The 56,283-nt window shown below is 65.5% G+C and carries 50 protein-coding genes, 1 other RNA gene and 1 pseudogene (1 of these 52 only partly in view); 36 read left to right on the plus strand and 16 right to left on the minus strand.

Going from position 1 to position 56,283, the window contains the following annotated elements; all coding sequences use genetic code 11:
• Positions 1-270: 270 nt before the first annotated feature.
• The 3 genes from XdyCFBP7245_RS09410 (at position 271) to XdyCFBP7245_RS09420 (ending at position 4,769) form a co-directional block, all read left to right on the plus strand.
• A complete protein-coding gene (locus XdyCFBP7245_RS09410; RefSeq protein WP_104615510.1) occupies positions 271-756 on the plus strand; it encodes a TspO/MBR family protein in 486 nt (161 codons plus the stop codon).
• 513 nt (positions 757-1,269) lie between these two features.
• Complete coding sequence (gene thrA / locus XdyCFBP7245_RS09415) at positions 1,270-3,777, plus strand: bifunctional aspartate kinase/homoserine dehydrogenase I (protein WP_104615433.1); 2,508 nt, start codon at positions 1,270-1,272, stop codon at positions 3,775-3,777.
• Between the two features lie 62 nt (positions 3,778-3,839).
• Positions 3,840-4,769, plus strand: coding sequence for a homoserine kinase (locus tag XdyCFBP7245_RS09420; protein WP_104615511.1), 930 nt, complete (start codon positions 3,840-3,842; stop codon positions 4,767-4,769).
• 74 nt (positions 4,770-4,843) lie between these two features.
• On the opposite strand, the gene XdyCFBP7245_RS09425 is transcribed toward XdyCFBP7245_RS09420, so the two are convergent.
• Complete coding sequence (locus XdyCFBP7245_RS09425) at positions 4,844-5,158, minus strand: EthD family reductase (protein ID WP_055846374.1); 315 nt, start codon at positions 5,156-5,158, stop codon at positions 4,844-4,846.
• A 158-nt stretch (positions 5,159-5,316) separates the two neighbouring features.
• On the opposite strand from XdyCFBP7245_RS09425, the gene thrC reads away from it, so the two are divergent.
• Positions 5,317-6,621 carry a threonine synthase gene (thrC, locus tag XdyCFBP7245_RS09430; protein WP_104615512.1) on the plus strand — a complete coding sequence of 435 codons (1,305 nt, stop codon included), beginning with the start codon at positions 5,317-5,319 and terminating at the stop codon, positions 6,619-6,621.
• A 103-nt stretch (positions 6,622-6,724) separates the two neighbouring features.
• Positions 6,725-7,465 (plus strand): murein L,D-transpeptidase catalytic domain family protein, encoded by a 741-nt coding sequence (locus XdyCFBP7245_RS09435; protein WP_104615434.1) that lies wholly within the window; start codon positions 6,725-6,727, stop codon positions 7,463-7,465.
• 215 nt (positions 7,466-7,680) lie between these two features.
• Here XdyCFBP7245_RS09435 and XdyCFBP7245_RS09440 read toward each other — a convergent pair whose 3' ends face one another.
• Positions 7,681-8,304, minus strand: coding sequence for a Crp/Fnr family transcriptional regulator (locus tag XdyCFBP7245_RS09440; RefSeq protein ID WP_211287670.1), 624 nt, complete (start codon positions 8,302-8,304; stop codon positions 7,681-7,683).
• Between the two features lie 248 nt (positions 8,305-8,552).
• Here XdyCFBP7245_RS09440 and hisS point away from each other — a divergent pair, with 248 nt between their 5' ends.
• From hisS to XdyCFBP7245_RS09495, 11 genes are all read left to right on the plus strand, one after another.
• Positions 8,553-9,962 carry a histidine--tRNA ligase gene (gene hisS / locus XdyCFBP7245_RS09445; RefSeq protein WP_104615436.1) on the plus strand — a complete coding sequence of 470 codons (1,410 nt, stop codon included), beginning with the start codon at positions 8,553-8,555 and terminating at the stop codon, positions 9,960-9,962.
• Between the two features lie 322 nt (positions 9,963-10,284).
• A complete protein-coding gene (locus tag XdyCFBP7245_RS09450) occupies positions 10,285-10,611 on the plus strand; it encodes a YerC/YecD family TrpR-related protein (protein WP_104615437.1) in 327 nt (108 codons plus the stop codon).
• A gap of 9 nt (positions 10,612-10,620) precedes the next feature.
• Positions 10,621-11,535 carry an ATP phosphoribosyltransferase gene (hisG, locus tag XdyCFBP7245_RS09455; RefSeq protein WP_104615438.1) on the plus strand — a complete coding sequence of 305 codons (915 nt, stop codon included), beginning with the start codon at positions 10,621-10,623 and terminating at the stop codon, positions 11,533-11,535.
• Positions 11,532-12,827 carry a histidinol dehydrogenase gene (gene hisD, locus XdyCFBP7245_RS09460; protein ID WP_104615439.1) on the plus strand — a complete coding sequence of 432 codons (1,296 nt, stop codon included), beginning with the start codon at positions 11,532-11,534 and terminating at the stop codon, positions 12,825-12,827. Before hisG ends, hisD begins: the two co-directional genes overlap by 4 nt.
• Entirely contained in the window at positions 12,824-13,912 is a 1,089-nt protein-coding gene (gene hisC / locus XdyCFBP7245_RS09465) for a histidinol-phosphate transaminase (RefSeq protein WP_104615440.1), read from the plus strand. Before hisD ends, hisC begins: the two co-directional genes overlap by 4 nt.
• Positions 13,909-15,036 carry a bifunctional histidinol-phosphatase/imidazoleglycerol-phosphate dehydratase HisB gene (gene hisB / locus XdyCFBP7245_RS09470; protein ID WP_104615441.1) on the plus strand — a complete coding sequence of 376 codons (1,128 nt, stop codon included), beginning with the start codon at positions 13,909-13,911 and terminating at the stop codon, positions 15,034-15,036. Before hisC ends, hisB begins: the two co-directional genes overlap by 4 nt.
• Complete coding sequence (hisH, locus tag XdyCFBP7245_RS09475; protein WP_104615442.1) at positions 15,033-15,635, plus strand: imidazole glycerol phosphate synthase subunit HisH; 603 nt, start codon at positions 15,033-15,035, stop codon at positions 15,633-15,635. The genes hisB and hisH overlap by 4 nt, the downstream gene beginning before the upstream one ends.
• The gene (gene hisA, locus XdyCFBP7245_RS09480) at positions 15,632-16,366 is read left to right on the plus strand and encodes a 1-(5-phosphoribosyl)-5-[(5-phosphoribosylamino)methylideneamino]imidazole-4-carboxamide isomerase (protein WP_104615443.1); all 735 of its coding nucleotides are present in this window, start codon (positions 15,632-15,634) and stop codon (positions 16,364-16,366) included. The genes hisH and hisA overlap by 4 nt, the downstream gene beginning before the upstream one ends.
• A complete protein-coding gene (gene hisF / locus XdyCFBP7245_RS09485) occupies positions 16,360-17,136 on the plus strand; it encodes an imidazole glycerol phosphate synthase subunit HisF (protein ID WP_055846413.1) in 777 nt (258 codons plus the stop codon). The genes hisA and hisF overlap by 7 nt, the downstream gene beginning before the upstream one ends.
• The gene (gene hisIE / locus XdyCFBP7245_RS09490; protein WP_104615444.1) at positions 17,126-17,746 is read left to right on the plus strand and encodes a bifunctional phosphoribosyl-AMP cyclohydrolase/phosphoribosyl-ATP diphosphatase HisIE; all 621 of its coding nucleotides are present in this window, start codon (positions 17,126-17,128) and stop codon (positions 17,744-17,746) included. Before hisF ends, hisIE begins: the two co-directional genes overlap by 11 nt.
• A gap of 305 nt (positions 17,747-18,051) precedes the next feature.
• On the plus strand, positions 18,052-19,638 hold the full coding sequence (locus XdyCFBP7245_RS09495) for a calcineurin-like phosphoesterase C-terminal domain-containing protein (protein ID WP_104615445.1): 1,587 nt from the start codon (positions 18,052-18,054) through the stop codon (positions 19,636-19,638).
• A gap of 269 nt (positions 19,639-19,907) precedes the next feature.
• Here XdyCFBP7245_RS09495 and XdyCFBP7245_RS09505 read toward each other — a convergent pair whose 3' ends face one another.
• From XdyCFBP7245_RS09505 to XdyCFBP7245_RS09530, 6 genes are all read right to left on the minus strand, one after another.
• Positions 19,908-20,942, minus strand: a complete 1,035-nt coding sequence (locus tag XdyCFBP7245_RS09505) for a C13 family peptidase (RefSeq protein ID WP_104615447.1) — start codon at positions 20,940-20,942, stop codon at positions 19,908-19,910.
• A gap of 508 nt (positions 20,943-21,450) precedes the next feature.
• Positions 21,451-22,149 carry an acireductone synthase gene (gene mtnC / locus XdyCFBP7245_RS09510; RefSeq protein ID WP_104615448.1) on the minus strand — a complete coding sequence of 233 codons (699 nt, stop codon included), beginning with the start codon at positions 22,147-22,149 and terminating at the stop codon, positions 21,451-21,453.
• A gap of 2 nt (positions 22,150-22,151) precedes the next feature.
• Complete coding sequence (locus XdyCFBP7245_RS09515) at positions 22,152-22,718, minus strand: 1,2-dihydroxy-3-keto-5-methylthiopentene dioxygenase (RefSeq protein ID WP_104615449.1); 567 nt, start codon at positions 22,716-22,718, stop codon at positions 22,152-22,154.
• Between the two features lie 35 nt (positions 22,719-22,753).
• Complete coding sequence (locus tag XdyCFBP7245_RS09520; RefSeq protein WP_104615450.1) at positions 22,754-23,407, minus strand: methylthioribulose 1-phosphate dehydratase; 654 nt, start codon at positions 23,405-23,407, stop codon at positions 22,754-22,756.
• Between the two features lie 91 nt (positions 23,408-23,498).
• The gene (locus XdyCFBP7245_RS09525) at positions 23,499-24,929 is read right to left on the minus strand and encodes an amino acid permease (RefSeq protein WP_104615451.1); all 1,431 of its coding nucleotides are present in this window, start codon (positions 24,927-24,929) and stop codon (positions 23,499-23,501) included.
• A gap of 79 nt (positions 24,930-25,008) precedes the next feature.
• Positions 25,009-26,481, minus strand: coding sequence for an amino acid permease (locus tag XdyCFBP7245_RS09530; RefSeq protein ID WP_170068594.1), 1,473 nt, complete (start codon positions 26,479-26,481; stop codon positions 25,009-25,011).
• Between the two features lie 176 nt (positions 26,482-26,657).
• On the opposite strand from XdyCFBP7245_RS09530, the gene XdyCFBP7245_RS09535 reads away from it, so the two are divergent.
• Positions 26,658-27,206 (plus strand): NUDIX hydrolase, encoded by a 549-nt coding sequence (locus XdyCFBP7245_RS09535; protein WP_104615513.1) that lies wholly within the window; start codon positions 26,658-26,660, stop codon positions 27,204-27,206.
• A 239-nt stretch (positions 27,207-27,445) separates the two neighbouring features.
• On the opposite strand, the gene serA is transcribed toward XdyCFBP7245_RS09535, so the two are convergent.
• A complete protein-coding gene (gene serA / locus XdyCFBP7245_RS09540) occupies positions 27,446-28,687 on the minus strand; it encodes a phosphoglycerate dehydrogenase (protein ID WP_104615453.1) in 1,242 nt (413 codons plus the stop codon).
• Between the two features lie 208 nt (positions 28,688-28,895).
• Here serA and XdyCFBP7245_RS09545 point away from each other — a divergent pair, with 208 nt between their 5' ends.
• From XdyCFBP7245_RS09545 to XdyCFBP7245_RS09555, 3 genes are read left to right on the plus strand one after another with little or no spacing between them, the layout of a single operon-like run.
• Positions 28,896-30,314 carry an FAD-binding oxidoreductase gene (locus tag XdyCFBP7245_RS09545; protein WP_104615454.1) on the plus strand — a complete coding sequence of 473 codons (1,419 nt, stop codon included), beginning with the start codon at positions 28,896-28,898 and terminating at the stop codon, positions 30,312-30,314.
• A 34-nt stretch (positions 30,315-30,348) separates the two neighbouring features.
• Complete coding sequence (locus XdyCFBP7245_RS09550; RefSeq protein ID WP_104615455.1) at positions 30,349-30,642, plus strand: DUF2388 domain-containing protein; 294 nt, start codon at positions 30,349-30,351, stop codon at positions 30,640-30,642.
• On the plus strand, positions 30,639-32,531 hold the full coding sequence (locus XdyCFBP7245_RS09555; RefSeq protein WP_104615456.1) for a DUF7844 domain-containing protein: 1,893 nt from the start codon (positions 30,639-30,641) through the stop codon (positions 32,529-32,531). Before XdyCFBP7245_RS09550 ends, XdyCFBP7245_RS09555 begins: the two co-directional genes overlap by 4 nt.
• A 250-nt stretch (positions 32,532-32,781) precedes the next feature.
• Here the strand turns inward: XdyCFBP7245_RS09555 and XdyCFBP7245_RS09560 are convergent, their stop codons facing one another.
• The 5 genes from XdyCFBP7245_RS09560 to XdyCFBP7245_RS09580 form a co-directional block, all read right to left on the minus strand.
• Positions 32,782-33,162, minus strand: a complete 381-nt coding sequence (locus XdyCFBP7245_RS09560) for a hypothetical protein (protein ID WP_104615457.1) — start codon at positions 33,160-33,162, stop codon at positions 32,782-32,784.
• Positions 33,162-33,728, minus strand: coding sequence for an elongation factor P-like protein YeiP (gene yeiP / locus XdyCFBP7245_RS09565; protein ID WP_104615458.1), 567 nt, complete (start codon positions 33,726-33,728; stop codon positions 33,162-33,164). Before yeiP ends, XdyCFBP7245_RS09560 begins: the two co-directional genes overlap by 1 nt.
• Before the next feature lie 101 nt (positions 33,729-33,829).
• A complete protein-coding gene (locus tag XdyCFBP7245_RS09570) occupies positions 33,830-34,600 on the minus strand; it encodes an SDR family oxidoreductase (RefSeq protein WP_104615459.1) in 771 nt (256 codons plus the stop codon).
• Between the two features lie 145 nt (positions 34,601-34,745).
• Positions 34,746-35,642: a hydroxymethylglutaryl-CoA lyase gene (locus XdyCFBP7245_RS09575; protein ID WP_104615460.1), complete on the minus strand. Its 897-nt coding sequence runs from the start codon at positions 35,640-35,642 to the stop codon at positions 34,746-34,748.
• Between the two features lie 34 nt (positions 35,643-35,676).
• A complete protein-coding gene (locus XdyCFBP7245_RS09580) occupies positions 35,677-36,474 on the minus strand; it encodes an enoyl-CoA hydratase-related protein (RefSeq protein WP_104615461.1) in 798 nt (265 codons plus the stop codon).
• Positions 36,475-36,590: 116 nt separating this feature from the next.
• Between XdyCFBP7245_RS09580 and XdyCFBP7245_RS09585 the strand changes: the two genes are divergently transcribed.
• From XdyCFBP7245_RS09585 to recJ, 14 genes and pseudogenes are all read left to right on the plus strand, one after another.
• Positions 36,591-36,839, plus strand: coding sequence for a FeoA family protein (locus XdyCFBP7245_RS09585; RefSeq protein ID WP_104615462.1), 249 nt, complete (start codon positions 36,591-36,593; stop codon positions 36,837-36,839).
• The gene (gene feoB, locus XdyCFBP7245_RS09590) at positions 36,836-38,695 is read left to right on the plus strand and encodes a ferrous iron transporter B (RefSeq protein ID WP_104615463.1); all 1,860 of its coding nucleotides are present in this window, start codon (positions 36,836-36,838) and stop codon (positions 38,693-38,695) included. Before XdyCFBP7245_RS09585 ends, feoB begins: the two co-directional genes overlap by 4 nt.
• A 1-nt stretch (position 38,696) precedes the next feature.
• Positions 38,697-38,951 carry a DUF6587 family protein gene (locus XdyCFBP7245_RS09595; protein WP_104615464.1) on the plus strand — a complete coding sequence of 85 codons (255 nt, stop codon included), beginning with the start codon at positions 38,697-38,699 and terminating at the stop codon, positions 38,949-38,951.
• A 60-nt stretch (positions 38,952-39,011) separates the two neighbouring features.
• A pseudogene (locus XdyCFBP7245_RS09600) lies at positions 39,012-39,402 on the plus strand (nuclear transport factor 2 family protein).
• Positions 39,403-39,798: 396 nt separating this feature from the next.
• Positions 39,799-41,001 (plus strand): aminotransferase-like domain-containing protein, encoded by a 1,203-nt coding sequence (locus XdyCFBP7245_RS09605; protein ID WP_104615465.1) that lies wholly within the window; start codon positions 39,799-39,801, stop codon positions 40,999-41,001.
• A complete protein-coding gene (locus XdyCFBP7245_RS09610; protein ID WP_104615466.1) occupies positions 40,998-41,717 on the plus strand; it encodes an MOSC domain-containing protein in 720 nt (239 codons plus the stop codon). The genes XdyCFBP7245_RS09605 and XdyCFBP7245_RS09610 overlap by 4 nt, the downstream gene beginning before the upstream one ends.
• Positions 41,718-41,781: 64 nt before the next feature.
• Positions 41,782-41,857, plus strand: a non-coding RNA gene (locus XdyCFBP7245_RS09615) — sX9 sRNA.
• A 251-nt stretch (positions 41,858-42,108) separates the two neighbouring features.
• Complete coding sequence (gene dapB / locus XdyCFBP7245_RS09620) at positions 42,109-42,825, plus strand: 4-hydroxy-tetrahydrodipicolinate reductase (RefSeq protein ID WP_104615467.1); 717 nt, start codon at positions 42,109-42,111, stop codon at positions 42,823-42,825.
• Positions 42,826-43,064: 239 nt separating this feature from the next.
• Positions 43,065-44,270: a glutamine-hydrolyzing carbamoyl-phosphate synthase small subunit gene (gene carA, locus XdyCFBP7245_RS09625; protein WP_104615468.1), complete on the plus strand. Its 1,206-nt coding sequence runs from the start codon at positions 43,065-43,067 to the stop codon at positions 44,268-44,270.
• On the plus strand, positions 44,270-44,671 hold the full coding sequence (locus XdyCFBP7245_RS09630; RefSeq protein WP_104615469.1) for a four helix bundle protein: 402 nt from the start codon (positions 44,270-44,272) through the stop codon (positions 44,669-44,671). Before carA ends, XdyCFBP7245_RS09630 begins: the two co-directional genes overlap by 1 nt.
• A 3-nt stretch (positions 44,672-44,674) precedes the next feature.
• On the plus strand, positions 44,675-47,917 hold the full coding sequence (gene carB / locus XdyCFBP7245_RS09635; RefSeq protein ID WP_104615470.1) for a carbamoyl-phosphate synthase large subunit: 3,243 nt from the start codon (positions 44,675-44,677) through the stop codon (positions 47,915-47,917).
• Between the two features lie 8 nt (positions 47,918-47,925).
• Positions 47,926-48,390, plus strand: coding sequence for a transcription elongation factor GreA (gene greA / locus XdyCFBP7245_RS09640; RefSeq protein ID WP_211287668.1), 465 nt, complete (start codon positions 47,926-47,928; stop codon positions 48,388-48,390).
• 18 nt (positions 48,391-48,408) lie between these two features.
• On the plus strand, positions 48,409-49,329 hold the full coding sequence (locus XdyCFBP7245_RS09645; protein ID WP_104615472.1) for a phosphoglycerate mutase: 921 nt from the start codon (positions 48,409-48,411) through the stop codon (positions 49,327-49,329).
• Entirely contained in the window at positions 49,326-51,065 is a 1,740-nt protein-coding gene (recJ, locus tag XdyCFBP7245_RS09650; protein ID WP_104615473.1) for a single-stranded-DNA-specific exonuclease RecJ, read from the plus strand. The genes XdyCFBP7245_RS09645 and recJ overlap by 4 nt, the downstream gene beginning before the upstream one ends.
• A 684-nt stretch (positions 51,066-51,749) precedes the next feature.
• On the opposite strand, the gene XdyCFBP7245_RS09665 is transcribed toward recJ, so the two are convergent.
• On the minus strand, positions 51,750-52,787 hold the full coding sequence (locus XdyCFBP7245_RS09665; RefSeq protein WP_104615514.1) for a DUF1176 domain-containing protein: 1,038 nt from the start codon (positions 52,785-52,787) through the stop codon (positions 51,750-51,752).
• 265 nt (positions 52,788-53,052) lie between these two features.
• A complete protein-coding gene (locus XdyCFBP7245_RS09670) occupies positions 53,053-54,264 on the minus strand; it encodes an acyltransferase family protein (RefSeq protein WP_104615476.1) in 1,212 nt (403 codons plus the stop codon).
• Between the two features lie 159 nt (positions 54,265-54,423).
• On the opposite strand from XdyCFBP7245_RS09670, the gene XdyCFBP7245_RS09675 reads away from it, so the two are divergent.
• Together XdyCFBP7245_RS09675 and prfB are read left to right on the plus strand one after the other, a co-directional pair.
• The gene (locus XdyCFBP7245_RS09675; RefSeq protein WP_211287671.1) at positions 54,424-55,374 is read left to right on the plus strand and encodes a LytTR family DNA-binding domain-containing protein; all 951 of its coding nucleotides are present in this window, start codon (positions 54,424-54,426) and stop codon (positions 55,372-55,374) included.
• 233 nt (positions 55,375-55,607) lie between these two features.
• Positions 55,608-56,283, plus strand: a protein-coding gene (prfB, locus tag XdyCFBP7245_RS09680; protein ID WP_104615478.1) for a peptide chain release factor 2 whose coding sequence is annotated in 2 segments (ribosomal slippage) — positions 55,608-55,682 and positions 55,684-56,283 — 1,125 coding nt in all; it runs 450 nt beyond the window's last position. Because the reading frame shifts where the segments join, the coding sequence is not laid out codon by codon here.

Here is a 56,283-nt window from a genome sequence, read left to right on the forward strand (position 1 = left end):
CCGCATCAGGCACTGAAGATGATGACGCCTGACCAAGCCTATGCCGCTACATTAACCACCTGACCTGTGCAGAAACCGATGGGTCATTACAGCTCGCTCAACTCGCTCGGTGTGCGGAAGATGTGCATGTCCAGCATGCCGCGCCGGTAGCCTCCGTTGAAACTCTCGAACGCAGCATTTGCACCGTCTGGACAGCCGTTATGGCAGCTTAGCGGCTTCTGCGAGTGCGGCATCAGCGCCTCGTTTTTCACTCTGGAATATACCGTGATGATGTCGAAGAAAGGGCAGTGGTTCGGGCTGATCGGGTGGTTGGTGCTGTGCTACGCCGTGGCCGGGCTTGGGGCGATGGCGTCCATCCAGGCGGCCACCTTCTATGCGGGACTGGCGCGGCCGGCGTGGGCGCCGCCCGGTTGGTTGTTCGGTCCGGTGTGGACGGCTTTGTACGGGATGATGGCCGTGGCGGCGTGGCTGATCTGGAGACGCGGGGGATGGCGTGCGTGCCGGGGAGCGCTTGGTCTATTTGTTCTGCAGTTGGGCTTGAACGGGCTGTGGAGCTGGTTGTTCTTTGCGTGGCATCAGGGGGCGTGGGCATTTGCGGACATCATTGCGCTGTGGCTGTCATTGGCCTGCACGATTGCCGCCTTCGGCAAGCGGCAACGGTTGGCCGGGTGGTTGTTGGTGCCGTACCTGTTATGGGTCAGCTTTGCAGCAGCATTGAATTACGCGGTGTGGCAGCTCAACCCTGGTGTGTTGTAAGCGGTCTCTCCGAGGCGCTTTGATCCAGTCCCGGGGTGGGGAATTGAAACGTGCGAACAAAGCTGCAGGCGTCCATTTGTTTGCTGCGACGCCCTTGCCGTCAGTACATGGGCTGCGCAAGCAACGGTCTTGCCACTGTCTAAAAAGTTTCCATAGCAATCAATCGCTTGCCGAAGGATTGCTTAAAGCACTGTCCAGCAAGGTTTTCTGATCACGCGATCATCGCGGCGCAAGCGCGCATTCACGCAATGCTTGACAGGCCTCGGCCCGGTGATGTCTTTTGCGTACATGCCTAACGCCTGCGCCACCGCTTCGCTTCTCTGTCAGCCGCTGCTGCGGCTGGGTGCGGGCGTGGCCGGCATTACCACCACCATTACTACCGTCACCATTCGCCCGGTGCGGCCCGTCGTCTTCGCGTAACTTCCGAAAACAACGGCCCCGCACCCGGATCAGGATGCGGGGGCTTTCTTCCCTCATCTGATGCGGACGGGGCCTCCCTAACGAGGTCTGTCGATGTCATCGCCTGTTGTTTCGCTCGAACCCGCTGTTGTTGCCGCCTCTTCCGCACGCACCGTCGTGCACAAATTCGGCGGCACGTCAGTGGCCGATGCCGAGCGCTATCGGCATGTTGCGCGCCTGTTGCTGGCGCGCGGGGAGACCGTGCAGATCACCGTGGTGTCGGCGATGAAAGGTGTCACCGATGCCTTGATCGAGCTGGCCGAGCTGGCTTCGCAGGACCGCCCGGAGTGGCGCGAGCGCTGGCATGACACGCGCGCACGCCATCGCGGTGCGGCGGTGGCCTTGCTCGGCGAACATTCGGGGCCAACGGTGGAATGGCTGGACGAACGCTTCGAGCATCTGGCGCAGATCCTGGGTGCCTTGGCGGTGATCGGCGAGTTGCCGCGCGAGGTGCTCGACCGCGTGCAGGGCCTGGGCGAGGTGTATTCGGCGCAACTGCTGGGTGATCATTTCCGCGCCATCGGCGAAGACTGCGCGGTACTGGATGCGCGCGATGTGCTGGTGGTCAACCGTGGTGAGCTCGGCGTGGATGTGGACTGGGATGTCAGCGCGCAGCGGCTTGCGACCTGGCGCCAGGCGCATCCGCAGACGCGGGTCGTGGTGACCGGATTTGTGGCGCGCGACCGCGCCGACCGGATCACCACGCTGGGGCGCAACGGCAGCGATTATTCCGGCGCGATCTTCGCGGCCTTGTTCGATGCCGAGGAGCTGCATATCTGGACCGACGTGGATGGCGTGCTGTCGGCCGATCCGCGCGTGGTGCCCGAGGCAGTGCAGCTGGAAACCTTGAGCTACGACGAGGCCTGCGAGCTGGCCTATTTCGGTGCGAAGGTGGTGCACCCGCAGACCATGTCGCCGGCGATCGAGCGCGGCCTGCCGATCATCATCCGCAACACCTTCCAGCCGGAACATCCGGGCACGCGCATCACCGCCAGCAGCGCGGTGAGCGGGCCGATCAAGGGGTTGACGCTCAGTCCCGACCTGGCGGTGCTGAATCTGGAAGGCACTGGCTTGATCGGCGTGCCGGGCACTGCCGAGCGCGTGTTCGCGGCGCTGCGGACGGCGCAGGTGTCGGTGGTGATGATCTCGCAGGGCTCGTCCGAGCATTCGATCTGCTGCGTGGTCAAACAGCACGAATCCGAGCGTGCACGCAATGCGTTGTTGCAGGCGTTTGCGCACGAACTCACCGTTGGCCAGGTGCAGCGTGTGCAGTTGACCACCGGCATCAGTGTGTTGGCGGCGGTGGGCGATGGCATGGCCGGCCAGCCGGGTGTTGCTGCGCGCTTGTTCGAATCGCTGGGGCGCGCACAGGTCAATATCCTGGCCATCGCGCAGGGTTCGTCGGAGCGCAATATCTCGGTGGCCATCGATGCGGCGCATGCGACCAAGGCCTTGCGCGCGGCGCATGCCGGCTTCTGGCTGTCGCCGCAGACGTTCTCGGTGGGCGTGATCGGGCCGGGCAATGTGGGCGCGGCGTTGCTGGATCAGTTGCGCATCGCGCAGCCGCAATTGCTGGGCAAGGCGAACCTGGATCTACGTCTGCGTGCAGTGGTCTCGCGTGGCCGCATGTTGCTGGAAGAACGCGGCCTGGTCGGCGATTGGCGCGATGCGTTTGCATCCGCCGCCACCAAGACCGATCTGGAGCGTTTCACCACGCATCTGCTGTCTGCGCATCTGCCGCATACGGTGATCATCGATTGCAGCGGCAGTGCCGAAGTGGCCGACCGCTATGCGGGTTGGTTGGCGGCCGGTATCCACGTGGTGACGCCGAACAAGCAAGCCGGCTCCGGTCCATTGGCGCGCTACGAGGCGATCCGTGCGGCAGCCGATGCCAGTGGCGCGCGTTTTCGTTACGAGGCCACCGTGGGCGCAGGCCTGCCGGTGATCACCACGCTGCGCGATCTGGTCGATACCGGCGATGCGGTGACCTCGATCGAAGGCATCTTCTCCGGCACGCTGGCGTGGCTGTTCAACAAATACGACGGCAGTGTGGCGTTCTCCGAACTGGTCACCCAGGCGCGGGGCATGGGCTATACCGAGCCGGACCCGCGCGACGATCTGTCGGGCGTGGATGTGGCCCGCAAGCTGGTGATTTTGGCGCGCGAAGCGGGGCGCGCGATCAGCCTGGAGGACGTCAACGTGGAAAGCCTGGTGCCCGAAACCTTGCGCCAGGCCAGTGTGGATGACTTCATGGCGCATCTGCAGGACGTGGACGCGGGATTTGCGCAACGGCTAGCCGATGCGCGCGCACGCGGCAATGTGTTGCGCTATGTCGCCCAGCTGCCGCCTGATCGCGCGCCCAGCGTGGGCCTGGTGGAACTGCCGGCCGATCATGCGTTCGCCAATCTGCGTCTGACCGACAACGTGGTGCAGTTCACCACGCGGCGTTACTGCGAAAACCCGTTGGTGGTGCAGGGCCCGGGCGCCGGGCCGGAAGTCACCGCGGCCGGTGTCTTTGCAGATCTGCTGCGCGTGGCGGCGGGCGAGGGGGCGCGGTTGTGAGTCAGGCGGTGATCGGTCAATCCGCAGTCGCGTATGCGCAAGCAAGCGGTGCGTCGTTCGGCATGGGCGCTCTGCACCAAGCGCGTGCCTTCGCCCCGGCATCGGTTGCCAACGTCGCCGTGGGCTTCGACCTGTTGGGGTATCCGGTCGATGGCGTGGGCGATACGGTGACGGTACGTCGCATCGATGCGCCGGTGGTACGCATCGCCGCCATTCGCGGCACGACCGTCGCGCTGCCGCTGGATGCCGAGCGCAACACCGCCGGCGCCGCCTTGATGTCGCTGCGTGCTGCATTGGAACTGCCTTACGGCTTTGAAGTGGAGATCGACAAGGGCATTGCGCTGAGTTCGGGCATGGGCGGCTCGGCAGCCTCGTGCGTGGCCGCGTTGGTGGCGGCAAATGCGCTGCTGGACACGCCGTTGAGCACGACGCAGTTGTATCAGCATGCGCTCGATGGCGAAGCCGTCGCCAGCGGTAGCCGGCATGGCGACAATCTGGGGCCGTTGTTCTTAGGGGGCTTGGTGGTGTGCACGCTGGAGCGGCTGGTGCCGATCGCGGTGCCGGCGGCGTGGCATAGCCTGTTGGTGCACCCCGACGCCGTGCTGGAAACCCGTCGCGCGCGCGAGGCTCTGGCCGGCGATTATCAATTGCGCGAGTTTGTCGCGCAGAGCACCAATCTTGCGTTGGTGCTGGCGGGTTGCCATGCCGGCGATGCCGGGTTGGTGCGTGCCGGCTTGCGCGATGTGCTGGTCGAACCACGCCGTGCGCCATTGATCAGCGGCTTTGCCGCCGCCAAGCAGGCTGCGCTGGAGCATGACGCGATGGGCGCCAGCATTTCCGGTGCCGGCCCCAGCGTGTTTGCCTGGTTCGAAACGCGCGCCGCCGCGCAAGCCGCGGCGCCAGCGGTGCAGGCTGCCTTCGCCGCTGCCGGGTTCGATAGCCAGTCCTGGGTGTCGCCGATCGCCAGCCCGGCCGCACGGCTGATCGAATGAGCCGGCATCTGTATATCCCGGCGCGGCAGGATGCAGCGTGCGGCGTGTGGACCACGCAACACGCTGCAAGCACCTCATTCCACCACGACCTCGCTGATCTGCATCACCGGGCTCAAGTCGGTGTAGTTGGCGATGTCGCCCAGGATCTCCGTCGCGTGCGGGCCGAAGCTGCCGTTGAAGGCTTCCACCGAGTCGCAAAAGATATGGCACATGCCGATGAAGGCCGGCGTGCTGCCGGGCTCGCCGCCACTGAGTCCCTTGTCCACCGTGTAACGCAGGCAGGCCGCACCCATGCGCGCGGCCACCAGCGGCATGTGCTGGTCGCGGTAATAGGTGTGGTCGAAACGGGCGCCTTCGCGGTAGGGGTACATCACACTGACCTTGATCATTTGCTGATTCCACGGAAAGGTGCGCGCAGCATAGCGCCGTGCCGGCGCGCGCAGGCGACCATTCGGCGGAACGCAGCAACCGCGCCAGCCATGCCCATTGCCTCGATCATTTCATTGCCGGGTCACGCCCGGTCCTGTTTTTGCCTGGAGTCACGCTGATGTTCATCTCCACCCGTGGCGGCGCACCCGCCGCAAGTCTGAGTCAGGCGATTGCCGCCGGCCTGGCCCCCGATGACGGACTGTATGTGCCGCAGACCTTGCCGCCGGCGCGCACGCTGGCCGCTGGTGCCGACCTGGCCGCGACAGCCACCACCTTGCTGCAGCCGTTTTTTGAAGGCGATGCGTTGGCGCCCGAGTTGCCCGCCATCTGCGCCGAGGCGTTCGATTTCCCGGCGCCGCTGGTGGCGCTGGCCACGCCCGGCGATTACGCGCTGGAGCTGTTTCACGGCCCCACCGCCGCATTCAAGGATTTCGGTGCGCGCTTCCTGGCTGCCTGCCTGACCCGCTTGCGCCGTGCCGAAGACCGCCCGCTCACCATCCTGGTGGCCACGTCCGGCGATACCGGCGCTGCGGTGGCGGCGGCATTCCATCGTCAGCCGGGCTTGCGCGTGGTGGTGCTGTACCCGGACGGCCGGGTGTCGCCGCGTCAGGCGCATCAGCTGGGCTGCTTTGGCGACAACATCCAGGCATTGCGGGTGGCCGGCTCGTTCGACGATTGCCAGGCGATGGTCAAGCAGGCCTTGAGCGACACAGCACTGCAGACGCAGGTACCGCTGAGCTCGGCCAACAGCATCAGCCTGGGCCGCTTGCTGCCGCAGATGAGCTACTACGCGCATGCCGCCCTGCAGCACCAGGCGACGGCGGGCAGTGTGCTGAATCTGGTGGTGCCCACCGGCAATCTGGGCAACGGGCTGGCCGCGATCCTGGCGCGCGCGCTCGGGGTGCCGTTGGGCACGATCGCGCTGGCGTCCAACGCCAACCACGTGTTGCCGGATTACTTTGCCGGCGACGACTACGCCCCGCAGCCCAGCGTGGCGACCCTGGCCAATGCGATGGACGTGGGTGCACCAAGCAATTTCGAGCGGCTGCGCTGGTTGTACCAAGGTGACGATGCGGCGTTGCGCGAGGCTTTCCGCGCCCTGTCGGTCGACGATGCGGCCATCAGCCACACCATCCAGCAGCGCTATGCGCGCTACGGCGAAGTGCATTGCCCGCACACCGCCACCGCAGTACATGTGCTGGAGCAACTGCGTGCCGAAGGTGCGGAGGGCGTCACCGGCGACTGGGCCGTGGCCGCCACCGCGCATCCGGCCAAGTTCGAAGGGGTGGTGGAGCCGTTGATCGGCCGCGCAGTCGATGTTCCGCCTGCATTGGCGGCGCTGCTGCAACGTCCCGCACACGCCGAAGCACTGGCGCCGGATTACGCCGTGTTCCGGCAGCGCCTGCTTGCGGATGCGGCCTGAGCCAAACGCGTTCAGCCAGCCGGGGTTGGAAAGTGTCGCGCATGGGGCTATCTCTATCCGGGTGCGGCCCCGACGTGGCGCCGCGTTCGATGTGGGTTGCTGCATGTCTTATCGAGTGATTGCCGTTGCCGCCGCGTTGTGCGGCTGGGCAGCGGCGGGTGCGGCCGTGGCGGCCGATGCCCTGGTTGCGTCTCCGGTGTCGCCCTTGGGCGCGCCGCGTGCGGGGCTGATCGATGCCTTGGCGCGTCAGGCGCCGTCGCTGGATCGCCAGGTTCTGGCGTTGGCTACCGAAGCGTTGCAATGCGCGCGTCAACGCCAGCAGGTGGGCGATGAGCGTGTGCTCAGCGTCATCGACTACAGCCGGCCGTCGACCGAACGCCGGCTGTGGGTGTTCGATCTGGCACGGCAGCGGTTGTTGTTCCAGGAATGGGTGGCGCACGGGCGCAATACCGGCGAGAACCTGGCCGCGAAGTTCTCCAACGCCGACGGCAGCTTCCAGTCCAGCCTGGGTGCGTTTACCGCGCAGGAGTCCTACACCGGCCACAACGGCTATTCGTTACGGCTCAAAGGCCTGGAGCCGGGCTTCAACGATCACGCGCGCGACCGCGCCATCGTGATCCACGGTGCGCCCTACGTCAGCGAGGCCATCATCCGCAGCCAGGGGCGGCTGGGCCGCAGCCTCGGCTGTCCGGCAGTGCGGCCGGCAGTGGCCAAACAGCTGATCGACACCTTGCGCGAGGGCGCCTTCGTCTTCGCCTATTACCCGGACCGTGCCTGGTTGCGGCAGTCGCAACTCCTCAGCAGCGGCTGCGGTGCATCGGTGGCGAGTGTGGGTGGGCATTGAAGTGCCGTGCCCTGCGTCGTGATTCGACAACGTAGTTGAGAACACAGCCGGCGTGAGTTGAGTGCATCTGCGCTGTCGCATTGAGTGCCGCCATCCGGCCAGCACACAGCTGTCTTCGTCACCGCCGCGAGCACTGGCGCCGCGTCTTCGCCAACGCGCGGTGGTGCGGCCATGCAATCAAACCAAGTGTTCAACCGCCATCGACCAGATAGCGCTCAGACCGTGTCGCCCGCCAGGCTGCGCAGGGCGGCGTAGTCCAGGATCTGCACCAGCTGCAGTTGCGGCAGCGCGATCAGCTGCTGCTGCCTGAGTTTGGTGAAGGTGCGGCTTACCGTTTCCATGGTCAGCCCGAGATGGTCGGCGATGTCGCCGCGGCTCATCGGCAGGGCCACGGTGTCGCCGCTGGCGCCGGGCTGGGTGGAGCGGGCGGCCAGACGCAGCAGAAAGTGCGCCAGCCGTTCGCTGGGTTGCAGCCGCGCCAGCAGCAGGCCGGTGTCCTGCGCTGCAGCGAGTTCCATGCCGGCGCGCTGCAGCAGCTTGCGCTCCAGATGCGGGTAGCGATCGCGCAACTGGCGCATCTGCGCCATCGGCGTACGACACACGCGGCTGTCGACCATAGCTTCGATATCGTGGCGGTGCTGCGCGGTTTCGGTCAGCCCTACATAGTCGCCTGGCAGCACGAAACCGGTGATCTGGCGGCGGCCATCGGCCAGCGTGCGCACCAGGCGCAAGGCACCGGAGGTGACGGTGTAGACGTGCTGGCGCGCATCGCCAGCACGCACCAGCGTACTGCCGGGTGCATAGCTGGACGCAGTGGTGGCCTCATCGAGTGCGTCCATTTCCTGCGGCGACAATGCCGCGCAGATCGCACGGCCGCGGACCGCGCATAGCGCGCAATCGGAACCAGGCGCGTCGCTGCCGGCTGCCGCGCCGAGCGCCGGGCAGGTCACGCTGGGGTCTGAAAGCTGCCGATACATGGGTCACGCACTGCCTGGGACGCAGCTCGATGATACGCCATGCGCTCAGCGCGGCCGCCCAGCCGGTAGAATTGCCGGCTCGCCCCAGTCGTTCTGCAGGAGTTTCGCTCGTGATCAAGCCCCGTACGCCGCCCGGCATCATGGAATTGCTGCCACGCGAGCAGATCGCGTTCCAGCGCATGCTGGACGTCATCCGCCGCAACTACGAGCGGTTCGGGTTCCTGCCGGTCGAGACCCCAGTGTTCGAGCTGTCCGACGTGTTGTTGACCAAATCCGGCGGCGAAACCGAGCGTCAGGTCTATTTCGTGCAGTCCACCGGCGCGCTGGCCAATGCGGCTGCCGCAGCCGACGAAGGTGCCGAAAACGGCGGCTTGCCGGAGCTGGCGCTGCGCTTCGACCTCACCGTGCCGCTGGCGCGCTATGTCGCCGAGCACGAGCACGATCTCAGCTTCCCGTTCCGTCGTTATCAGATGCAGCGCGTGTACCGCGGCGAGCGTGCGCAGCGCGGGCGTTTCCGCGAGTTTTACCAGTGCGATATCGATGTGATCGGCAAGGATGCGCTGAGCATCCGCTACGACGCCGAAGTGCTGGCGGTGATCCACGCGGTGTTTGCCGAGCTGGGCATCGGCGATTTCAAGGTGCAGTTGAACAACCGCAAGTTGCTGCGCGGGTTCTTCGAAAGCCTGGGCGTGGCCGAAGGCGAGTTGCAGCTGGCGGTGTTGCGCGAGGTCGACAAGATCGACAAGCGCGGCGCCGATTACGTGCGCGACACGCTGGTGGGCGAGGGCTTCGGCATCGCTGCCGAGCAGGTGGCCAAGATCCTGGCGTTCGTGGCGGTGCGCTCAAGCGGCCATGCCGATGCGCTGGCGCAGTTGCAGGCGCTGGAAGCCTCGGTGGGCGCCAGCGCGACGCTGGGCGAGGGCATTGCCGAATTGCGCGAGGTGCTGGAGCTGGTCAAGGCGCTGGGCGTGCCGGAAAGCGCGTACTGCCTGAATTTCTCGATCGCGCGCGGGTTGGATTACTACACCGGCACCGTCTACGAAACCACGCTCACCGACCACCCGCAGATCGGCTCGATCTGCTCGGGCGGGCGCTACGAAAGCCTGGCCAGCCACTACACCAAGTCCAAGCTGCCGGGCGTGGGCATCTCGATCGGCCTGACCCGCCTGTTCTGGCAGCTGCGCGAGGCCGGCCTGATCCAGGGCATCGCCGAAAGCAGCGTGCAGGCCATGGTGGCGCTGATGGACGAAACCCGCCTGGACGACGCGCTGGATATCGCGCGCCGGCTGCGCATCGGTGGCATCAACACCGAAGTGCAGATGGAGCCGAAGAAGGTCGGCAAGCAGTTCCAGTACGCCGCCCGCGCCGGCATCCGCTTTGTGGTGCTGGCCGGCGACGACGAACTGGCGCGCGGCGTGGTGGCGGTCAAGGACCTGGTACGCGAGCAGCAGTTCGATGTGGCGCGCGAAGAGTTGGCAAGCACGCTGCAGGTTGAGTTGGAACAGGCCAAGGTGATGTGAGCAGCATTGTCGCCCCTCATCCGCCCTGGCGGGCACCTTCTCCCCCCGGGCGGGAGAAGGGGGGAGGGGCTGACTTGGACGAGCTGCGCCCATTAGCCGCTGAGTGGGAGACGTCAGCATTCGCTGCTGAGTGGGGAGACGTCAGTGAGAGCCCCAACTCAAGGAGTCATGTCCTTCTCCCGTTGACGGGGGAAGTGGCGCGCAGCGCCGGATGAGGGGCGTTCCGCCGCCTCAGCTCAGGTGACCACTCAGACACTGCGTCCAGCCAGTGACAATTCAGGGTGTTTGCGTTAATGTACTAACACGCTATTACATTAACGCAATGAAACAACGACCTGCCCCCCGCGAAACCGCCGACGTTGCCGCCTCCCTCAAGATGCTGGCCGATGCGTTGGCATGCCTGGACGCGCCCGGCTCGGTCGAGGCATTTCTGCGCGACCTGTGCACCCCGGCCGAGCTCGAAGCCATGGCCGACCGCTGGCGGGTAGTGCCGCTGCTGATCAAGGGCGTGCCGTACCGCGAAATCCACGAGCTGACCCAGGTCAGCGTGACCACTATCGGGCGCGTTGCGCGCACCCTGGATCATGGCGCCGGCGGCTATGCCGAGGCCTTGCGCGAGCAGTCGTCGCGCCCTGTCGATTCCCACTGAGAGAACAAGATGAGTGCTTCCACGGCAGCGCCGGCACGTGACCGATTGCGTATTGCCATCCAGAAAAACGGCCGTCTGGCCGAGCCGGCGCGCAGCCTGCTGGCCGCCTGCGGGCTGAGCTGGCGGCAGAGCCGCGACAAATTGTTCTGCTATGGCGAATCGTTGCCGGTGGACTTGTTGCTGGTGCGCGACGACGACATCCCGGGCCTGATCGCCGACGGCGTTTGCGACTTAGGGATCGTGGGTCAGAACGAACTGGACGAGCAGGCGTCGTCGCGTCGTCGCGCTGGCTTGCCGGCCGCCTACCACGCCGTGCGTGGGGTCGGTTTCGGCCAGTGCCGGCTGATGCTGGCGGTGCCGGAAGAATGGGACTGGCAGGGCATCCAGCAACTGGCAGGCAAGCGCATCGCCACCAGCTACCCGGCGATCCTGGCCGACTGGCTGGAGCGGCAGGGCATCGATGCGGCGGTGGTAGAGCTCTCCGGTTCGGTGGAAATCGCTCCGCGCCTGGGCACCGCCGACCTGATCTGCGACCTGGTGTCCAGCGGCGCGACGTTGGCGGCCAACCAGCTCAAGCCGGTGGAGCTGGTGATGGAAAGCGAGGCCGTGCTGGCCGGCGCCGTGAGCGAACCGGCCGATGCGCGCGCCGCGTTGCTGGCGATGCTGCTGCGACGCATGGACGGCGTGCTCAAGTTGCGCGACAGCAAACTGCTGATGTTCCGTGCCGAACACGGCAACGTGGATGCCCTGCGTCGCCTGCTGCCCGATGCCGACCCGCTGGTACAGCTGCCTGACGATGGCAACGGCGCACTGCGGCTGCAGACTATGTGCCACGGCGCGGTGACCTGGCAACGGTTGGAAGAACTCGAACGCGCAGGTGCGCAAGGCTTGATGGTGCTGACAGTGGAGCGCTCGCTGGCATGAACATTCTCGATTGGTCCCAACTCGATAGCGCGTCGCGTACCGACGCCTTGACGCGCCCGGTGCAGACCGTGGCCACACAGACGCGCGACGCGGTCGCCAGCTTGATCAGCGATGTGCGTGCGCGCGGCGATGCGGCATTGCGCGACATCACCGCGCGTTTCGATGGCGTGTCGCTGGACAGTTTTGCAGTGAGCGCGGCCGAATTCGCCGCCGCCGAGGCCGCCGTGGCGCCGGAGCTGCGCCAGGCGATGCAGGATGCGGTTGCACGCATCGACACTTTCCACCGCGCCGGCATGAGCGAAGGTTATGCAGTGGAAACCGCGCCAGGGGTGGTCTGCGAAAAGATCGTGCGGCCGATCGGGCGGGTGGGGTTGTACGTGCCGGCCGGCAGCGCGCCGTTGCCGTCGACCGCGTTGATGCTCGGCGTTCCCGCGCGTCTTGCCGGCTGTCGCGAGGTCGTGCTGTGCACGCCGCCGCGCAAGGATGGCAGCGTGGATCCGGCGGTGCTGGTGGCCGCGCAGCTCACCGGCGTGCGCCGCGTATTCAAGCTCGGCGGCGCGCAGGCGATTGCCGCGATGGCCTATGGCACCGAGTCGGTACCGAGCTGCGACAAGTTGTTCGGCCCGGGCAATAGCTACGTCACCGAAGCCAAGCAGCAGGTGGCGCAGTCCGGCGCGGCAGCGATCGACATGCCGGCCGGTCCGTCGGAAGTGTTGGTGATTGCCGATGCCGGCGCGCAGCCCGCTTTTGTGGCTGCCGACCTGCTGTCGCAGGCCGAACATGGCCCGGACTCGCAGGTCTTGTTGTTGTCCGACAGCGATGCGTTGATTGCCGCCGTGCAAGTGGAGTTGGATGCGCAATTGGCGCAGCTGTCGCGTGCCGCTATTGCCCGTCAGGCGCTGGCGCAGTCGCGGCTGATCAAGGTGCAATCGCTGGACGAGGCATTTGCCATCAGCAACCGTTATGCGCCTGAGCACTTGATTCTGGCGCTGCGCGAACCGCGCGCATGGTTGAACCAGGTGGAAGCGGCCGGCTCGGTATTTCTCGGCGACTACACGCCCGAAGCCTTGGGCGATTACTGCAGCGGCACCAACCATGTGTTGCCGACCAGCGGCGCAGCGCGCGCTTATAGCGGCGTGAGCGTGGCCAGCTTCCAGAACATGGTCAGCGTGCAGGCGGCGAGCAAGGCCGGCATCGATGGCATCGGCGAATGCGCGTTGATTCTTGCGCGCGCCGAAGGCCTGGATGCGCATGCCAATGCGGTGGCCCTGCGCATGGGAGTGGCGGCATGAGCACGCCATCGATTCTTGAGTTGGTGCGCGAAGACCTGCGTGCGTTTGCCGGCTATTCGTCGGCGCGCACCAGCGCGTTGCAGGGCGATGTCTGGCTCAACGCCAACGAATCGGCCTGGGGCAACCCGGCCGATCCCCACGGCAGCACGCGACGCTATCCCGACCCGCAACCCAAGGGCCTGCGCGCAGCGCTGGCAGAGGTGTATGGCTGCGCGCCCGAGCAACTGCTGATTGGACGTGGCAGCGACGAAGCGATCGACCTGCTGGTACGCGGCCTGTGCGTGCCCGAGCGCGATGCGGTAGTGGTGACGCCGCCGGTGTTCGGCATGTATGCGGTGTGCGCGCGCTTGCAGAATGCCCCGCTGGTGGAGGTGCCATTGATCGATGGCAGCGATGGATTCCATGCAGACATCGCCGCCATCGTCGAAGCGGCACTGACCTCGAAGGCGAAGCTGGTGTTTTTGTGCTCGCCCTCCAACCCGGCGGGGTCGGCGATTGCATTGCAGGACATCGAAGTCGCAGTGCAGGCGCTGCAGGGCAAGGCGCTGGTGGTTGTGGACGAAGCCTACGGCGAATTTTCGGACGTGCCATCTGCGGTGACGCTGCTGAGCCGCTACGACAATCTTGCCGTACTGCGCACCTTGTCCAAAGCGCATGCGCTTGCCGCTGCACGCATCGGCTGCCTGATCGCCAATGCCGAATTGATCGCGTTGTTGCGACGCTGCCAGGCCCCGTATCCGGTCCCCACGCCGTGCGCGGTGATGGCCGAGCAGGCGTTGTCTGCGCCGGCACTGGAGGTCACACGCCGGCGGATTGCCGAGGTGCGCAGCGAGCGTGAGCGCGTGCGCGTGGCATTGACGCAGCTTGCCGGCGTCCGCCAGGTGTATGCGTCGCAAGGTAACTTTTTGCTGGTGCGTTTCGACGACGCCGAGGCTGCCTTCCAGGCGCTGCTGGAAGCCGGCGTGGTGGTACGCGATCAACGCGCGGTGCCGCGCCTGTCCGATGCATTGCGCATCACGCTGGGCACGGTCGAACAGAACCAACGCGTGCTTGGCGCGCTGCAGCGCAAGCAGGAGGCCGCATGACCCCGATCCTTTTTGTCGACCGCGATGGCACGCTGATCACCGAGCCGGCCGACTATCAGATCGACGCCTACGAGAAGCTGCGCTTTGTCGACAACGTGATTCCGGCGATGCTCAAGCTGCGCGATGCCGGTTATCAGTTCGTCATCGTCACCAATCAGGACGGTCTGGGCAGCGAGAGCTATCCGCGCGCCGCATTCGATGGCCCCAACAACCTGATGCTGCAGATCTTCGCCAGCCAGGGCATCGAGTTCCGCGAAGTGCTGATCGACTGCAGCTGGCCGGCCGACAACGCACCCACACGCAAGCCTGGCGTCGGCCTGATGGTGCCTTATCTGCAAGACCGCAACATCGACTGGGCGCGCTCGGCGATGGTGGGCGACCGCCTGACCGATATCCAGTTTGCGCAGAACCTCAACATCCGCGGCTTCCAGCTACGTACCGATGAATTCGGCGGCGACTGGGATTGGCCGGGCATCGCGCACGAACTGGCCGATGCGCCACGGCGTGCGGTGGTTCAGCGTAATACCAAAGAAACCAAGATCCGCGTCGAGCTGGATCTGGATCGCGTCGCCGAGCCGCATACCGCCACCGGCCTGCCGTTCTTCGATCACATGCTGGAGCAGATCGGCAAACACGGCGGTTTTGCGCTGGATATCCGCGCCGACGGCGATCTGCATATCGATGAGCACCACACCATCGAAGACACCGGCCTGGCGCTGGGCCAGGCACTGCGCGAAGCCCTGGGCAACAAGCGTGGAATTGGCCGCTATGGGTTCGATCCGGCCGAAAGCCCCTGGCTTGCGGCGGGCGAGAGCGCGCAACACGGGTTCACCCTGCCGATGGATGAAACCATCGCCAGCGCGGCGCTGGATTTCAGCGGCCGGCCGTACTTCGTGTTCGATGGCGAGTTCAAGCGCGAACGCGTGGGCGATATGCCCACCGAGCTGGTCCCGCATTTCTTCCGTTCCATTTGCGATGCGTCCGGCTTGAACCTGCACCTGAGCGTGCGGGGCGAGAACGATCACCACAAGGTCGAGGCATGCTTCAAGGCGCTTGCACGCGCCCTGCGCCAGGCGATCCGTCGCGAAGGCACGGCGCTGCCCTCTACCAAGGGCGCGCTATGACCGACCTTGCGCTGATCGACGCCGGTGGCGCCAATCTGGGCTCGGTGCGCTACGCATTGGAGCGGCTCGGCGTGGAAGCCCGACTGGTGCGCGATGCGGCCGGTTTGCAGGGCGCCGATCGGGTGATCCTGCCCGGCGTCGGCGCGGCACCGGAAGCGATGAAGCGTCTGCACGCGCAAGGCTTGATCGAGCCGCTACGCCAGTTGCAGGTGCCGTTGATTGGCATCTGCCTGGGCATGCAGCTGCTGTTCGAGCGTTCCGAAGAAGGCGACGTGGAATGTCTGGGCCTGTTGCCGGGTGTGGTGCGCCACATGACGCCGGCGCTTGGCATCCGCGTGCCGCATATGGGCTGGAACCAATTGGTACCGATGCGCGAATCGGCTTTGCTGGCCGGCCTGCCCGAACGCGCCAGCGCCTATTTCGTGCATGGGTACGCCGCGCCAGTCACCCCGGACACGGTGGCCGCCTGCGATCACGGCGGCTTGTTCACTGCAGTGGTGCAGCAAGGTCTGCGCTGCGGCGCGCAGTTTCACCCGGAGCGCTCGGCCGAGACCGGTGCCCGCATTCTGCGCAATTTTCTTGAGATGAGCTTCCCATGAGTTTTACTGTCTACCCGGCGCTGGATATCCGCAACGGCCGCGTGGTGCGCTTGTTGCAGGGCGATTACGCGCGCGAAACCCAGTATGGCGACGATGTGCTGCCGCGCGCGCAGGCGTTTGCCGATGCCGGCGCACAGTGGATGCATCTGGTGGATCTGGATGCGGCCAAGGCCGGTGGCTATACCTTGGCCGGTACGCTGGGCGAGATCGCGCGCGCCACCGGCTTGCAGATGCAGACCGGCGGCGGCGTGCGTTCGCGCGACGATGTGGCGCGCATCCTCGATGCCGGTGCGGCGCGCGTGGTGATCGGCTCGCTGGCGGTGCGCGAGAGCGACACCGTGATTGCATGGCTGCAGGAATTTGGCGCAGATCGCCTGACCATTGCGCTGGACACTCGGCAGGATGCGGCGGGTGTGTGGCAGCTGCCGGTGCATGGCTGGACCGAAGCGGCCGAGGCCACGCTGGACCAATTGGCGGTGCGCTATGCGCAGGCCGGCCTGCAGCACCTGCTGTGCACCGACATCGCACGCGATGGCATGTTGTCCGGGCCGAACATGGACCTGTACGCGCATTTGCGTGCACTCACGCCGCAGCTGCAGGTGCAGGTCTCCGGCGGCGCGCGCAATCTTGCCGACGTCGCCGCGGCCAAGGCCTCGGGCTGCGCCGGCATCGTGCTGGGCAAGGCCTTGCTCGAAGGGCACCTGGATCTCAAGGACGCATTGGCATGTTGAGCCGTCGCATCATTCCCTGCCTGGACGTGCGCGATGGGCGCGTGGTCAAGGGCGTCAAGTTCCGCGACCACATCGACATGGGCGATATCGTCGAACTCGCATTGCGTTATCGCGCGCAGGGCGCCGATGAGCTGGTGTTCTACGACATCGGCGCCAGCCCGGAAGGGCGCTCGGTCGATTACACCTGGGTCGAGCGCGTGGCGCGGCTGATCGACATTCCGTTTTGTGTTGCCGGCGGCATCCGCGATGTCGAAACGGCACGTGCAGTGTTGCACGCCGGTGCCGACAAGATTTCGATCAACTCGCCTGCGCTCGGCCGCCCGCAGCTGATTTCCGAACTGGCCGATGCCTTTGGCGTGCAATGCGTGGTGGTCGGTATTGATTCCATTCGCGAAGAAGACGGCCAGTGGCGGGTACGTCGCTACACCGGCGACCCCAGCAAGACCCAGGCGCTGCCGATGCGCACGCTGGATTGGGTAGCCGAAGCGCAGCGTCTGGGCGCCGGTGAGATCGTGCTCAATTGCATGGACAACGACGGCGTGCGGCGCGGCTACGATATTGCGCAGTTGCGCCAGGTGCGTGCGCTGTGTCGGGTGCCGTTGATCGCTTCCGGTGGTGCAGGCGAACTGCAGCACTTTGCCGACGTGTTCGACCAGGCCGATGTGGACGGCGCCCTGGCCGCCAGTGTGTTTCATAGCGGCGCGATTCCGATCCCGGAACTCAAGCAATTTTTGCGCGCGCAACAGATCGAGGTACGTGATGGGCAGTGACACCGTGGCAACCGACGACGCGCTGCAGGCGCTGGACTGGAGCAAGGGCGATGGCTTGTTGCCGGTCGTCGTGCAGGACGCCGACAACCTGCGCGTGCTGATGCTGGGCTACATGAATGCCGAGGCGTTGGCAGTGACGCAGCAGCGCGGCGAAGTCACCTTCTTCAGCCGCAGCAAGCAGCGTTTGTGGACCAAGGGCGAGAGCTCGGGCAACGTGTTGCGCGTGGTCTCGATCGAAGCCGACTGCGACGCTGATACGTTGCTGGTGTTGGCGCGTCCGCATGGACCCACCTGCCATCTGGGCCGCACCAGTTGTTTTCCGAGCGCGCCGGGTCAATTCCTCGGTAGCCTGGATGCATTGATCGCCACGCGCGAGCGCGAGCGGCCGCATGGCAGTTACACCACCCAGCTGTTCGAGCAAGGCATCCGCCGCATCGCGCAGAAGGTGGGCGAGGAGGGCGTGGAAACCGCACTGGCGGGGGTGGTGCAGGGCGATGCGGAGTTGCTCGGCGAATCGGCCGACCTGCTGTATCACCTGATCGTGCTGCTGCGCGCGCGTGGCCTGGGCCTGGGCGATGCAGTGGCATTGTTGGAGTCCCGGCACAAATAGTGGATTGGTAGGAGCGCACCCGGGCGCGACGCGTTACCGACACGACCCACGTCGCGCCCGGGTGCGTTCCTAGGACGTGGTGTGGTGTGCGGCATTCCCCGTCCGTCTCGTTCACGTGGCCGCAGAGCAGGTACACGTCCCACCGGTCTTTGCGTAGGAGCGCACATGAGCGCGATGGGGGGCGTTACCGGTAAAGCCCCGTCGCGCCCTGGTGCGCTCCTACGATGCGATGTGGTTTGCACGCCTGCGCCGTCCACGTTGCCCCGGCGGGTACAATTTCTGCTGGTCTTTTGGCGGGAACACGCATGCAGCTTCGCTTCGCTCTTCTAGTCCTGGGTGTGTTCGCCGACAGCGCGTATGCGCGCGATGCGGTGGTCGATGGCATCGTGTACGAAGAGCGCGACGGGCGTGCCGGCCGCAGTGCCGATGAGTCCGGTGTTGCCGATGTGGCGGTGTCCAACGGCACGCAGATCGTGCGTACCGATGCACAAGGTCGCTATCGTTTGCCGGTGCGCGAGGGGCAGACGGTGTTCGTGATCAAACCGGGCGATCGCAGTTTTGTGCCCGCCGCTGATGGCTTGCCCGGGTTCTGGCGGCACTACGCGCCGCGCGGTTCGATCAAGCGCAAGTATCTAGGCATCGCCGCGACCGGTCGCAAGATGCATGACTGGGATTTCGCGCTGACGCCGCGTTCGGAAGCGGCAGGCAGCGGGTTCGACATGCTGGTGTTTGCCGACAGCCAGACCGCCAGCCTCACCGATGTGGGCTATTACCAGCGCGATATCGTGGCGCCGCTGGTCGGCAAGACCGCCGCCCGGCTCGGTACCACATTGGGCGACATCGTCAGCGACGATCTGAGCCTGTATCCGGCCTTGAACAAGGTCACCACGCAGCTCGGCGTGCCGTGGTTCCATGTGCCCGGCAATCACGATCTGAATGTCGATGCCGGCGACGATCTGCAGTCGCTCGACAGCTGGCGTGCGGTGTACGGGCCGGACACCTACGCGGTGGAAGAAGCCAACGCCAGCTTCGTGTTTCTGGACGATGTGATCTATACGCCCGGCGGCAAGCCGGCATATGTGGGCGGCCTGCGCGAAGACCAGTTCGTGTTTCTGCAGAGCTATCTGGCGCAGCTGCCACGCGAGCGCCTGCTGGTGCTGGGCATGCATATCCCATTGTTCGATGCAGCCCCGGGGCAGGAGACCTTCCGGCATGCCGACCGCAGCCGCCTGTTCGCGCTGCTGAAGGACTTCCCGCATGTGCTGGTGCTCAGCGCGCACAGCCACACGCAGCGGCAGGTGGAGCATGGCGCGGACGAAGGCTGGCAGGGCGCGCGCCCGTTGCACGAATACAACGTTGGCGCCGCCTGCGGTGCGTTCTGGTCCGGGGTCAAGGATGCCGACGGTATTCCCGATGCGACGATGAGCGACGGCACGCCCAACGGTTATGCTGTGCTGAAGGTCGCTTCCAGCGGCGACTACACCCTGGCCTATCACGTCGCACGCGCGGCCGACGATGCACAGCTATCGCTGTCTGCGCCCAAGGTGCTGCGGCAGGGTGCGTATCCGGCCTGGGGCGTGTACGCCAATGTGTTCATGGGGCAGGACAGCACCGTGGTGGAGTCGCGTATCGATGCTGGGCCGTGGCAGGCGATGAAGCGTGTCGAGCGCCCGGACCCGGGCTTGCTGGCGGAAAACGCGCGCGACGATGCAGCGCCGGAACTGCGTGGTTACGACCGCTCGCCCGAAGCCACGCCATCGACGCATCTGTGGCGCAGTGCGTTGCCCACCACGCTCGGCGTTGGCGAACATGTCGTCGAGGTGCGCGCTACTTTGCCAACCGGGCAATACAGCGCACGCACGGTGTATCGCTTGCAGCGCGCCGACCCTTGAGCAGATGCGCGCGTGCAAGGCGGCGCAGCAGTTCGTGGCGGTAACGCCCGTCGCGCCCAAGGACGCTCCTACGGCATCGCTGGGGGAATCGGTATCGAGCCCCACAAACGCAAACGCCTCCACGAAGGAGGCGTCTTGAGATCCGGGCTGGCAGGCGAAGGCGCGCTGGCGAAGATCTGTGCTGGCTGGCGAAGTGCTTGCTGGCTGCGCGAGTGTAGCGATGCGCAGACATTACTGGCGAAATGAGAATTAGTCTCAGCGCGTCGGCTTTATCGCGATGATGCGGGCGTCGTGCGAATCGGCGCTTTGCGTCGCGACGCAGTCGATGCTGGCGTAGCTGCTCCCGCTGTATCGGCTGCCGGTTCGGCGTCAGCGTCGCGCTGCGCTTCGGCGTCCATCTCGGCGTTGGGGTCGTCCTCCAGCGGCGGATAAGGATAGGCAACTGCCGGGCCAAGGTGCAGCCCGGCGCGCCAGCGCGCCAGTACCGGCGCAATGCGCCTGCCCAGCGATTGTTGCGGCAATGACGGCAACTCGCCGTCCTGTTTCTCGCGCGCGGTGATCGCGGTCTTGGCGATGTCGAAGGCGGCCAGCGGATCGTCGCTGCGGTTCATCGCATCGATCAGCCAGGCTTGGCCGAAGTAGGTGGCATTGGACGTGTTGCCGCAGCCGAACGATGGCCGATCGGCACGTGCCGCGGTCAGGACTAGCGTGTCCGGCGAGCGCAGCGCCGGAATGAAGCCGCCCGAATAGCAGGCCGACAGCACGATGATGCGATTGTCGATACCGGCATCGTCCAGCGCCTTGCGCAGATCCTGCGGGCTGATGAAGTCTTCTTCGTTCTGATCCACTTGCACGTACAGCGTGTGATCTTCGGTGCCGTGGGTGGTGACGAACAGCAGCAGCGCATCTTCCTTGCGATTCATGCGCTTACCGATCGCAGCGAGCGTGTCGTAGAGATTGTCGTAAGTCGCCAACGGTGCGTACGGCTGCTCGCCCAGATTGTCCGGATTGTTGACCAGCGCGACCACGCGGCCGCGCGCGTCGAAGCGTTGTTCGAACAATTGTTTGAGGTACAGCGTTTCGTTGCGAAACACGTCGTCGCTGGCATCGCCGGCAAAGCCGACGACATACAGATCGGTGACGCCGGGGCGCTGCGGCTGCACGGCGGCCAGCGCTTTTTTCAGCGCGGCCTGGTCGACCGGGTCCACCTGCGCCGCGTCGTCCGCGGTGGGTGCCGGCAACGCCGCACCCGCATCGGGATGACAGCCGGCAACCAGCAAGACCACGGCGAGCAGCACCAGCATCCGGCGTGTCAACGCGTGCGACGCCAAGGGTGATTGGAACGATGGGGACAACGCCGATGCCTCGATGATGCGTGGAATGGGAGAGTGTGGAGCGGTCGATCGAACGTTGCATCTGGCGACTGCGACTGCCCTCAGACAGATGCGGAGACTGCTCAAGCCGGCAGGAACGTGGCGCAGATCAGAACGCATCGTCCAGCCTTGCAAGCCGCTGCGCATCGTCTTCCACCCCGTCGTTGGCGCATGCATCAGCTGGCGAACCAGCTAATCCACTGACGCATGCACTAGCTGGCAAGCGCCAAGCCAGCCTGCTTCGGTGGCTTCAACGGCTGTGCTGCTTGCAAGATGCCCTCATGCGACCGCGATCAGTCGTCTTATGAGGGCCAATCCGTCACACGACGCTTCGGTCCAAGTGACTGGAGGTCCTACGTCCAACGCATCACACACGGCGTTCTTGCAACCTCACCGGCCGCCGCACCGCGGCAGCCGATGTCTCAGCGAACCTGCCGGCTCAAAACACCAGCTGCGAAAAACTTTCCACGCGCAGGTGGCTGCCCACGTCATCGGGCGAGCGCGGCGTTGGATAGTCTTCGCGGCGGTCCAGCAGCGCGGTGCGCATACCGGTGCGCTTGGCGGCGTCGAGCTCTTCGATCACGTCCGACAAGAACAGGATCTCCGTTGCAGGCTTGCCGATGCGCTCGATAATGCGGCGATAGCTGGCACTCTCGCGCTTGGGGCCCACCTCGGTATCGAACCAGTCGGTGATCAAACCACTCAGGTCGCCCGCATCGCTATGGGCGAAGAACAGCTTCTGCGCCGGCACCGAGCCGGACGAATACACGTACAGCGGGATGCCCTGTGCGTGCCAGGCCTGCAGCTGGATAGCCGCATCGGCATAGATGTGCGCGGTGAAGTCGGCGGTCTTGTAGCCGTCGCCCCAGATCAGGCCTTGCAAGGCCTTGAGCGCGGTGTGCTTGCGGTCCTCGTCGATCCAGGTCTGCAGCGTGGCGATCAACACCTCGTCCGGCACGTCTTCGCCGATCTCGTCGGCCACCTGGTTGAGCCAGTGACGCACCTGCGGGTGGTTGCCGTGCTCGCGCACGTAGGCGGGCACGGCGCGGCGTGCATACGGGAACAGCACGTCCTTGACGAACGAAATGCTGCTGGTCGTACCTTCGATATCGGTGAGGATCGCTTGCGGTCGTGTCATCGTCAGCTGGCCTTGTGAGGTGTCTCGGGGGCGTAGCGGGGGAATTGTTTGGCGATTTCGGTGCCGGTGAAATGTCCGACCCAGCCGTCCGGCTCGGTGAAGAAGCGAATCGCCACAAAATGCGGCTCCGGCCCCATGTCGAACCAGTGCAAGGTGCCATCGGGCACTGCGATCAGGTCGTCCTTGACGCACTCGATCTCATAGACCTTGGCATCCACGTGCAGCGTGAACAAGCCCGAGCCGGCGACGAAGAAGCGCACCTCGTCTTCCTTGTGGAAGTGTTCGTCCAGGAACTTTGCGCGCATTTCTTCGCGCTTGGGGTTATCCGGCGCGACGCTCACCACGTCCACGGTCTTGAAGCCGCGCTCGCGACTGATGCGGTCGATATCGGTGCGATAGGCGGCCATCACCTGTTCGGGCGTGGCGCCGGGTTCGACCGGCTGGCTGGCAGCCCAGCGCTCGAAGGTGACGCCGATCTTGACCAGCTCGGCGGCAATCGCATCGCCATCGCGGCTGTCGAATTCCGGTGTGGTCGGGTTGGTGTCGGCAAAGATACGCAGTCGGCTCATGGCGGTCTGGCTCACGAATGGGGGAGGGACAACACTCAGCGCGGGCCGCGCAGTTTCAGCAGTTCGAGTTCGCAATGCAGCAGGAATTCGAACGCTTCCAGATGGCGGCGTGCCTCGGCCATGTTGCGGCCCCAGGCATACAGGCCGTGTCCTTCGATGAGATACCCCCACATGCTCTGTTTGTCCAGCAAGGCGTCGACCTGCGCGGCCAGCACCTGCATGTCCTGGGTGTTGGCGAACACCGGCACGTCCACTGCGGTTTCGTGGGTGGTATTGCCTTCGAAGGCCTTGAGCAGTTCGTAGCCTTCCAGGCGGATCACGCCGCTGCCGGCATACAGGCGGGACGCAATCGTCTGCACTGGCGAATGCGTGTGCAGCACGCAGCCGATCTCCGGGAAACGGCGATACAGCTGGGTGTGCAGCAGCGTCTCGGCGGAGGGACGCAGCGGCCGGCCAACGGCCTGGCCATCGAAGTCCACCACCATGATGTCTTCTTCGACCAAGCGACCCTTGTCGCGGCCGGACACGGTGATCGCGGCGTGCTGTTCGTCAAGACGATGAGAGAAATTGCTGCTGGTGGCGGGCGTCCAGCCGGCCTGGGCCAGCTCGCGGATGTTGCCGATCAGCAACTGCGCCAGCTCGTGCAAACGGGCGGCGCTATAGGGCAGGGGGGCAGTGGTCGCATTCATGGCGTCATTCTACTGCCCCACCGGATTACGGTCAGGTGCAGCGCAGCAGGGTGTTTGCCCTGTCACGCCCAGACATAGCACCTGCGTTCGCTCAGCGGCTGTCGCGCAGACGGCTGTGGCGATAGCCGTAGCCGAAATAGACCACCAGCCCGACCAGGGTCCATAGCCCCATCAGCATCCAATTGTGCAGGGTCATTGCCGACAGCAGCGCCAGGCAGCTCAGGACACCGGCGCTGCAGATCAACCACGCGGCCGGCATGCGGAACGGACGCGGCAGTTCCGGATGCGTGCGGCGCAGGATCAAGACACCGGCGCACACGGCAGCGAAGGCGATCAGCGTGCCCATCGAGGTCAGCTCGCCCAGCACATCCAGCGGGAAGATGGCAGCCAGTAGTGCGATACCTACACCGGTGATGACGGTATTGATGTGCGGCGTGCGGTACTTGGGATGGATGCGGGTGAAGATCGACGGCAGCAGGCCATCGCGCGCGATGATCATGAAGATGCGCGGCTGCCCGATGATCATCACCAGCACCACCGACGACAACCCGATCAGCGCGCCCACTTCCACCACCACCCGCAACCAGGCCAGCTGCGGATGCGCGGCTACAGCCGTCACCACAGGCTCATCGGTACCCAGCTGGGTGAACGGCACCAGGCCGGTCATCACCGCGGCCATGGCGATATACAGCACGGTGCAGACCACCAGCGACAACATCATGCCGATCGGCAGATCGCGTTGCGGCCGGTGCGATTCCTGCGCCGCCACCGACACCGCTTCGAAGCCGATATAGGCGAAGAACACCATCGCGGCGCCGCGCAGCACACCTTCCATGCCGTACTTGCCCGGTGCTACGTTGGCGGGGATGAAGGGATGCCAATTGGCAGGGTCCACGTACTTCCAGCCTGCCGCGATGACCAGGATGATCAGCCCGGTCTTGAGGATCACCATCGCCATGTTCATCGCCGACGACTTGCGGATGCCGACATAGCATAGCCAGGTCAGCAACAGCACGATGGCAGCAGCAGGCAGGTTGGCGATCGCACCGGTGCGTTGCAGCTTGCCGTCCAGCGGTGCGCTGACCACGGCGGCCGGCAAATGGATTCCGAAGTGTTCCAGCAGGCTGAGGAAATAGCCGGTCCAGCTGACCGCCACGGCCGAGGCGGAGACGCCATATTCGAGCACCAGCATCCAGCCGATGAACCAGGCCGCCAACTCGCCGAAGGTGGCGTAGGTATAGGTGTAGGCGCTGCCGGACACCGGCACCATTGCGGCAAATTCGGCGTAGGCCATGGCGCAGAATGCGCAGCAGATCGCCGCGAGCACGAACGACAGCACGATCGCAGGGCCGGCATGGTCGGCCGCCGCCTGGCCGGTGATCACGAAGATACCGCCGCCGATCACCGCGCCGATGCCCAGGGCGGTCAGCCCCCAGGGACCGAGCGCGCGTTGCAGACCCAGCCCGTCGGCCGCCTCATGGCTGGCGTGCGGGTGTTTGGTAGCCCAAAGTTGTTTGAACATGGAGCGATTCCTGTTGAATCCCTGCGCGTGACGGTGCGTGCTTGTGCGGGATGTGCGGGCTGTTGCGAGGGACTCGCAATCAAGCCTTGCGGGCCAGACGACTATGGCGGATGCCGTAGCCGAAATAGATGAACAGGCCGATCACGGTCCAGCCCACGAACACCTTCCAGTGCTCCTGGAAGGCCTGGAAGAACAGGAACAGGCAGGCCAATGCGCCCAACGGGCAGATCACCATTGCCAACGGCACCCGGAACGGGCGCTCCAGCTCGGGCTTGGTGAAGCGCAGCACCATCACGCCGGCGCACACGGTGGCGAAAGCGAGCAGGGTGCCCATCGACACCAGTTCGCCCAGCACATTCAACGGAATCACCCCGGCCAGCAGCGCCGCGACCACACCGACGAAGATGGTGCCGACGTAGGGCGTGTGGAATTTCGGGTGCACCTTGCCGAACAGTTTGGGCATCAACCCATCCTTGGCCATGGTGTAGAAGATGCGCGGCTGCGCCATCAGCATCACCAACACCACCGAAGACAGGCCGGCGATCGCGCCAATCTCCACCGCGGTCTTGAGCCAGCTCAATTGCGGGTGCGCTTCCAGCGCGGTGGCCACTGGCTTGGCCGTGCCGAGCTGGGTGTAGGGCAGCAGTCCGGTCAACACCGCACAGACGATGATGTAGATGACGGTGCAGATCGCCAGCGACACCAGGATGCCGATCGGCATGTTTTTCTGCGGGTCCTTGGTCTCGCCGGCAGAGGTGGAGACTGCGTCGAAACCGATGTAGGAGAAGAACACGATGGACGCCGCGCGGAACACCCCATCCCAGCCGAACTGGCCCGGGCCGGTGTTTTCCGGGATGAAGGGGTGCCAGTTCGCCGGGTCGATATAGGCGATGCCGAAGCCGACGAACAGGCAGATCACCACGACCTTGATCGCCACCACGATCGCGTTGGCGAACGCCGATTGGGTGACGCCCACGTAGCACAGCATGCTCACCGCGGCGACGATCAACACCGCCGGCAGGTTGACGATGTTGCCGGAGCTGACAAAGCCATGACCGTCCCAGGCCAATGGCGCACCTGCAAGTTCTGCCGGGAACGGCAATCCGAGCGTGCCGGTCAGGAAGCTGATGAGGTAGGCGGACCAACCGACCGCGACGCTGGAACCGGCAAACAGGTATTCCAGCACCAGGCACCAGCCGATGAACCAGGCGATGCCTTCGCCAAGGGTGGCATACGAGTACGAATACGCGCTGCCGGAGACCGGCATCATCGCCGCGAACTCGGCGTAGCACAGGCCGGCGAAGGCGCAGGCGATACCGGCGAAGACGAACGACAACATCACTGCGGGGCCGGCGTGATTGGCCGCGGCCTGCCCGGTCAACACGAAGATACCAGCGCCGATCACCGCGCCGATGCCGAGCATGATCAGGTGCTTGGCGGTGAGGGTCCGTTGCAGCGTCGCTTCGCCCTGCAGGCTGCCTTCGACCGGTTCGCCCGCATCCACATGTCCAGCGGGCTCGATCGGTTTGACCCTCAACAGAGACTTCAGCATTCGGTACATCCCTAAGTGGCAGAACGGAGGCGCGCGCGCCTGGGCGAAGGTGTGCGCCGCATCCCGATGGGACAGGCAAGCGGCCTACCTTGCCAAAGCTACACGCTCACGACAAGCGCGTACGCAGCATGAATGGCGATAATGGTCGCTGATCCATGCGCAACCGAGAACGCCAGATGGTGGATGCAACCCTGCGGCAGCAACTGGCTGCCTACTGTGCATGTTGGCCGGACGAGGCCGAGGTGGCCGACCAGTTCGTGCAGCTGCTGGACGATGCCACCGATGCGTTCGTGCGCGAGCGTGTCGAAGGTCATTTCACCGGCTCGGCTTGGGTGGTCAGTGCCGACGGCAGCCGCACGCTGCTGACCCACCACCGCAAGTTGCAACGCTGGCTGCAGCTGGGCGGCCACGCCGACGGCGACCGCGATCTGGCGCAGGTGGCGCTGCGCGAAGCCGAAGAAGAATCCGGTCTGACCGGTTTGCGGCTGGCAGATGCCGAGCTGTTCGACCTGGACCGTCACTGGATTCCCGCGCGCGGCGAGGTAGCGGGGCACTGGCATTTCGACGCGCGATACGTAGTGGTCGCAGGCGCGGACGAAGCGTTCGACGTCAGCGAAGAGTCGCTGGCCCTGGCATGGCGCCCGATTGCCGAGCTGCTGGCCGAGCCAGAGCTGGATCCGTCGATGCGGCGTATGGCCGAGAAGTGGGTGACCCGAGGCGTGTGATGGGTGCTCAGGGCGTGCGCCCTCATCCGCCCTGCGGGCACCTTCTCCCGCAGGCGGGAGAAGGGATCAAGCGCGCGAGAAGGGATCAGGTGGGAGAAGGGAGCTGGCGGCAGAAGGCGGCAGAAGGCGGCAAGCGGGAGCAGGGGGCAGGTGGAGAAGGATGACCTGCACTCCCTTCTCCCGCTTGCGGGAGAAGGTGGCGCAACGCGCCGGATGAGGGCCGTTCCTGCACCGACACCTCAATACAAAATCCGCGTCCGCAATGTCCCTTCGATCAAGGCCAGGCCTTCCTTCAGCGCGGTGGCCTGCGCTTCGCTGGCGCTGACGTCGATCACCACGTAGCCGACCTTGGCATCGGTACGCAGGAACTGGCCGTCAATGTTGACGTTGTGGCGCGAGAACAACTCGTTGATCTTGGACAGCACACCCGGCACGTTGCGGTGGATGTGCAGCAGTCGCAGGCTGTCGGGGTGCTCGGGCAGCGTCACTTCCGGGAAATTCACCGCCGACAAGGTGCTGCCGTTATCGCTGTAGCGCACCAGCTTGGCGGCCACTTCGATGCCGATATTGTCCTGCGCTTCCAGCGTGCTGCCGCCCACGTGCGGGGTCAGGATCACGTTGTCGTGCGCGATCAATGGCGATTCGAATGCATCGCCATTGCCCTTGGGCTCGACCGGGAACACGTCCACCGCCGCGCCGCCGATGTGGCCGGAGGTAAGCGCCGCATCCAGCGCGTCGATGTCGATCACGGTGCCGCGCGAGGCGTTGATCAGATGCGCGCCAGGCTTCATGCGGGCGATTTCTGCCGCACCGATCATGTCCTTGGTGGATGGCGTCTCCGGCACGTGCAGGGTCACCACGTCCGAGCGCGCCAGCAGGTCGTCCAGATCGATCGCCGCACGGGCATTGCCGAGCGACAGCTTGGTTTCGATGTCGTGGAAGATCACCTGCATCCCCAAGGATTCGGCCAGTACGCCAACCTGGGTGCCGATGTGGCCGTAGCCGACGATGCCCAACACCTTGCCGCGCGTTTCGTGGCTGCCAGCGGCCGATTTGGACCAGCCGCCGCGATGGCATTGCGCATTTTTCTGCGGAATGCCGCGCAACAGCAGGATCGCCTCGGCGATCACCAGCTCGGCCACGCTGCGGGTGTTGGAGTAGGGTGCGTTGAACACCGGAATGCCGGCCAGCTCGGCCGCTTCCAGGTCGACCTGATTGGTGCCGATGCAGAAGCAGCCCACCGCGATCAGCCGCTTGGCGTGCGCCAGCACCTCGGCGCTTAATTGCGTGCGCGAGCGGATGCCCACGATATGCGCATCGGCGATGCGCGCGATGAGTTCGTCTTCGGGCAACGACTTGGCGTGCAATTCGATCTGTGAATAACCGGCGGCGCGGAATACATCCACGGCAGTCGGGCTGATGCCTTCCAGCAACAGGACGCGGATGTCCTGCTTGGGGAACGAGGTTCTCTTCGGCGACATGGGGGAGCGCATTGCAGCAATCGGGTCGGCAACTATGCCAGATGAGGTGCCGGATTGGGTGCTCGCCATGCATGGGTTGCACGCGGCAATCCCTTGCGCTGCAACGGTTTCAGCTGAATCCAACGCAGCGCAAGCGCACCACAGCGCAACTGGACGAGGCCGGCGCGCACTGGCACGCTGTGCGGTTCCTACTGCCGCGCCGTGCCCCATGACCGATCCCCGCATTCTTTCGTTGCAACAGGCCGTGCCGGCATTGCGTTTGAAGACCGAGCCGGCCGACCTGGAGCATTACGGCCGGGACTGGACCCGGCGCTGGACGCCAAACCCGCTGGCCATCGCACTGCCAGGCTCGGTCGAAGACGTGCAGGCCGTGGTGCAATGGGCCAATGCGCAAGGCGTGGCGGTGGTGCCATCGGGCGGCCGTACAGGGTTGTCCGGTGGCGCGGTGGCCGCCAACGGCGAGCTGGTGCTCAGCCTGGAACGCTTGAACAAGCCGCTGGACTTCAACGCGGTGGATCGCACCCTCACCGTGCAGGCCGGCATGCCGCTGGAAGCGGTACACAACGCCGCGCGCGAGCATGGGTTGGTGTATCCGGTGGATTTTGCCGCACGCGGGTCCTGCTCGATCGGCGGCAACATCGCCACCAATGCCGGCGGCATTCGCGTGATCCGCTATGGCAACACGCGCGAGTGGGTGGCCGGTTTGAAAGTGGTCACCGGTGGCGGCGAGTTGCTCGAGCTCAACAATGCGTTGGTGAAAAATTCCAGCGGCTACGATTTCCGTCATCTGATGATCGGTTCCGAAGGCACGCTCGGCATCGTGGTCGAAGCGACGCTGCGGCTGACCGACCCGCCGCCGCCGAGCAATGTGATGCTGCTGGCACTGCCCTCGTTCGAGGTATTGATGCAGGTGTTTGCCGCGTTTCGCGCGCAGCTGCGTCTGGAAGCGTTCGAGTTCTTCACCGACCGCGCGCTGGAGCACGTGCTCGCGCACGGCGCGCAGGCACCGTTTGCGCAGGTCCACCCGTATTACGTGGTCACCGAGTTTGCCGCCGGCGATGCAGCGCAGGAGGCCGCCGCGATGGCTGCGTTTGAAACCTGCATGGAGCAGGGCTGGGTCAGCGACGGGGTGATCAGCCAGAGCGATGCGCAGGCCGCGCAACTGTGGCGGCTGCGCGAGGGCATCACCGAAGCGGTGGCGCGGTATACGCCGTACAAGAACGACGTGTCGGTGCGCATCTCGGCAATGCCGGCGTTTCTGGCCGAAACACAGGCGTTGCTCGGCCAGGCGTATCCGCACTTCGATGTGGTGTGGTTCGGCCATATCGGCGACGGCAACCTGCATATCAACGTGCTCAAGCCCGACGACACCAGCCAGGCCGATTTTGTGACGGCCTGCGATCAGGTCACCAAGGTGCTGGCGCACGCGTTGCAGCGCTTTGGCGGCAGCATTTCCGCCGAACACGGCATTGGCCTGGTCAAGAAGCCGTACCTGTGGAGCACGCGCTCCGCCGCAGAAATTGCGCTGATGCGTGGCGTCAAACATGTGCTGGATCCTCATCTTTTGCTGAATCCCGGCAAGCTGTTCGACATGGATGAGCTGCCCGGCGCGACGCCTGCCGGGTAGTCTCTTCATCACCTCACATGGAATCGACACGCCGATGATGCGCTCTCTGGTGTTTTGTGCTTTGACCCTGCTGCCGCTGGCAGCTGCCGCATCCAGTCTTGCGGGGACTTCGGCCGGTGCATCGTCTGCCGGTTCGTCCAACAGCAGCAGTTCCGGCGACGACAAGGTGGTTGCCGACGCACGCGAAGATGCGGCCGGCTTCGTCGCCAGCGATGGCGCCATTCGCGGCGCGCGTCTGGAAGCGGCGTTGCTGCAATTGCGCAGTCGCAGCGATGCGGCGCGTGTGGCCAGCGATCTGGAACTGGCGCAGTCCATCCTGGCGCAGTGAATCGTCGCCGCCGGTGTGCATGGCTGTGGCTGGCCGCAGCGATCGCACCGGCGGCGCAAGCCCAATCGCAAGTTTCGCCCACGCTGCAGGTGTCGGTTGTCGCATCGGAGTTGACTGCGTCAGAGCGCGCTGCAAGCCAGGCGCTGGTGCAGCAGGTCGAACAACGGTTGCCGACGGGCTGGATGATGCGCGACGCGGCACCCATTCAATTGCAGTGGCGCCGCGATCTGCCGGCGCAAGTGCACGGCCGCGCGATCGGCAATCGCATCCTGCTCGATCAGACGCTGTTGGATGCCTGGAGCATGCAGTCCGCCAGCGCACGCTCCGACATCGGCGCGCCAGCCACGCGGGCGGCGATGGCAGCGTTGGTGCACGAATTGGCACATGTGCGCGATCGTGGAGCGGGCAGTGCGTTGTCGCGCGACCCACGCCTGCGCGATCTTGCCGGCTGGCAGGTGCGTCCCTGGCGAATCGGACGCGGCGCAAACCGCTTCAGCGACCGCAGTCCCGATGCTTACGAGCGGCATAGCCCGGCCGAATTCGTTGCGGTCAATCTCGAGCACTACGTGCTGGATGCGGACTATGCCTGCCGCCGTCCCGCGCTGGCGGCGTGGTTTTCCGAGCGGCTAGGACCGCCGCAGGACGCGGCAGCATGCGCGCCGACCTTGCCGTATCTGCAGGCCGACAACGATGCCGGTGCGATGTCGCTGCTGGCGTTGGACCCGGCGCGGGTCTATGCAGTGGACTATCTGCTTGCCGAAGGCAACGAACAGCCGATGAGTCGCTGGGGCCACAGCATGTTGCGGCTGGTGATCTGCGCGCCCGGTCGCGTGCCCGGGCCGGCGTGCCGGCTGGATCTGCAGTATCACCGCGTGCTGTCGTTTCGGGCATTCGTTGGTGATGTGCAGATCTCAAGCTGGCGTGGGCTGACCGGCTCGTATCCGTCGCGGTTGTTCGTGCTGCCGCTGAACCAGGTCATCGACGAATACACCAAGGTGGAACTGCGTGCCCTGTCGTCGGTGCCGCTGGCGCTGAGCCCGGATGAGATCGCCGCTTTGCTGACGCGCGCCGCGCAGGTGCACTGGAGCTACGACGGGCGCTATTACTTCATCAGCAACAACTGCGCGGTGGAAACCTACAAGCTGCTGCACGACAGTGTGCCGCGTCTGGCCGCAGCTGGGCTGTCGTCGATCACTCCGCGTGGCGTGCGCCAGCGCCTGCAGCGTGCCGGCCTTGCCGACCTGCGTGTGCTGGACGACCGCGCGCAGGCCACACGTCAGGGTTATTACTTCGAATCGTCGGCCGCGCATTATCAGGCCATGTTCGATGTGCTTCGGCGCGGCATCCCGGTGCCGCAGACGAGTGTGGTCCAGTGGTTGGATGCCGCGCCTGATGCACGCGCGCAGTGGTTCGAGCGCGGCGGCCTGCGCGAAACCGCAGCCGCATTGCTGCTGGAACAAGCCGCGTTACGGCGGCAGGAACTGGTGGCGCGCGATGCGCTCAAGCGCCTGTTGCGGCCCGGCATTGCCGAGCGTGCAGCAGTGCAGGATCAACTACAGAGCCTGTTTGCACGACAGGCGCAGCTCAGTCACCCGGCGGCGCTTCTCGATGGCTCCGGTTTCGATGGCCCCGGCTACGGATTGCCGCAGGCCGACGAGCAGCAACGTGTGAGCGCGCAGGTCGCCCGGGCGAGCAGCGGCCTGGCCGATGGGTGGAAGCAATTGCAGGCCCTGGGCCGACAGCAGTTGCCGGCCGAGTTGCGTGCCGATCTGGAGCAGGGCGAGGCGAACATTGAAACGCTGCGCGCACGATTGCGGATGCTTGCACAGCCGGTGCAGGCGGTTGCGTCGGTGCCGGTGCCGGCGCACCAGGCGCTTGGCGAGCAATAAGGTTGGCGTCTGCGTCGGTTGATGATGGCGCTACAGACATCGTGCAAGTGCAGTCGACAATCGGACAGGCGTGCGACTAAGTGGCGCTTCTAGACAGAGCGAGCGATTCGTTGCTGACGACCGCGCGCACGTAGCGTTCCCGCGCAAAAACCAGCGAAAAATGCGCGCTATTCAGCACGTTTCAGCATGGAAGAGCGGCTTGCTGCCATCGAGTGCGCAGCAAGCCGGTACGTCTCTCTGCACGTGCTGCTCAGCTCGCCGGCTGTAAATCCGCCTGGGTGGCGTACTGCCGCAACCACCGGCTCACCTGCGCATCGTTGCGGTAGCGCTGCAGCAGTTTGGCCAGGCGTGCCGGTGCGGGTGTGCAGAACTGCGCAACCGCCACTTCGATTTCGTGGCGACGGTCGGCGTCATACGGTTCTTCACCGGCGAAGTGTTCGCAGGTGTCGTAGTCCTCCACCAGCTTGCGCACATCCTCCGGCATGCCGCACAGGCCTGCCGGATGTTGCAGCCATTCGTCTTCCACCTTGGGATCGGTGCAGGCGACCGCAGCGGAGGCCGGCGCAGGGGCCGGTTCCGCGGTGCAGGCAGCCAGCAGCCCCAACGTCAGGGCAACGGCCAGGCGACGCATCAGTCGGCGCGTCCGGCAAATTCGCCGGTGGTGGTGTTGACCAGCACGCGCTCACCGTTGGTGATGTACTCGGGCACCATGATTTCCATGCCGGTGTTGAGCTTGGCCGGTTTGGGACGCTTGGTGGCGGTGCCGCCCTTGAGCTCCGGCGGCGTCTCGATCACTTCCAGCGTCACCGTCTGCGGCAGCTGCACCGCCACCGGCTGGTCGTCGATCACCTGCACATAGATGCCGGTCAAGCCATCGGTGATGTAGCCGGCATCGGTGCCGATCACATCGGCGTCCAAGGTGTAGGGCGTGAAGTCTTCGTCGTCCATGAACACGAACGCCTCGCCATCCTTGTACGAAAACGTGGACAGGCGACGCAGCAGCTCCACTTCGGGCAGATTGTCGTCGGCATCGAAGCTGGCATCGGTTTTTACGCCGCCCGGCACGCTGTACATGATGAAGCGGAAGCGCACGTTGCCGCCGCGCCCTTGCGGCGAGCTGCGCTCGATGTCGCGAATCTGGTAAATGCCGCCGTTGTATTCGACGACGTTGCCTTTCTTGATGTCGTTAGCTTTCATGGGAATCGTGAGTAGGGAATAGGGAATTGGAAAAGCCGGTAGCGGGGTGCTGAGAGTAGGGCGCTGTTGCGATTCCCCATTCTCGATTCCCCATTCCCGGCCTACTTGGGCGCCAACCGCACGCCGCCGTCCAGGCGAATCGTTTCGCCGTTGAGGTAGCGGTTGCGCAGGATGAAGGCGACGGTGTCGGCGTATTCGTCGGGCTGGCCCAGGCGCGAGGGGAACGGGATGGAGGCGGACAGCGATTGCTGCACGGCCTCGGGCATGCCGTCGACCATCGGGGTCCAGAACACGCCCGGTGCAATCGTCATCACGCGGATGCCAAAGCGCGCCAGTTCGCGCGCCATCGGCAAGGTCATGCCAACCACGCCGCCCTTGCTGGCGGCGTAGGCCGCCTGGCCGATCTGACCTTCATAGGCGGCTACCGATGCGGTGTTGACGATCACCCCGCGCTCGCCATCGTCGCCGGCGGCGTTGTGCTGCATCACATCGGCCGCGGCCTTGGCGACATTGAAGCTGCCGACCAGATTGACCAGCACGGTGGTGCGGAAGGTCGCCAACGGCATGGGCGCCTCCTTGCCCAGCACACGGCCGGCGCCGAGGATGCCGGCGCAGTTCACCGCAAGATTCAGCCCGCCCAGCGCTTGCGCGGCCTGCGCGATATTGGCGGACACCTGCGCTTCGTCGGTGACATCGGTGGCGAAGTAATGCGCGTTACCGGCACCCAGCAACGCCAGCGCCGCATCGGCCTTGTCGGCATTGACGTCGAATAACGCGACCTTGCCGCCGTCTGCAACGATGCGTTGCGCCACCGCCAGGCCCAGGCCGGACACGCCGCCGGTGATGACGGCAAGAACAGAGGATGACTGCATGCGGTGGTTCCCTGGTAGAGACATGACTGCCGACGGCTGTCGGCACGCCAACGGTGGCCGAGACGGCCGGCAATTCTAGCCGAAGCCTTTGCGCGATCGTGCCGGGGGATGCTTGTGCTGCAACGGCAACGGCAACGGCGCGGTGTCAGCCGGCGGCCGCCAGCGCCTTGCCGACCTTGCTGCCGGTGTCGCGGCCCAGGAGCTGCGCCAGCCAGCGGCCGGTGTGGGCAAGGGCAGGCAGGTCGATCCCGGTCGAGATGCCCAGGCCGTGCAGCAGATACACCACGTCTTCGCTGGCGACATTGCCGCTGGCGCCCTTGGCGTATGGGCAGCCACCGGCGCCGGACACCGCGGCATCGACCACGCGCACGCCTTGTTCCAGGCAGGCGGCGATGTTGGCCAGCGCCTGCCCGTAGGTGTCGTGGAAATGCACCGCCAGTGCGTGCATTGGCACCACCTCTGCCACTGCGGCCAGCATCTGGCGCGCCTTGCGCGGGGTGCCGACGCCGATGGTGTCGCCCAGCGAAATTTCGTAGCAGCCCAGTGCGTACAGCCGCTGCGCGACGTCCACCACGTCGGCCACTGGCACCTCGCCTTGATACGGGCAACCCAGCACCGTGGAGACGTAGCCCCGCACGCGCACGCCGTCGCTGGCAGCCTGTGCAAGGATCGGCCGGAACCGCTCGATCGATTCGTCGATACCGGCATTGGTATTGGTGCGGTTGAAGGCCTCCGACGCGGCGGTGAAGACCGCCACTTCCTGCGCGCCGGCCGCTTGCGCCCGCGTATAGCCCTGCAGGTTCGGCACCAGCACCGGATAGGCGATGTCTGGCGCCTGGGTGATGCCGGCGAAGACCTCGGCTGCGTCGGCCAGCTGCGGCACCCAGCGCGGGCTCACGAAGCTGGTCGCCTCGATGGTGCGCAGGCCGGTGGCCGACAACCGATCGATCAACGCGATCTTGTCGGCGGTGGCGACCGGCTGCGCCTCGTTCTGCAGCCCATCGCGCGGGCCGACCTCGACAATGCGCACGAAGTCGTTCATGCGCGAGCCCCGCCGCGCACAACGGCCAACGCACTCATGCCGCGTTCTCCGGCACCCAGGCCGGCGAGCGTTTTTCCAGGAATGCGCTCAGGCCCTCCTGACCTTCCGGAGAGACGCGCAAGCGGGCGATCCATGCGGCGTTGGCGGCATCGACGGCATCGCGGTCGGCGGCTGGCAGCACCGAGCGGACCAGCGACTTGGCCGTGCTGGCGGCCAGCGGCGCGGCCGCCAGCAGCAGGCGCACCTGCCGCTCCACCGCGATGTCTAGTTGATCGGCCGCCACCAGTTGATGCAGCAGCCCCAACAACTGCGCGGTACCGGCGTCGAAGATCTCGCCGGTGGCGAACCAACGGCGCGCCTGGCGTGCGCCGATGGCGGCGATGACATACGGCGAAATCACCGCGGGCAAGAGCCCGAGCTTGCTTTCGGTCAGGCCGAAGCGCGCCTCGGTGCAGCCGATGGCGATATCGCAGCACGCCACCAGTCCCACGCCGCCGCCGAAAGCTGCGCCGTTAACGCGCGCGATGGTGGGTTTGGGTAGTTCGTCGAGCGTACGCATCAGGCGCGCCAGCGCCAACGCATCGGCGGCATTCTCGGCCTCGCTGGCGGTGGCCATACCGCGCATCCAGTGCAGGTCGGCGCCGGCAGAGAAGGCGCCGCCGTCACCGGTCAGGATCACCACGCGAATGTGCGCCGCCGTGCCGGCCTGCCGCAACGCGTCGGTCAACGCGGCAATCAAGGTCGCATCGAAGGCGTTGTGCACGGTCGGGCGGTGCAGCCGCAGCGTGCGGACCGGTCCGTGGTCCTCAACGATCAAGCCGGTGTCCTGCATTGCGGATGCGTCCATGAATGGGATGCGAACCATGATAGCGGCACGGGTCGCCGGAGCCATGACGCGGTGCGTCGATGCTAGAATTGAGAACCATTCCTAACAATCAGGCCGTCTTTGTGACGCTGTCCGATATGCCTTTGCATCGCGCCGCCATCGTGGACTCCGTGGAGGATCGTCTCCCCAACGACACGATCGCCCGGCGCCTGCGCGAGCTGGGGTTTGTCGCAGGCGAGGAGGTCACCGTGTTGGCCACCGGGCCGGTCGGCCGCGAGCCATTGCTGGTGCAGGTCGGTTACACGCGTTTTGCCCTGCGCCGCAGCGAAGCCGCGCGCGTGCAGGTGCGGCCAGACGGAGCATCGGCATGAATGCGGCGGCCGTGCCGTTGCGTCTGGCGCTGGTGGGCAACCCCAACAGCGGCAAGACCGCGCTGTTCAATCAGCTCACCGGCAGCCGCCAGAAAGTGGCCAACTACACCGGCGTCACCGTCGAGCGCAAGGAAGGGCATTTCCGTGCGCCGTCCGGCCGCGACTTTGCGGTGCTCGATCTGCCCGGCGCCTACAGCCTGCAACCGGCCAGCCTGGACGAGGCGATCACCCGCGACCTGTGCCGCGGTTTCTACCCCGGCGAGCCGGCGCCGGACGTGCTGGTGTGCGTGATAGATGCCACCAATCTGCGCCTGCATCTGCGCTTTGCGCTGGAGCTGCGCGAGTTGGGGCGGCCGATGATCGTGGCACTGAACATGGTCGATGCGGCGCAACGGCGTGGCATCGTGATCGATCTGCCGGCCCTGGAGCAGGCGCTCGGCGTGCCGGTGGTGGAGACCGTGGCGGTGCGACGCGGCGGCGCCAAGGCGCTGGTCGAGCGCATCGATGCGCAGGCCGCCAGCCTGGCGGCACCGACCGCCACGCCGCCTGTCGACGGTAATTACCATGCGCAGGTTCGGCAGATCCTGAGCGCGGCGGTGACCATGCCGACGCGGACCTCGCGCGTGGACGATGCGCTGGACCGTTGGCTGCTGCATCCCATCTGGGGCTTGGTGACGCTGGCGGTGGTGATGTTCCTGATCTTCCAGGCGGTGTACGCCTGGGCCACGCCGCTGATGGACCTGATCGATGCCGGCACCGCACTGCTGGGCCAGTGGGTGGGCACCACGCTGCCGGAGGGCCCGCTCAACAGTCTGCTCAAGGACGGCATCATCGCCGGCCTGGGCGGGGTGATCGTCTTCCTGCCGCAGATCTTGATCCTGTTCGCCTTCATTCTGGCGCTGGAAGAATCCGGCTATCTGCCGCGTGCGGCATTCCTGCTCGATCGCATGATGGCGGCGGCCGGCCTGTCCGGGCGCTCGTTCATTCCGTTGCTGTCGAGCTTTGCGTGCGCGGTGCCGGGCATCATGTCCACGCGCAGCATCCAGGATCCGCGCGATCGCCTTGCCACCATCATGGTCGCGCCATTGATGACGTGCTCGGCGCGGTTGCCGGTATATGCGCTGCTGATCGGTGCCTTCATCCCGCAAAAAACCGTGTGGGGCATTTTCAATCAGCAGGGACTAGTGCTGTTTGCGCTGTATGCCGCCGCCATCGTCAGCGCGTTGCTGGTGTCGTGGACCATGAAGAAGTGGCGTCGCGACAAAAGCGAGCATCCCTTGATGCTGGAACTACCGTCGTACCGCGTGCCGCAGCTGCGCGACCTGGCCTTGGGCTTGTGGGAACGCGCGGTGATCTTTCTCAAGCGCGTCGGCGGCATCATCCTGGCGCTGACCATTCTGCTGTGGTTCCTGTTGTCGTTCCCGGCTGCGCCGGCCAATGCCACCTTGCCGCCGATCGACTACAGCTTTGCCGGCCGCATCGGCCACGCGATGGCGGTGTTCTTCGCCCCACTGGGCTTCAACTGGCAGATCTGCATCGCGCTGATTCCCGGCCTGGCTGCGCGCGAAGTGGCGGTGGCATCGCTGGCCACCGTCTATGCGTTGTCGGCTGCCGATGACGATGCAGCGGCGCAGGCCTTATCGCCGTTGATCAGCGACGGCTGGTCGCTGGCCACCGCGCTGTCGCTACTGGTCTGGTATATCTACGCGCCGATGTGCATCTCCACCCTGGCCACGATCAAGCGCGAAACCAACTCGTGGAAGCAGATGACCATCAGTGCGGTCTATCTGTTCGCACTGGCCTACCTTGCCTCGCTGGTGACTTACCAGCTGGCCGTGCTGTTTGGTGCCGGCTGACATGGATCTTTCGCTCACCCTGCAATACATGGTCATCGCCGTCGCGGTGCTGCTCAGCCTGTGGGTGGTGATGAAGAAGCAGTTCCCGAGTGTCTTGCGCGGGATGCGGGGCGCGCTGGCGCTGGCGTTGCTGCGCGATGGACGACCGACCTGGATGCAGACCCTGGGACGACGCGTGGCGCCTCCAGCCACGCAGGGCAGTGCGGCCTGCGGTGGTTGCGACAGTTGCGGCCCTGCGCCAACGCGCAAGCATTGATCCCGTTCGCCTCCGCTACACTTGCGCGGCCGCAGGACGCGGCGCGACAGGGGGCGGTGCATGCGTTTGCTGGTGTTGTTGGCGGTCTTGGCCGCGGTTGCGGGTTTGTACAACGATGGTGGCAATGCGCTTGACGAGACGCAGGTGCGCGATTTCTACGCGGCGCACGACAAGGCGATGGTGAGTCAGGTCCAACGGCGAGTGGGCACAGGTGCTGCAGCAGATGCGCCCCGTGGCCGAGCCGGAAGAATTGATCGACTACAAGCGCTCGATTACCAAGATCGAGATCGCGCCGGATGACCAATCGGCGATGGTCGAAACACGCGCCACGCTCGGCCTGCCGGGTCTGCGCATGACCTTCCGTTCGCGCGACAAGCTGGTGCGCAAGCGCTGGAAGACCTTGATCACGCGTAGCGCAGGCACCGCCTGGGTTGGTCCGGCGTATCGGTAGCCTGCAGCGACAGCGGCTTCTTTGCTTCCGCTAAGGAACCTCTGAACAACTCGCTGACCAGCGGGGAAGCTTGTCGCTTCGCCTGATCCCGGTAAGCGTCCTTACTAAAACTCAAGCGCTTACGGCTGACGCAGCTTGGCTCATGCTTCGATCGAAGGCCTGAGGCAGCGTTGTTCAGAGCTTCCCTAAGAGCGTCGAACGACGCCGCTGCGCACACCGCCAGTTGGGCGCCGCCGCTGCTCGGTGCGGCAGTGTCCACTCGTCCGTTCCGGTTCTAGACGCGACCGTCTACACCCACCTGACGACGGCTCGCCACGTGCTGCCAGCGCTCTACCTCGCAGCACGCACGCTGCAGTGCACAGCGCCGGCGTTGCGGGCGTTGGGTATGCTTGCGGCATGACGACCTCCTTTCAGATCTCCCGACGTGCGCAGGCGCTGACCAGTTCGGCGATTCGCGAAATCCTCAAGGTGACCGAGCGGCCGGAGGTGACGTCCTTCGCCGGCGGTCTGCCATCGCCGGCAACCTTTCCGGTCGAGCGCATGCGCGCAGCCAGCGACCAGGTGTTGCGCGATGCGCCGCAGGCGGCGTTGCAGTACGGCCCCACCGAAGGCTATGCGCCGTTGCGCGAATGGATAGCCGCGCGCCTGAGTCGCGATGGTGCCAGTATCCGGCCCAGCCAGGTATTGATCACCACCGGCTCGCAGCAGGGCCTGGATCTGCTCGGCAAGGTGTTCATCGACGAAGGCAGCAAGGTGTTGGTGGAGACGCCGAGTTATCTCGGTGCGTTGCAGGCGTTTTCGTTGTTCCAGCCAGCGTTTGTCGGCATGCCATCGGACGAGGATGGGGTGGTAGTGGATGCGCTGGATCCGGCGCTGCTGGCCGATGCGCGCTTTCTGTACTGCCTGCCCAATTTTCAGAATCCCACCGGTCGCCGCCTGCCATTGGCGCGACGTCGGGCGCTGGTCGCGCGTGCGGCCGAGGCCGGCGTACCGATCGTCGAAGACGACCCGTACGGCGAGCTGTACTACAGCGGCGAACCCTTGCCGAGCCTGTTGTCGATGAACCCGGAAGGCGTCATCTACATGGGCTCGTTCTCCAAGGTGTTGGCGCCCGGGTTGCGGTTGGGATATGTCGTCGCGCCGGAGGCGGTGCTGGGTAAGCTGATCCAGGCCAAGCAGGCGGCCGATCTGCATACGCCTTCGTTTACCCAGCGCGTGGTGTATCAGACGCTGCAGGACGACTTTCTCGACACGCATATCCCGCAGATCCGCGCACTGTATGCGCGGCAGTGCAGCCTGATGTTGGAAGCCTTGGACCGGCACTTCCCGGCGCAGGTGCAGTGGAATCGCCCCGAAGGTGGCATGTTCCTGTGGGTGACCCTGCAGCCCGGTCTGGATGGCACCGTGCTGCTGGCGCGTGCGATCGCACGCAATGTCGCCTTCGTGCCGGGTGCGCCGTTCTTTGCGACGTTGCCGCAAGTCAACACGCTGCGGCTGTCGTTCGTCACCGTGCCGGGCGAGAAGATCGATGCCGGCATCCAGGTGCTGGGTGAGGTGCTACGCGAGGCGCTGGCCGAACTGCCGGGGCAGGGCGCATGACATCGCCCGCGTTGGTGTCGCAAGCGCCAGTTGCCACGCACATCGATAGCGTGGCAATTGGTGTTGCGCGCGACTTCACCCGCCCCGGCAGCCGCAGCGCGATCGACAAGCGCGTCGTGCAGGGGCCGCTGCAGGTGGGTGTCGAAGGACTGCAAGGCGACGAGCAAGGTGACCGGCGCGTGCATGGCGGGCCGGACAAGGCGATTCATCATTATCCGCGCGACCACTATGCTGCCTGGCGCCAGGAGCTTGGCGCGCATGCACTGCTGGAAGCGGCCGGCGCGTTCGGCGAGAACCTCAGCAGCACCGGCCTGACCGAGGCCACGGTCTGCCTGGGCGACCGCTTTACGCTGGGCACGGCCGTGGTGGAAGTCTCGCAGCTGCGTCAGCCGTGCTGGAAGCTGTCGGACCGCTTCGGTGTGCGCGACATGGCGCGCCGCGTGCAGGAAACCGGCCGCACCGGTTGGTACTACCGGGTGCTGCAACCCGGCGTGGTGGCGTCCGGCAACACGCTGGCATTACAGGAGCGACCGCATCCGCAGTGGAGCCTGTCGCGGCTACAGCAGGTGCTGTATGCACGCGAAGTCGACGTCGCGACCATCACCGAGCTGCTGCGTCTTCCGCTGGTGCCGTCGTGGCGGGCCCTGTTCGAGCACCGCCTGCAGCGCAGCGAAGGGGAAAGCTGGAGCAGGCGCCTGAGCGGCGTCGACGACTAAGAACAGCTAACAAAACCGCTGTGCTCACCGCCAGGCGGGCGCGGCCGGTGCTCGGAATCCTCTCCTACGACACTCGTGCACTTCGGTTCTCGTGCGCCGTCCACACCCCCCTGACGACTGCTGGCCGCGTTTTGTTGACCAATCAACGTCACGCGCTGCGGCGGCGCTGAAGGCACAAGCCATTGCCGCGCACGCACAGTCTCCACAGATGCGCGCAGCCAGCCGCCGCGCAGCTGCAAACGTCGACACGCAACAAGCCACAAGTGGCTCCACATCCACCAAACCACGACATCCCCAACAAGCGCTCAGACCTCGCACACCGCTCTGACGATTCCCCAATCCCGATTCCCAGCACCTTGTGCAACCCCCACCGCCTCGTTAGCCTGCGGGCATGACAACGTCCCCTGTAAAAGTGTTGATCCACGGCGCCTCCGGGCGGATGGGCAAGGCATTGCTGCGCCTGGCGGCTGAAGACGACGCATTGCATATCGTCGGCGCGGTGGTGGGGCGCTCGCCATCGCAGCGCGTGGTGGACGGCGTGCCGTTCTTTGCCGCCAGCGAGCTGGGCGGTGCGCCGGCCTTCGATGTGGCCATCGACTTCAGCCTGCCGCAGGGTTTTGCGCCGATCCTGGCGCTGTGCGCGCAACGCGGTAAGCCGCTGGTGTCCGGTACCACCGGGCTGGACGAGGTGCAGCGCGCCGCGCTGCTCGATGCCGCGCAACAGATTCCGTTGGTGTGGGCCTCCAACTTCAGTCTTGGTGTCGCGGTGTTGACCGAATTGGTCGAGCGCGCCGCTGGCACCTTGCCAGGCTGGGATTGCGACATCATCGAAGCGCATCACGTGCACAAGCAGGACGCGCCATCCGGCACCGCACTGACGCTGGGCGAGGCGGCCACCGGCAGCGGTGCGCAGCCGCGGTTTGCCAGCCTGCGGGCCGGCGACATCGTCGGCGAGCACACGGTGCAGTTCACCGGGCTGGGCGAGCGGGTCGAGCTGGTGCACCGCGCCACCAATCGCGACATCTTCGCGCGCGGCGCCCTGCACGCGGCCAAACGCCTGATCGGCCGGCCCGCCGGTAGCTACCGGGTACGCGACCTGGTGCTGTAAGACATCGCGCAACAGCGCATGAACACCTGCGCGGTTGCGCGGCGTATTCATGCCGCCGTTGCAGTGCTGTTGCTGCATGGATTGAGTTGCAGGCTGGCAAGCCGGGGCACTTGCCTTTACAATTCTCGCTTGCCCGAACCAGCGTCGGACCGGTCCCCAGCACCGCGTCCGCGCTTTGCTGCAACCGGAATTTGGCCGGAAGCGCATCGGAGTCCCAGGCAGCCAGAGCGAGACCCCACGTGACCCAACCCGCAATCCTTGTCCTCGAAGACGGCACCGTGTTCGAGGGCGAATCCGTAGGCGCCACCGGGCTTTCCGTCGGTGAAGTGGTGTTCAACACCGCCATGACCGGCTATCAGGAAGTCCTGACCGATCCCTCCTACGCCCGCCAGATGGTCACGCTGACCTATCCGCATATCGGCAATACCGGCTTTACCGATCAGGACGACGAGGCCCGCAAGATCTGGGCCGCCGGCCTGATCGTGCGCGATGTGCCGCGCCGCCCCAGCAACTGGCGCAGCCAGGTGGCCTTGCCGGAGTGGCTGCAGGCCCGCGGCGTAGTCGCCATCTCCGGCATCGACACCCGCAAGCTGACCCGCCTGTTGCGCGAAAAGGGCGCCCAGAACGGCGCGCTGATGGCCGGCGAGATCGACGTCGAAAAGGCGCTGGAAGCCGCGCGCAAATTCCCCGGCCTGAAAGGCATGGACCTGGCCAAGGTGGTCTCCACCGAGACGCGTTACACCTGGCAGGAAGGCTCGCTCGACCTCAACTCCGACACCTTTCTCGGCCTCGGTGCGTTGAAGAGTGGAAAGTCCGCACATGCAGGTGCGGACTCTGGAGAGGGACGCACGTTCAAGGTCGTGGCCTACGACTACGGCGTGAAGCTCAACATCCTGCGCATGCTGACCGAGCGCGGGTGCGACGTCACCGTGGTGCCGGCGCAGACTCCGGTGGCCGAGGTGCTGGCGATGCAGCCCGTTGGCGTGTTCCTGTCCAACGGCCCGGGCGACCCGGAGCCCTGCGATTACGCAATCGCTGCGATCCAGGAATTGATCGCCAAGAAGGTGCCCACCTTCGGTATCTGCCTGGGCCATCAGCTGCTGGCACTGGCCGCCGGCGCCAAGACGGTGAAGATGACCACCGGCCACCACGGCGCCAATCACCCAGTACAGGATCTGGATGGCGGGCGGGTGATGATCACCTCGCAGAATCATGGCTTTGCGGTGGACGAAACCACGCTGCCGGCCAATGTGCGGGTTACCCATCGCTCGCTGTTCGATGGCACCAACCAGGGCATCGCCCTGACCGACGCACCGGCGTTCTCGTTCCAGGGCCACCCGGAAGCCTCGCCAGGCCCGCGCGATGTGGGGCCGTTGTTCGACCGGTTTACCGCACTGATGCGGGACCGGGGACCGGGGACCGGGGACACGGGAAAGGCAGGTTGATGGCTTCCCACTTTCGCGAATTGGAAGTGTGGCAGCTGTCGATGACGCTGGCCAAGGCGGTGTACCTGCTGGTCGCGGACTTTCCCAAAGAAGAGCGTTACGGCCTGACTTCGCAGCTCCAGCGTGCTGCCGTCTCCATACCATCGAATATCGCAGAGGGAAATGCGCGCGCTACCACGCGCGATTACGCTCGCTTCGTGTCCCAGGCATGTGGTTCTGCCGCTGAACTGCAAACGCAGTTACTGCTTGCAAGTGACCTAGGCCTGGGCGATCAGGAACAGATCAAGATCGCGCTCGAGGTTTGCGAGCGGGTCAACAAAATGCTGCGCCGCCTTCACCAGGCGCTTTCCGCCAAGCTTGACCCCGGGTCCCCGGTCCCGGGTCCCCGGTCCCGGAGTTGATTCATGCCAAAGCGTACAGATCTCAAAACCATCCTAATCATCGGCGCCGGCCCGATCGTCATCGGCCAGGCCTGCGAGTTCGATTACTCCGGCGCACAGGCGTGCAAGGCGCTGCGCGACGAGGGCTACCGCGTGGTGCTGGTCAACAGCAACCCGGCCACGATCATGACCGACCCGGACATGGCCGATGCGGTGTATATCGAGCCGATCAACTGGCAGACGGTCGAAAAGATCATCGCCAAGGAAAAACCCGATGCGCTGCTGCCGACCATGGGCGGGCAGACCGCGCTGAACTGCGCGCTGGATCTGGCCGACCACGGCGTGCTGGAGAAGTACAACGTCGAGCTGATCGGCGCCAAGCGCGAAGCGATCCGCATGGCCGAGGACCGCGAGCTGTTCCGCGTGGCGATGGGCGAAATCGGCCTGGATTGCCCCAAGGCCGAAGTGGCGCACACGCTGGAAGAAGCGCTGGATATCCAGACCCGCGTCGGCTACCCGACCATCATCCGCCCCAGCTTCACCCTGGGTGGTAGCGGTGGCGGCATCGCCTACAACCGCGAAGAACTGATCGACATCGTCGGCCGCGGCCTGGAACTGTCGCCGACCACCGAAGTGCTGGTGGAGGAATCGGTGCTGGGCTGGAAGGAATTCGAGATGGAGGTTGTGCGCGATACCGCGGACAACTGCATCATCGTCTGCGCGATCGAAAATCTCGACCCGATGGGTGTGCACACCGGCGACTCGATCACCGTGGCGCCGGCACAGACGCTCACCGACAAGGAATATCAGCGCCTGCGCGATGCCTCCATTGCAGTGCTGCGTAAGATCGGCGTGGATACCGGCGGCTCCAACGTGCAGTTCGGCATCAGCCCGACCAATGGCCGGGTGGTGGTGATCGAGATGAATCCGCGGGTGTCGCGTTCGTCGGCGCTGGCCTCCAAGGCCACCGGTTTCCCGATCGCCAAGGTCGCCGCCAAGCTGGCGGTGGGCTACACGCTGGACGAATTGCGCAACGAGATCACCGGTGGGCTGACCCCGGCCTCGTTCGAGCCTTCGATCGATTATGTGGTCACCAAGATTCCGCGCTTTGCGTTCGAAAAATTCCCGCAGGCCGATGCGCGCCTGACCACACAGATGAAGTCGGTGGGCGAGGTGATGGCGATGGGCCGCACCTTCCAGGAATCGCTACAAAAAGCGCTGCGCGGCCTGGAAACCGGCAAGATCGGGTTGGACCCGACCGGCCTGGATCTGGGCAGCGAAGACGATATCGCTGCGCTCAAGCGCGAGCTCAAGGCCCCCGGCCCGGAGCGTCTGTTCTATGTGGCCGATGCGTTCCGCGCCGGCATGAGTGTGGACGAGGTGTATGCGCTGTCGTTCATCGACCCCTGGTTCCTGGATCAGATCGAAGAACTCGTCAGCCACGAGCAGCAACTGGCCGACGATGGCATGGCCGCGCTGGACGCGCCGCGTCTGCGCAAGCTCAAGCGCGCAGGTTTCTCCGATGCGCGCCTGGCCGAGCTGATCGGCAGCAATGAAGAATCGGTGCGCACGCTGCGTCGCGCGTTGAAGGTGCGCCCGGTCTACAAGCGCGTGGACTCGTGCGCGGCCGAATTCGCCACCAGCACCGCGTACCTGTATTCGACCTACGAGGACGAGTGCGAAGCGCTGCCGACCAATCGCGACAAGATCATGATCCTGGGCGGTGGCCCCAACCGCATCGGTCAGGGTATCGAGTTCGATTACTGCTGCGTGCATGCGGCACTGGCGCTGCGCGATGACGGCTACGAGACCATCATGGTCAACTGCAACCCAGAAACCGTCTCCACCGATTACGACACCTCCGACCGTCTGTACTTCGAGCCCCTGACGCTGGAAGACGTGCTGGAAATCGTCGAGCTGGAACAGCCCAAGGGCGTGATCGTGCAGTACGGCGGGCAGACCCCGCTGAAGCTGGCGCGTGCGCTGGAAGCCAATGGTGTGCCGGTGATCGGCACCTCGCCGGACTCGATCGATCTGGCCGAAGACCGCGAGCGTTTCCAGCAGCTGGTCGACAAGCTGGGCCTGAAGCAGCCGCCGAACCGCATTGCCCGCAACGCGGAAGAAGCGCTGGTGCTGGCGCGCGAGATCGGCTACCCGCTAGTGGTGCGCCCGAGCTATGTGCTGGGCGGCCGCGCCATGGAGATCGTGTACGGCGAATCCGATCTGGCGCGCTATGTGCGCGATGCGGTGAAGGTGTCCAACGATTCGCCGGTGCTGCTGGACCGCTTCCTCGACAATGCGGTGGAAGTGGACGTGGACATCATTGCCGACAAGGACGGCAACGTGCTGATCGGCGGGCTGATGGAGCACATCGAAGAAGCCGGCGTGCACTCGGGCGACTCGTCGTGCTCGCTGCCGCCGTATTCGCTCTCGCCCAAGACCCAGGCCGAGCTGCGTCGCCAGGTAGTGATGCTGGCCGAAGGTTTGAACGTGGTTGGCCTGATGAACACCCAGTTTGCGGTGCAGGTGGATGAGGCCGGCGACGATGTGGTGTTCCTGCTGGAAGTGAACCCGCGTGCTTCGCGCACCGTGCCGTTCGTGTCCAAGGCCATCGGCATCCCGCTGGCCAAGATCGCCGCACGCTGCATGGCCGGCAAGACGCTGGCCGAGCAGGGCGCCACCAAGGAAATCGTGCCGGACTATTACTCGGTGAAGGAGGCGATCTTCCCGTTCGCCAAGTTCCAGGGCGTGGACCCGATCCTCGGGCCGGAGATGCGCTCCACCGGTGAGGTGATGGGCGTGGGCCGCAGCTTCAGCGCCGCGTTTGCGCGCGCGCAGGAGGCCGGCGGCATCAAGGCACCGCCGGTGGGCAAGGCCTTCGTTTCGGTGCGCGACCCGGACAAAAAGCGCGTGCTGCCGGTGGCGCAAGCGCTGGTGGAGCGCGGTTTCAGCCTGGTGGCCACGCGCGGCACCGGTGCCTGGTTGCAGCAGAACGGACTGAACTGCGAGATCGTCAACAAGGTGGCCGAAGGCCGCCCGCATATCGTCGATTCGATCAAGAACGGCGAGATCGTCTATATCGTCAACACCACCGAAGGTCGCGCCGCCATCTCGGATTCATTCTCGATCCGTCGTGAAGCGCTGCAGCATCGCGTGACCTATTCGACCACTGTCGCCGGCGCCAAGGCGCTGGTGCATTCGCTGGAATTCCGTGGCACCGGCCCTGTCTGGTCGCTGCAGGAACTGCACAAGGAGCTTCAAGCATGAGAGCACCCATGACCGCGAAGGGCGCAATGCGCCTGCGCGAAGAACTCGATCAGTTGAAGTCGGTCAAGCGTCCGGCGGTGATCAGTGCGATCGCCGAGGCGCGCGCGCACGGCGACCTGAAGGAAAACGCCGAGTACCATGCCGCGCGCGAGCAGCAGAGCTTCATCGAAGGCCGCATCAAGCAGCTGGAAGGCGAGCTGTCGCATGCCGAGATCATCGACATCACCAAGTTGTCGGCCGGCAGCAAGATCGTGTTCGGCGCCACCGTGACCCTGGCAGATACCGAGACCGATGAAGAGAAGCGCTACCAGATCGTTGGCGATCTGGAGGCGGACATCAAGATGGGCCTGATCGCGATTTCCTCGCCGTTGGCGCGTGCCCTGATTGGCAAGCTGGAAGGCGATTCGGTCACCATCGACGCGCCGGCCGGCCAACGTGAGTACGAAGTGGTCACCGTCGCGTATCTGGATTGACCCACTGACGCCTGAGCGATGACGACCGCAACCCTGCTGCTGCCCGAAAAACGCCGTCTGCCCGGAACGCTGGACAACGCAGCGGTGGCCAGCGCCCTGGCGCGCGCCGATCTGCACGCCGCCGATGCCGGCGAAGTGGCGCAGTTGCAGCGGCATTTCACGCTGACGCCAGCGCAGTGGCCGGTGGCGGCATTGACCCGGCAACTGGATGCCGGCGATGCCGCAGGCGCCACCTGGGTGCGTGCCGACCCGGCCTATGTGGTGCCGGACATGCAGGGCGCACGCCTGATGGGCTACGGCGAGGCGCTCGGTGCCACCGCCGAGGACCTGGCGGTGCTGCTGCCGATCCTCAAGCCGATGTTTGGCGATGCCGGATTTGTGCTCGATGCGCCGACCCCATCGCGCTGGTACCTGCGTCTGTCGCCGGATGCCAAGTTGCCGGAGTTCGCGCCGCCGGATGTGGCGATCGGCGACGACCTGTTCGAGCATCTGCCGGCCGGCGATTCTGGCCGGCGCTGGCGTGCCTTGCTGACCGAAGCGCAGGTGTTGCTGCATCAGCATCCGTGGAATGAGGGCCGCATTGCCAGCGGCAAGCCGGCGATCAATTCGCTGTGGTTCTGGGGCGGCGGCGCACTACCGCATGCAGTGACGTCGCCGCATCGGCAGGTGCGCAGCCGCGAGTCGTTGCTGCGCGCGCTGGCGCTGGCGGCCAGTGCCGATGCGCAGGGCGATCAACGCGTGGATGCGCTGGTGGACCTGCGCCATCTGCGCTCGCTGCAGCAGTTTGGCGACGACGCAGTGGCACCGCTGCTGGCGGCGATGGCACGTGGCGAACTGGATCGGCTGGTGCTGGATTTCCAGGACGGCGAAACGCTGACGTTGGCACGCACGCAACGCTGGCGGTTCTGGCGCACGCCACGGCAGCGCCTGGCGCAATGACCTCCACTCCCCGGATCGTCCGGCGTCCGCCAGGGCAGGCCGGAAGCTGGCCCGACGCCATGTTGCCGCTGCTGCGCCGCATCTACGCCGCGCGCGGTGTCCGCGATGCGCAGGGCGCGCAGCCGCGACTGGGCCAGTTGCTCTCGCCGGAGTTGCTGCATAACAGCGACGTGGCCGCCAACTTGCTGGCCGATGCGATCGCCCAGCAACGGCGCATCCTGGTGGTGGGTGATTTCGATTGCGATGGCGCCACCGCCTGCGCGGTGGGCGTGCGCGGTTTGCGCATGCTAGGCGCGCTGGATGTGCACCACGCCGTGCCCAATCGCATGGTGCACGGCTATGGCCTGTCGCCTGCCTTGGTGGACGAGCTGGCTGCGCTGCAACCGGAGGTGCTGGTCACCGTCGATCACGGCATCGCCTGCCATGCCGGCGTGGCCGCCGCCAAGGCGCGCGGCTGGACGGTGCTGGTCACCGACCACCATCTACCAGGCGAGGTGCTGCCGCCGGCCGATGCGATCGTCGACCCGAACCTGGCGGTCGACAGCTTTCCCAGCAAATCGCTGGCCGGCGTCGGCGTGATTTTTTACGTATTGCTGGCGCTGCGCAGTGCGCTGCGCGCGCGCGGCGCGTTTGCCGACCGCGCCGAGCCGGATCTGTCGGTGTTGCTGGATCTGGTCGCCGTCGGCACGGTGGCCGATCTGGTGCCGCTGGACACCAATAACCGCGCGCTGGTGTCGGCCGGGTTGCGTCGGCTGCGCGAGGGCAAAGGCTGCATCGGATTGCGCGCCCTGATCGATGCCAGCGGCCGCGATGTCGCGCGTCTGAGCGCCAGCGATATCGGCTTCGCGCTCGGGCCGCGCTTGAATGCGGCCGGCCGGCTCGAAGACATGGCGTTGGGCATCGAGCTGTTGCTCAGCGAAGACTGGAACCGGGCGCGCGAGATCGCCGCCACGCTCGAAGAGATCAATGCCGAGCGCCGCGCGGTGCAGCAGTTGATGACCGACGATGCCGAGCAGGCGGTGACCAAGGTGGTGCTGGATGCCGATGGCGCCTTGCCGATCGCCGCCTGCCTATTCGATGCGGAATGGCACCCCGGCGTGATCGGCTTGGTCGCCTCCAAATTGAAAGACCGGTTGCATCGTCCGGTGATCGCGCTGGCTCCGGCCGAGCCGGGCAGCAGCCAGTTGCGCGGTTCGGCGCGGTCCATTCCCGGCCTGCATATCCGCGACGTGCTGGCGGCGGTGGATGCGCGTCATCCTGGCTTACTGCAGAAGTTCGGCGGCCATGCGATGGCGGCGGGCTTGAGCATGGATCATGCTGCGCTGGAAACCTTCGAGCAGGCGTTTCAGGCGCAGGTGCACGCGATGGTGGATGCGTCGCTGCTGCATGCCGAGTTGCACAGCGATGGCGAGCTGGCCGCGCACGAACTCGATCACGTGCATGCTGAAGCGCTGCGTGTGGCCGGTCCGTGGGGGCAGGGCTTTCCAGAGCCGCTGTTCGACGGCGAGTTCGAGATATTGCAATGGCGTCTGCTCAAGGAACGCCATCTCAAGCTGACCTTGCGTTGCGCCGGCCGCGCCGAGCCGCTCAATGCCATCCATTTCAACGGTTGGCGCGGCAGCGAACCGGCACGCAAGGTGCGGCTGGCGTATCGGTTGGTTAGCGACGATTACCGCGGCGGCAGTGCGGTGCAGTTGATCGTCGAACATTGCGAGCCTGCAACAGTCACTGGCTGAGCGCGCGGCTGTCAATCGCTGGCTTCGGTAGGGGCGACAGCGCGTCCGGGGATCGGTTCCTCGGCTCGGTCAGACATTCTGTCTGACTCGCCGCCGCGGCACATCCCTGTACCGCTCTCCGCCAATCCCCGGCCACGCTGCCGCCTCGGCTTGTCGTTTCCATGACCTGGTCAATGCAGGCCAAATCACCATCTTGTTTTCAAGATTCGCGATGGCGACTCTGTAGGTGTTTTCTTGGATGCCCTGTGTTGTTCGGCGTGTGCCGGGAAGCTGATCGGACGCGCCGTGATCCAAGAAACACGCGTCATGCTCCGCTTGCAACCACGCACAACGGCCATCTGGACAGGTCCTTGTCCGCTCACCGTCGCGGGACCCTTGGCGGCATGGATGCCGCCAAGGAGCTTACGGAGACGTACTTGCAGCGTGTTCCGCCATGGTGGGCGGGCAAGGACCCTGCAGCAAACGCGAGGACGTTGAGGGCGCGGTGCCCTCACCGCTCGCGGGACACGCCGTGAACCCGTCCCTGGGGGCTCGATGGCGGCATCCATGCCGCCAACGGTCCCACAATCGCTGAGGACACCACGCCAGACAGTTTCCTGGCGACTTTATTGAAAGCGCTACACACCGACCAACGTGACTGGTCCTCTCGCAAGACAGCGCAGGCATGCACTGTCTTCGCTTCGATCAAGGTGACTGCTTGACCTCGGCCACCACCGTGGGCAGTTGCCAGGCGCCGCCGGCGGCCACCAGTCGGCACAGGCCCGAGGTGGATTTGGAGGTCTGCACGAAGCGACGGCCGTCCCAGGTCCAGCGCTCCTCGCTGTAGCAATCACCCAGGCCGCGGCCCTTTTGCGAGGACAGGATGGTGGAGCCATCCAGATCGCTGGCATGCGTGGTGATCAACGTCGGTGCGAACGGCGCACGCGCGTTGACCACCCAGAAGCCGGTGCCGACGTTGTAGGCGCCCATCCAGCAATCGGTCGACACCAGCAGCTTGTCGTTGCTCAGGCGGGCGACGGTCAGCGGTTCGGCGGCATCGCTGGCATCCAGACCCTTGCATTCTTCATCGGCCGGAAGCGTGGCGCGTAGCGCCTGGTACAGCGCCGGCAAGCTGCCGAGACGGGCGTCGCCGGCCTGCGCTGCGGCCAGCTTGGCCGCGCGGACCTGCGGTACCGGCAACGCCGGCAACACGGCGGTCTCGTCGCGATCGCCCTTGCGCACCAGCGCGCCGCGCGTGCCCAGCCGGCCCTGAAATTCGTCCATCTTCAGCAGCGTTGCCGCTGCGCCGCGATCGGATAGCTGCCAGCGGCGGCCATCGTTGCCGAGCGCCACGATCTTGCTGCTGCGGGTCAATGCCGCCAGCAGCGCGGCGACCTGCGTGCTGCTCAATACCGCGGTGCCGCTCTTGCCATCCAGCGCCAGCTTGCCCAGATCGCGCTGATCGATCTGCAGGCCCAGCGACGCCGGCAGCTTGATCTCGTCGTACTGGCCAAGCATCAGCTCGGCCGTCACCGCCTGGCCGGCACCGGCCTTGCGCGTCAATAGCACCGACACTGGCAGGTGCTCGCCTTCGTCCGGCTGGTATCCGGCGGCGCGGCAGGTGCGGGTGTTGTCGCAGGCGATGGTCCAGTCGTCATGACTGAAATCGACACTGGTGGCAGGCGCGGCAAGCGCGAGTGCGGGGCTGCACAGCAAGGCCGCGGCAAGCAGGTCGTAACGCATCGAAGTTCCTTCATCGTAGGTCCGGGCCGGCATCTTGCGATGCCTGCCGCAGGGCGTCCAGGCGAATCGTCCGCAGGCAGTGAACGCGATTCATCACGGTGAGTGTGTCCGGTCGCTGCGGTGCATCGGCGCGCGCCCGCGAATCGATCACACTGCGCGCTGCAGATCGACTGCGATCTTCGCGCGGTGCCCGGCTTGTCCTGGCGACGATGCGCTAGCGGCATCGTCTGTTCGGTCTTGCCTGTCGACCTGTCGCTTTCAGCGATCACACTTGCGTCAGCGTTGCTGCGGCGCGCGTCCTGGTCGGCGATTCCCGCACCGGCATCCCGAACAGCGGACGCAGCCAGCGCACGCGGCGGATAAGGTATTCGTGCAATAGCAGGCAGCCGGCAACGGTGGCAGCCAACACCAGCACCGGTTCCAGCCACGGGCCCAGGTGCAACGGCGCCAACCAGTACAGCGCCAGGATGATCAGGCTCTGATGCAGGATGTACCAGGGGAACACCGCCTGGGTGCAGTACGGCAGCCACGCGAATGGGCGGTTCAAGCCATGCCTTGCCCAGCCGAACAGGGTCAGCAATGCCAGCCAGGTGTAGGCGGCGCGCGCCAGCCGCTCGACCATGTCCCAGCGAACTGTCGCCAGCAGGGCGGGCAGCGGCACCGGATCGAGCGAGCGGCCCAGATGGCGGATGCTTAGCTCGGTGGCGATCGCCAGCAGCGCGGCGATCAGGGTTGGCCAACGCAGCTGCACTGACCACGTCCAGAAGCGTGCGTGACGGGCCAGCGCATATCCCAGCACGAACAACGGAAACGACTCGGCATGCACAAACCAGTCGCCAACCAGGGCGTGGGTCGGTGGGTGGCGCGGCATCACCCACAGCAGGCAAAAGGCTTCCCACAGGATGGGGACCAGCAGCAGGACCGGCAGCGCGATGGGCGCCGGCAAGGCTCGCAGCGATACGGGCAGCATGCGGCCGAGCGCGACCATGGCCATCAGTAACAAGGTGTAAGGCAGCAGATAGGCCAGGTACCACAGGTGGTTCCAGGTGATGCCGTGCTCCCAGCCATCGAAGCTGCCGGCCGGCCACGGCCGGACCTGCCAATAGCGCAGCAGGAAGTTGCCGAAGCCGGGCACGACCTTGCCGTTGCTGACGCCCTGGCAGTACGCCTGCACCGCCACCACCACGAACATGCCGAACAGCAGTGGTGGCAATAACCGGCCGCAGCGTCGCCAGGCGAACTGCCACGGCGCACGTTCCGCCCGCGCCAGACCGATCGCGATACCGGAGATCATGAACAGCAACGGCATCCGCCAGCGGTTGAGCGCGATCATCGGCGCTTGCAGCCAGTCGGTGGTGTAGGCGCTCTTTAAATGGAAGTCCCAGCCGGCCACGTAGGCCATGCCCACGTGATAGAGGATCAGCAGGGCGAAGGCGAAGACGCGCAAGGCGTCGATATCGTGGCGGCGCTCGGTCATGGGGGTGGTTGGTCGAGGAAGTGCACGCATCCTGCCCGCCGACCCGCATGGAGAAAGGGGTAAGGGGTGGAAACGCCCGCGCGCAGTGACCAGTTGCGTCCTCCCAGGGACGAACGGGAGCAGTGGGGATGACGGTGCCGCCCCGTTGCGCGGGCCTCTATCATTGGCAACTGCCAACTGCGGACCTCTGCAATGGAAACCATCGGGCCGCGCGCGCCGACATCTCAGGACGGTGCGCGTCACTTCGCCACGCGCTGGGCGGTAACGATCTGGTTGCTGGTGTTTTACCTGAGCGCACTGGGCAACACGCTGACCGCATGGTTGGCGGGGCGTCGCGATGGCGAGGCGATCGTGCTGTGGCAGGTGCTGAGCTGGGAGCTGACCAGCGCCACCGCATCGCTGCTGTTGCTACCCGCGGTGCTCTGGCTCTGCGCACGTTGGCCGCTGCATGCCGATGTCTGGCGTCGCCGTGTGCCGGTGTATCTGGCGGCTGCGCTGGGCTGGTGGCTGGCGCACGTCGCCTGCATGGTGCTGCTGCGCAAGCTGGTTTATGCGCTGGCCGGCAGCCACTACGACTTCGGTGGCTGGCCGCTGCAGTGGTTTTATGAGTTGTCCAAGGATCTGCGTACCTTTGCGATGCTGGTGGCGTTGCAGCACGCATTGGGTTGGTACGCGCGGCGGCGCCAGGGCGAGGCGCATCTGCTTGCGGCGCCGGATGAAGGCCCACCGGAGGAGCCGCTGGACCGCCCGGAGCGTTTTTTGGTGCGCAAGCTCGGCCGCGACTTTTTGGTCGCCACCGCCGATATCGAATGGATCCAGGCCTCCGGCAACTACGTCAACCTACATGTGCGCGGCCACGACTATCCGCTGCGCAGCACGATGGCGGCGATCGAAGCCAGGTTGGACCCGGCCGTGTTCGTGCGGATCCATCGCAGCTACCTGGTCAATCTGAGCCAGGTACAGGCGATCGAGCCGGTCGATTCCGGCGATGCGCGCGTGCATCTGCGCGACGCCACGGTGTTGCCGTGCAGTCGCAGTCATCTTGCCGATCTGCGCGCGCGGGCAGGGCAGGGGGCCGCTGCGCCGCGGACAGATGCGTTGATGGTCTGAGGCCGCCAAGGCCATGTTGGCGGACCAGCTGGCCGACAGCTCCGCCCGTCTTCGTCCCGGCCGCTGCGACCGAAGCGCGCGCTAAACCGAGCTGTGGGCGTTTGCGGTCGCGCGCAGCAAATGACAGGCCCTCAAGACGACCGCCTCTGCACCGCGCCCAGCCCCGATGCCACCGCGTTCCGCCACCGGCGCCCGCTTGCTAAACTAGCCCGCTTGTTTGCCGGAAGTCCGTCATGATCGAAACCAATCCGATCCGCCAGCGCATCACCGATCTCAACGATCGCGTGCTCTCGCTCAGGGGGTATCTTTGACTACGACGTCAAGAAAGAGCGTCTAGAGGAAGTCAGCCGGGAGCTGGAAAGCCCGGACGTGTGGAACGACGCCGAGCGTGCCCAAGCCCTGGGACGTGAGCGCTCCATGCTGGAAAAGACCGTCATCGGCATCGCCGATGTGCTGGCCGGGCTCACCGATGCCGGCGAGTTGCTGGACCTGGCCGACAGCGAGCAGGACGAAGATACCGCGGTGGCGGTGACCGCCGATCTGGACAAGTACCAGATCCATGTCGAGAAGCTGGAATTCCAGCGCATGTTCTCCGGGCAGATGGACGGCGCCAACGCGTTCGTCGACATCCAGGCCGGCGCCGGCGGTACCGAGGCGCAGGATTGGGCGGAAATCCTGTTGCGCATGTATCTGCGCTGGGCCGAGTCGCGTGGTTGGAAGACCGAGCTGATGGAAGTGTCCGGCGGCGAAGTTGCAGGCATCAAGTCGGCCACGATCCGCATCGAGGGCGAATACGCTTACGGCTGGTTGAAGACCGAGATCGGCGTGCACCGGCTGGTGCGCAAGTCGCCGTTCGACTCCGACAACCGCCGGCACACCAGTTTCACTTCAGTGTTCGTGTCGCCGGAA

It is taken from the genome of Xanthomonas dyei (assembly GCF_002939865.1).
GTDB classification, from domain to species: domain Bacteria; phylum Pseudomonadota; class Gammaproteobacteria; order Xanthomonadales; family Xanthomonadaceae; genus Xanthomonas; species Xanthomonas dyei.

Excerpts from the sequence above, each read along its gene's own strand:
- XdyCFBP7245_RS09530 (WP_170068594.1), bottom strand. The coding sequence starts at position 26,481 with ATGCTGAAGTCTCTGTTGAGGGTCAAACCGATCGAGCCCGCTGGACAT.
- XdyCFBP7245_RS09575 (WP_104615460.1), bottom strand. The coding sequence starts at position 35,642 with ATGAACGACTTCGTGCGCATTGTCGAGGTCGGCCCGCGCGATGGGCTG.
- XdyCFBP7245_RS09440 (WP_211287670.1), bottom strand. The coding sequence starts at position 8,304 with ATGGACGCACTCGATGAGGCCACCACTGCGTCCAGCTATGCACCCGGC.
- XdyCFBP7245_RS09410 (WP_104615510.1), top strand. The coding sequence starts at position 271 with ATGTCGAAGAAAGGGCAGTGGTTCGGGCTGATCGGGTGGTTGGTGCTG.
- greA (WP_211287668.1), top strand. The coding sequence starts at position 47,926 with ATGACCGCGAAGGGCGCAATGCGCCTGCGCGAAGAACTCGATCAGTTG.
- XdyCFBP7245_RS09605 (WP_104615465.1), top strand. The coding sequence starts at position 39,799 with ATGACGACCTCCTTTCAGATCTCCCGACGTGCGCAGGCGCTGACCAGT.
- thrA (WP_104615433.1), top strand. The coding sequence starts at position 1,270 with ATGTCATCGCCTGTTGTTTCGCTCGAACCCGCTGTTGTTGCCGCCTCT.
- XdyCFBP7245_RS09495 (WP_104615445.1), top strand. The coding sequence starts at position 18,052 with ATGCAGCTTCGCTTCGCTCTTCTAGTCCTGGGTGTGTTCGCCGACAGC.
- XdyCFBP7245_RS09420 (WP_104615511.1), top strand. The coding sequence starts at position 3,840 with ATGGGCGCTCTGCACCAAGCGCGTGCCTTCGCCCCGGCATCGGTTGCC.
- XdyCFBP7245_RS09535 (WP_104615513.1), top strand. The coding sequence starts at position 26,658 with ATGGTGGATGCAACCCTGCGGCAGCAACTGGCTGCCTACTGTGCATGT.
- XdyCFBP7245_RS09435 (WP_104615434.1), top strand. The coding sequence starts at position 6,725 with ATGTCTTATCGAGTGATTGCCGTTGCCGCCGCGTTGTGCGGCTGGGCA.
- XdyCFBP7245_RS09450 (WP_104615437.1), top strand. The coding sequence starts at position 10,285 with ATGAAACAACGACCTGCCCCCCGCGAAACCGCCGACGTTGCCGCCTCC.
- thrC (WP_104615512.1), top strand. The coding sequence starts at position 5,317 with ATGTTCATCTCCACCCGTGGCGGCGCACCCGCCGCAAGTCTGAGTCAG.
- serA (WP_104615453.1), bottom strand. The coding sequence starts at position 28,687 with ATGTCGCCGAAGAGAACCTCGTTCCCCAAGCAGGACATCCGCGTCCTG.
- hisF (WP_055846413.1), top strand. The coding sequence starts at position 16,360 with ATGTTGAGCCGTCGCATCATTCCCTGCCTGGACGTGCGCGATGGGCGC.
- XdyCFBP7245_RS09665 (WP_104615514.1), bottom strand. The coding sequence starts at position 52,787 with ATGCGTTACGACCTGCTTGCCGCGGCCTTGCTGTGCAGCCCCGCACTC.
- yeiP (WP_104615458.1), bottom strand. The coding sequence starts at position 33,728 with ATGAAAGCTAACGACATCAAGAAAGGCAACGTCGTCGAATACAACGGC.
- hisC (WP_104615440.1), top strand. The coding sequence starts at position 12,824 with ATGAGCACGCCATCGATTCTTGAGTTGGTGCGCGAAGACCTGCGTGCG.
- recJ (WP_104615473.1), top strand. The coding sequence starts at position 49,326 with ATGACCTCCACTCCCCGGATCGTCCGGCGTCCGCCAGGGCAGGCCGGA.
- hisIE (WP_104615444.1), top strand. The coding sequence starts at position 17,126 with ATGGGCAGTGACACCGTGGCAACCGACGACGCGCTGCAGGCGCTGGAC.
- XdyCFBP7245_RS09630 (WP_104615469.1), top strand. The coding sequence starts at position 44,270 with ATGGCTTCCCACTTTCGCGAATTGGAAGTGTGGCAGCTGTCGATGACG.
- hisB (WP_104615441.1), top strand. The coding sequence starts at position 13,909 with ATGACCCCGATCCTTTTTGTCGACCGCGATGGCACGCTGATCACCGAG.
- XdyCFBP7245_RS09515 (WP_104615449.1), bottom strand. The coding sequence starts at position 22,718 with ATGAGCCGACTGCGTATCTTTGCCGACACCAACCCGACCACACCGGAA.
- mtnC (WP_104615448.1), bottom strand. The coding sequence starts at position 22,149 with ATGACACGACCGCAAGCGATCCTCACCGATATCGAAGGTACGACCAGC.
- XdyCFBP7245_RS09550 (WP_104615455.1), top strand. The coding sequence starts at position 30,349 with ATGATGCGCTCTCTGGTGTTTTGTGCTTTGACCCTGCTGCCGCTGGCA.
- dapB (WP_104615467.1), top strand. The coding sequence starts at position 42,109 with ATGACAACGTCCCCTGTAAAAGTGTTGATCCACGGCGCCTCCGGGCGG.
- XdyCFBP7245_RS09525 (WP_104615451.1), bottom strand. The coding sequence starts at position 24,929 with ATGTTCAAACAACTTTGGGCTACCAAACACCCGCACGCCAGCCATGAG.
- XdyCFBP7245_RS09645 (WP_104615472.1), top strand. The coding sequence starts at position 48,409 with ATGACGACCGCAACCCTGCTGCTGCCCGAAAAACGCCGTCTGCCCGGA.
- XdyCFBP7245_RS09520 (WP_104615450.1), bottom strand. The coding sequence starts at position 23,407 with ATGAATGCGACCACTGCCCCCCTGCCCTATAGCGCCGCCCGTTTGCAC.
- hisD (WP_104615439.1), top strand. The coding sequence starts at position 11,532 with ATGAACATTCTCGATTGGTCCCAACTCGATAGCGCGTCGCGTACCGAC.
- hisH (WP_104615442.1), top strand. The coding sequence starts at position 15,033 with ATGACCGACCTTGCGCTGATCGACGCCGGTGGCGCCAATCTGGGCTCG.
- XdyCFBP7245_RS09670 (WP_104615476.1), bottom strand. The coding sequence starts at position 54,264 with ATGACCGAGCGCCGCCACGATATCGACGCCTTGCGCGTCTTCGCCTTC.
- XdyCFBP7245_RS09570 (WP_104615459.1), bottom strand. The coding sequence starts at position 34,600 with ATGCAGTCATCCTCTGTTCTTGCCGTCATCACCGGCGGCGTGTCCGGC.
- feoB (WP_104615463.1), top strand. The coding sequence starts at position 36,836 with ATGAATGCGGCGGCCGTGCCGTTGCGTCTGGCGCTGGTGGGCAACCCC.
- hisA (WP_104615443.1), top strand. The coding sequence starts at position 15,632 with ATGAGTTTTACTGTCTACCCGGCGCTGGATATCCGCAACGGCCGCGTG.
- XdyCFBP7245_RS09545 (WP_104615454.1), top strand. The coding sequence starts at position 28,896 with ATGACCGATCCCCGCATTCTTTCGTTGCAACAGGCCGTGCCGGCATTG.
- XdyCFBP7245_RS09595 (WP_104615464.1), top strand. The coding sequence starts at position 38,697 with ATGGATCTTTCGCTCACCCTGCAATACATGGTCATCGCCGTCGCGGTG.
- XdyCFBP7245_RS09610 (WP_104615466.1), top strand. The coding sequence starts at position 40,998 with ATGACATCGCCCGCGTTGGTGTCGCAAGCGCCAGTTGCCACGCACATC.
- XdyCFBP7245_RS09425 (WP_055846374.1), bottom strand. The coding sequence starts at position 5,158 with ATGATCAAGGTCAGTGTGATGTACCCCTACCGCGAAGGCGCCCGTTTC.
- XdyCFBP7245_RS09580 (WP_104615461.1), bottom strand. The coding sequence starts at position 36,474 with ATGCAGGACACCGGCTTGATCGTTGAGGACCACGGACCGGTCCGCACG.
- carB (WP_104615470.1), top strand. The coding sequence starts at position 44,675 with ATGCCAAAGCGTACAGATCTCAAAACCATCCTAATCATCGGCGCCGGC.
- hisG (WP_104615438.1), top strand. The coding sequence starts at position 10,621 with ATGAGTGCTTCCACGGCAGCGCCGGCACGTGACCGATTGCGTATTGCC.
- XdyCFBP7245_RS09560 (WP_104615457.1), bottom strand. The coding sequence starts at position 33,162 with ATGCGTCGCCTGGCCGTTGCCCTGACGTTGGGGCTGCTGGCTGCCTGC.
- XdyCFBP7245_RS09505 (WP_104615447.1), bottom strand. The coding sequence starts at position 20,942 with ATGCTGGTGCTGCTCGCCGTGGTCTTGCTGGTTGCCGGCTGTCATCCC.